Source organism: Streptomyces sp. NPDC058307 (assembly GCF_042880295.1).
Classification (GTDB): domain Bacteria; phylum Actinomycetota; class Actinomycetes; order Streptomycetales; family Streptomycetaceae; genus Streptomyces.
Genome location: NZ_JBHVYZ010000006.1, coordinates 130,558 through 186,065, shown reverse-complemented (window position 1 = coordinate 186,065; position 55,508 = coordinate 130,558). Strand labels below are relative to the sequence as shown.

The 55,508-nt window shown below is 70.6% G+C and carries 56 protein-coding genes (1 of these 56 running past the window's edge); 33 read left to right on the top strand and 23 right to left on the bottom strand.

Annotated elements, in window-relative coordinates; genetic code table 11:
• Positions 1-23: the final stretch of an ABC transporter ATP-binding protein gene (locus ACFVYN_RS07380; protein WP_389993809.1), read on the top strand. Its footprint begins 1,126 nt before the window's first position; 23 of the gene's 1,149 nt are visible here — the last part of the coding sequence; the start codon falls outside the window, past its left edge; its stop codon occupies positions 21-23.
• A gap of 193 nt (positions 24-216) precedes the next feature.
• Here the strand turns inward: ACFVYN_RS07380 and ACFVYN_RS07375 are convergent, their stop codons facing one another.
• The 6 genes from ACFVYN_RS07375 to ACFVYN_RS07350 all read right to left on the bottom strand — a co-directional run bounded on the left by ACFVYN_RS07375 (position 217) and on the right by ACFVYN_RS07350 (position 6,512).
• Positions 217-1,206 (bottom strand): ABC transporter ATP-binding protein, encoded by a 990-nt coding sequence (locus tag ACFVYN_RS07375; RefSeq protein ID WP_389993807.1) that lies wholly within the window; start codon positions 1,204-1,206, stop codon positions 217-219.
• On the bottom strand, positions 1,203-2,201 hold the full coding sequence (locus ACFVYN_RS07370) for an ABC transporter ATP-binding protein (protein WP_389993804.1): 999 nt from the start codon (positions 2,199-2,201) through the stop codon (positions 1,203-1,205). The genes ACFVYN_RS07375 and ACFVYN_RS07370 overlap by 4 nt, the downstream gene beginning before the upstream one ends.
• On the bottom strand, positions 2,198-3,109 hold the full coding sequence (locus ACFVYN_RS07365; protein ID WP_389993801.1) for an ABC transporter permease: 912 nt from the start codon (positions 3,107-3,109) through the stop codon (positions 2,198-2,200). Before ACFVYN_RS07365 ends, ACFVYN_RS07370 begins: the two co-directional genes overlap by 4 nt.
• Positions 3,106-4,137, bottom strand: coding sequence for an ABC transporter permease (locus ACFVYN_RS07360; RefSeq protein WP_389993799.1), 1,032 nt, complete (start codon positions 4,135-4,137; stop codon positions 3,106-3,108). Before ACFVYN_RS07360 ends, ACFVYN_RS07365 begins: the two co-directional genes overlap by 4 nt.
• A gap of 7 nt (positions 4,138-4,144) precedes the next feature.
• Positions 4,145-6,016: an ABC transporter substrate-binding protein gene (locus tag ACFVYN_RS07355; RefSeq protein ID WP_389993797.1), complete on the bottom strand. Its 1,872-nt coding sequence runs from the start codon at positions 6,014-6,016 to the stop codon at positions 4,145-4,147.
• Between the two features lie 292 nt (positions 6,017-6,308).
• Positions 6,309-6,512 (bottom strand): hypothetical protein, encoded by a 204-nt coding sequence (locus ACFVYN_RS07350; RefSeq protein ID WP_389993795.1) that lies wholly within the window; start codon positions 6,510-6,512, stop codon positions 6,309-6,311.
• Between the two features lie 190 nt (positions 6,513-6,702).
• Between ACFVYN_RS07350 and ACFVYN_RS07345 the strand changes: the two genes are divergently transcribed.
• From ACFVYN_RS07345 to ACFVYN_RS07325, 5 genes are all read left to right on the top strand, one after another.
• Complete coding sequence (locus ACFVYN_RS07345) at positions 6,703-8,346, top strand: ABC transporter substrate-binding protein (protein ID WP_389993793.1); 1,644 nt, start codon at positions 6,703-6,705, stop codon at positions 8,344-8,346.
• A 7-nt stretch (positions 8,347-8,353) separates the two neighbouring features.
• Entirely contained in the window at positions 8,354-9,277 is a 924-nt protein-coding gene (locus tag ACFVYN_RS07340) for an ABC transporter permease (RefSeq protein ID WP_389993791.1), read from the top strand.
• The gene (locus tag ACFVYN_RS07335; protein ID WP_389993789.1) at positions 9,270-10,238 is read left to right on the top strand and encodes an ABC transporter permease; all 969 of its coding nucleotides are present in this window, start codon (positions 9,270-9,272) and stop codon (positions 10,236-10,238) included. The genes ACFVYN_RS07340 and ACFVYN_RS07335 overlap by 8 nt, the downstream gene beginning before the upstream one ends.
• Before the next feature lie 334 nt (positions 10,239-10,572).
• On the top strand, positions 10,573-11,547 hold the full coding sequence (locus tag ACFVYN_RS07330; protein WP_389993786.1) for an ABC transporter ATP-binding protein: 975 nt from the start codon (positions 10,573-10,575) through the stop codon (positions 11,545-11,547).
• Entirely contained in the window at positions 11,540-12,577 is a 1,038-nt protein-coding gene (locus tag ACFVYN_RS07325; RefSeq protein WP_389993783.1) for an ABC transporter ATP-binding protein, read from the top strand. The genes ACFVYN_RS07330 and ACFVYN_RS07325 overlap by 8 nt, the downstream gene beginning before the upstream one ends.
• Before the next feature lie 135 nt (positions 12,578-12,712).
• On the opposite strand, the gene ACFVYN_RS07320 is transcribed toward ACFVYN_RS07325, so the two are convergent.
• Entirely contained in the window at positions 12,713-14,833 is a 2,121-nt protein-coding gene (locus tag ACFVYN_RS07320) for a prolyl oligopeptidase family serine peptidase (RefSeq protein WP_389993780.1), read from the bottom strand.
• 176 nt (positions 14,834-15,009) lie between these two features.
• Here ACFVYN_RS07320 and ACFVYN_RS07315 point away from each other — a divergent pair, with 176 nt between their 5' ends.
• The 8 genes from ACFVYN_RS07315 (at position 15,010) to ACFVYN_RS07280 (ending at position 22,718) form a co-directional block, all read left to right on the top strand.
• The gene (locus ACFVYN_RS07315) at positions 15,010-15,204 is read left to right on the top strand and encodes a hypothetical protein (RefSeq protein WP_389993777.1); all 195 of its coding nucleotides are present in this window, start codon (positions 15,010-15,012) and stop codon (positions 15,202-15,204) included.
• 86 nt (positions 15,205-15,290) lie between these two features.
• The gene (gene mshB / locus ACFVYN_RS07310) at positions 15,291-16,148 is read left to right on the top strand and encodes an N-acetyl-1-D-myo-inositol-2-amino-2-deoxy-alpha-D-glucopyranoside deacetylase (protein WP_389993774.1); all 858 of its coding nucleotides are present in this window, start codon (positions 15,291-15,293) and stop codon (positions 16,146-16,148) included.
• Positions 16,145-16,555: a DUF6113 family protein gene (locus tag ACFVYN_RS07305; RefSeq protein WP_389993771.1), complete on the top strand. Its 411-nt coding sequence runs from the start codon at positions 16,145-16,147 to the stop codon at positions 16,553-16,555. The genes mshB and ACFVYN_RS07305 overlap by 4 nt, the downstream gene beginning before the upstream one ends.
• 248 nt (positions 16,556-16,803) lie before the next feature.
• Positions 16,804-19,164 (top strand): hypothetical protein, encoded by a 2,361-nt coding sequence (locus tag ACFVYN_RS07300; protein WP_389993768.1) that lies wholly within the window; start codon positions 16,804-16,806, stop codon positions 19,162-19,164.
• Between the two features lie 89 nt (positions 19,165-19,253).
• Entirely contained in the window at positions 19,254-20,165 is a 912-nt protein-coding gene (locus ACFVYN_RS07295) for an ABC transporter ATP-binding protein (protein WP_389993765.1), read from the top strand.
• The gene (locus ACFVYN_RS07290) at positions 20,162-20,902 is read left to right on the top strand and encodes an ABC transporter permease (protein ID WP_389993762.1); all 741 of its coding nucleotides are present in this window, start codon (positions 20,162-20,164) and stop codon (positions 20,900-20,902) included. Before ACFVYN_RS07295 ends, ACFVYN_RS07290 begins: the two co-directional genes overlap by 4 nt.
• 5 nt (positions 20,903-20,907) lie before the next feature.
• Positions 20,908-22,104, top strand: coding sequence for a sensor histidine kinase (locus tag ACFVYN_RS07285; RefSeq protein ID WP_389993892.1), 1,197 nt, complete (start codon positions 20,908-20,910; stop codon positions 22,102-22,104).
• Positions 22,101-22,718 (top strand): response regulator, encoded by a 618-nt coding sequence (locus tag ACFVYN_RS07280; RefSeq protein ID WP_389993760.1) that lies wholly within the window; start codon positions 22,101-22,103, stop codon positions 22,716-22,718. Before ACFVYN_RS07285 ends, ACFVYN_RS07280 begins: the two co-directional genes overlap by 4 nt.
• 64 nt (positions 22,719-22,782) lie before the next feature.
• On the opposite strand, the gene ACFVYN_RS07275 is transcribed toward ACFVYN_RS07280, so the two are convergent.
• Together ACFVYN_RS07275 and ACFVYN_RS07270 are read right to left on the bottom strand one after the other, a co-directional pair.
• Entirely contained in the window at positions 22,783-23,634 is an 852-nt protein-coding gene (locus ACFVYN_RS07275) for a transglutaminase-like domain-containing protein (RefSeq protein ID WP_389993757.1), read from the bottom strand.
• Positions 23,635-23,663: 29 nt separating this feature from the next.
• Positions 23,664-24,671, bottom strand: coding sequence for a GNAT family N-acetyltransferase (locus ACFVYN_RS07270; protein ID WP_389993754.1), 1,008 nt, complete (start codon positions 24,669-24,671; stop codon positions 23,664-23,666).
• A gap of 140 nt (positions 24,672-24,811) precedes the next feature.
• Between ACFVYN_RS07270 and fdxA the strand changes: the two genes are divergently transcribed.
• Positions 24,812-25,129 carry a ferredoxin gene (fdxA, locus tag ACFVYN_RS07265; protein ID WP_007384503.1) on the top strand — a complete coding sequence of 106 codons (318 nt, stop codon included), beginning with the start codon at positions 24,812-24,814 and terminating at the stop codon, positions 25,127-25,129.
• Between the two features lie 121 nt (positions 25,130-25,250).
• Positions 25,251-26,345 (top strand): bifunctional succinyldiaminopimelate transaminase/glutamate-prephenate aminotransferase, encoded by a 1,095-nt coding sequence (locus ACFVYN_RS07260; RefSeq protein WP_389993751.1) that lies wholly within the window; start codon positions 25,251-25,253, stop codon positions 26,343-26,345.
• A gap of 99 nt (positions 26,346-26,444) precedes the next feature.
• Here the strand turns inward: ACFVYN_RS07260 and ACFVYN_RS07255 are convergent, their stop codons facing one another.
• On the bottom strand, positions 26,445-26,900 hold the full coding sequence (locus ACFVYN_RS07255) for an ATP-binding protein (RefSeq protein WP_389993748.1): 456 nt from the start codon (positions 26,898-26,900) through the stop codon (positions 26,445-26,447).
• A 274-nt stretch (positions 26,901-27,174) separates the two neighbouring features.
• Entirely contained in the window at positions 27,175-28,164 is a 990-nt protein-coding gene (locus tag ACFVYN_RS07250; RefSeq protein WP_389993745.1) for a heavy metal transporter, read from the bottom strand.
• 84 nt (positions 28,165-28,248) lie between these two features.
• On the opposite strand from ACFVYN_RS07250, the gene dapE reads away from it, so the two are divergent.
• Both dapE and ACFVYN_RS07240 read left to right on the top strand, forming a co-directional pair.
• The gene (gene dapE / locus ACFVYN_RS07245) at positions 28,249-29,328 is read left to right on the top strand and encodes a succinyl-diaminopimelate desuccinylase (protein WP_389993742.1); all 1,080 of its coding nucleotides are present in this window, start codon (positions 28,249-28,251) and stop codon (positions 29,326-29,328) included.
• Between the two features lie 109 nt (positions 29,329-29,437).
• A complete protein-coding gene (locus tag ACFVYN_RS07240; protein WP_389993739.1) occupies positions 29,438-30,196 on the top strand; it encodes a TIGR00730 family Rossman fold protein in 759 nt (252 codons plus the stop codon).
• 40 nt (positions 30,197-30,236) lie between these two features.
• Here the strand turns inward: ACFVYN_RS07240 and folP are convergent, their stop codons facing one another.
• On the bottom strand, positions 30,237-31,097 hold the full coding sequence (gene folP, locus ACFVYN_RS07235; protein WP_389993737.1) for a dihydropteroate synthase: 861 nt from the start codon (positions 31,095-31,097) through the stop codon (positions 30,237-30,239).
• Between the two features lie 143 nt (positions 31,098-31,240).
• On the opposite strand from folP, the gene ACFVYN_RS07230 reads away from it, so the two are divergent.
• Together ACFVYN_RS07230 and ACFVYN_RS07225 are read left to right on the top strand one after the other, a co-directional pair.
• The gene (locus ACFVYN_RS07230; protein WP_389993890.1) at positions 31,241-31,594 is read left to right on the top strand and encodes a DivIVA domain-containing protein; all 354 of its coding nucleotides are present in this window, start codon (positions 31,241-31,243) and stop codon (positions 31,592-31,594) included.
• The gene (locus ACFVYN_RS07225) at positions 31,591-32,169 is read left to right on the top strand and encodes a DNA-3-methyladenine glycosylase I (RefSeq protein WP_389993734.1); all 579 of its coding nucleotides are present in this window, start codon (positions 31,591-31,593) and stop codon (positions 32,167-32,169) included. The genes ACFVYN_RS07230 and ACFVYN_RS07225 overlap by 4 nt, the downstream gene beginning before the upstream one ends.
• A 24-nt stretch (positions 32,170-32,193) precedes the next feature.
• Here the strand turns inward: ACFVYN_RS07225 and ACFVYN_RS07220 are convergent, their stop codons facing one another.
• Positions 32,194-32,985 carry an enoyl-CoA hydratase/isomerase family protein gene (locus tag ACFVYN_RS07220; RefSeq protein ID WP_389993731.1) on the bottom strand — a complete coding sequence of 264 codons (792 nt, stop codon included), beginning with the start codon at positions 32,983-32,985 and terminating at the stop codon, positions 32,194-32,196.
• 358 nt (positions 32,986-33,343) lie between these two features.
• On the opposite strand from ACFVYN_RS07220, the gene ACFVYN_RS07215 reads away from it, so the two are divergent.
• On the top strand, positions 33,344-33,511 hold the full coding sequence (locus tag ACFVYN_RS07215) for a DUF3117 domain-containing protein (RefSeq protein ID WP_003966491.1): 168 nt from the start codon (positions 33,344-33,346) through the stop codon (positions 33,509-33,511).
• 133 nt (positions 33,512-33,644) lie between these two features.
• Here ACFVYN_RS07215 and ACFVYN_RS07210 read toward each other — a convergent pair whose 3' ends face one another.
• Positions 33,645-34,343 (bottom strand): O-methyltransferase, encoded by a 699-nt coding sequence (locus tag ACFVYN_RS07210; RefSeq protein ID WP_389993887.1) that lies wholly within the window; start codon positions 34,341-34,343, stop codon positions 33,645-33,647.
• 235 nt (positions 34,344-34,578) lie between these two features.
• Between ACFVYN_RS07210 and sigE the strand changes: the two genes are divergently transcribed.
• The 4 genes from sigE to ACFVYN_RS07190 all read left to right on the top strand — a co-directional run bounded on the left by sigE (position 34,579) and on the right by ACFVYN_RS07190 (position 37,938).
• On the top strand, positions 34,579-35,277 hold the full coding sequence (gene sigE, locus ACFVYN_RS07205; protein ID WP_389993728.1) for an RNA polymerase sigma factor SigE: 699 nt from the start codon (positions 34,579-34,581) through the stop codon (positions 35,275-35,277).
• Positions 35,274-36,254, top strand: a complete 981-nt coding sequence (locus tag ACFVYN_RS07200) for an anti-sigma factor family protein (RefSeq protein ID WP_389993725.1) — start codon at positions 35,274-35,276, stop codon at positions 36,252-36,254. The genes sigE and ACFVYN_RS07200 overlap by 4 nt, the downstream gene beginning before the upstream one ends.
• Before the next feature lie 287 nt (positions 36,255-36,541).
• A complete protein-coding gene (locus tag ACFVYN_RS07195; RefSeq protein ID WP_389993722.1) occupies positions 36,542-36,970 on the top strand; it encodes a sec-independent translocase in 429 nt (142 codons plus the stop codon).
• Between the two features lie 302 nt (positions 36,971-37,272).
• Positions 37,273-37,938 carry a hypothetical protein gene (locus ACFVYN_RS07190; RefSeq protein ID WP_389993719.1) on the top strand — a complete coding sequence of 222 codons (666 nt, stop codon included), beginning with the start codon at positions 37,273-37,275 and terminating at the stop codon, positions 37,936-37,938.
• Positions 37,939-38,016: 78 nt separating this feature from the next.
• On the opposite strand, the gene ACFVYN_RS07185 is transcribed toward ACFVYN_RS07190, so the two are convergent.
• Positions 38,017-39,948 (bottom strand): glycosyltransferase family 2 protein, encoded by a 1,932-nt coding sequence (locus tag ACFVYN_RS07185; RefSeq protein WP_389993716.1) that lies wholly within the window; start codon positions 39,946-39,948, stop codon positions 38,017-38,019.
• A gap of 86 nt (positions 39,949-40,034) precedes the next feature.
• On the opposite strand from ACFVYN_RS07185, the gene ACFVYN_RS07180 reads away from it, so the two are divergent.
• Positions 40,035-41,504 (top strand): RHS repeat-associated core domain-containing protein, encoded by a 1,470-nt coding sequence (locus ACFVYN_RS07180; RefSeq protein WP_389993713.1) that lies wholly within the window; start codon positions 40,035-40,037, stop codon positions 41,502-41,504.
• 81 nt (positions 41,505-41,585) lie between these two features.
• A complete protein-coding gene (locus ACFVYN_RS07175) occupies positions 41,586-42,152 on the top strand; it encodes a hypothetical protein (protein ID WP_389993710.1) in 567 nt (188 codons plus the stop codon).
• Between the two features lie 111 nt (positions 42,153-42,263).
• Here the strand turns inward: ACFVYN_RS07175 and ACFVYN_RS07170 are convergent, their stop codons facing one another.
• From ACFVYN_RS07170 to ACFVYN_RS07160, 3 genes are read right to left on the bottom strand one after another with little or no spacing between them, the layout of a single operon-like run.
• Positions 42,264-43,397: an Mrp/NBP35 family ATP-binding protein gene (locus ACFVYN_RS07170; RefSeq protein WP_389993707.1), complete on the bottom strand. Its 1,134-nt coding sequence runs from the start codon at positions 43,395-43,397 to the stop codon at positions 42,264-42,266.
• Positions 43,398-43,439: 42 nt separating this feature from the next.
• Complete coding sequence (locus ACFVYN_RS07165; protein ID WP_389993704.1) at positions 43,440-44,060, bottom strand: DUF1003 domain-containing protein; 621 nt, start codon at positions 44,058-44,060, stop codon at positions 43,440-43,442.
• Positions 44,050-45,327 (bottom strand): magnesium transporter MgtE N-terminal domain-containing protein, encoded by a 1,278-nt coding sequence (locus ACFVYN_RS07160; protein ID WP_389993702.1) that lies wholly within the window; start codon positions 45,325-45,327, stop codon positions 44,050-44,052. Before ACFVYN_RS07160 ends, ACFVYN_RS07165 begins: the two co-directional genes overlap by 11 nt.
• A gap of 262 nt (positions 45,328-45,589) precedes the next feature.
• On the opposite strand from ACFVYN_RS07160, the gene ACFVYN_RS07155 reads away from it, so the two are divergent.
• Positions 45,590-46,336 carry a hypothetical protein gene (locus tag ACFVYN_RS07155; protein WP_389993700.1) on the top strand — a complete coding sequence of 249 codons (747 nt, stop codon included), beginning with the start codon at positions 45,590-45,592 and terminating at the stop codon, positions 46,334-46,336.
• A gap of 74 nt (positions 46,337-46,410) precedes the next feature.
• Here ACFVYN_RS07155 and ACFVYN_RS07150 read toward each other — a convergent pair whose 3' ends face one another.
• Complete coding sequence (locus tag ACFVYN_RS07150; protein ID WP_389993698.1) at positions 46,411-46,920, bottom strand: hypothetical protein; 510 nt, start codon at positions 46,918-46,920, stop codon at positions 46,411-46,413.
• Between the two features lie 10 nt (positions 46,921-46,930).
• On the bottom strand, positions 46,931-48,049 hold the full coding sequence (locus ACFVYN_RS07145; protein ID WP_389993695.1) for a magnesium and cobalt transport protein CorA: 1,119 nt from the start codon (positions 48,047-48,049) through the stop codon (positions 46,931-46,933).
• Between the two features lie 515 nt (positions 48,050-48,564).
• Here ACFVYN_RS07145 and ACFVYN_RS07140 point away from each other — a divergent pair.
• A complete protein-coding gene (locus ACFVYN_RS07140) occupies positions 48,565-49,149 on the top strand; it encodes a suppressor of fused domain protein (RefSeq protein ID WP_389993692.1) in 585 nt (194 codons plus the stop codon).
• Between the two features lie 77 nt (positions 49,150-49,226).
• Here the strand turns inward: ACFVYN_RS07140 and ACFVYN_RS07135 are convergent, their stop codons facing one another.
• On the bottom strand, positions 49,227-50,450 hold the full coding sequence (locus tag ACFVYN_RS07135) for an MFS transporter (RefSeq protein ID WP_389993689.1): 1,224 nt from the start codon (positions 50,448-50,450) through the stop codon (positions 49,227-49,229).
• 171 nt (positions 50,451-50,621) lie between these two features.
• Between ACFVYN_RS07135 and ACFVYN_RS07130 the strand changes: the two genes are divergently transcribed.
• The 3 genes from ACFVYN_RS07130 (at position 50,622) to ACFVYN_RS07120 (ending at position 52,980) form a co-directional block, all read left to right on the top strand.
• Positions 50,622-51,263 carry a DUF6758 family protein gene (locus ACFVYN_RS07130; protein ID WP_389993686.1) on the top strand — a complete coding sequence of 214 codons (642 nt, stop codon included), beginning with the start codon at positions 50,622-50,624 and terminating at the stop codon, positions 51,261-51,263.
• 158 nt (positions 51,264-51,421) lie between these two features.
• Entirely contained in the window at positions 51,422-52,279 is an 858-nt protein-coding gene (locus tag ACFVYN_RS07125) for a PHP domain-containing protein (protein ID WP_389993684.1), read from the top strand.
• 95 nt (positions 52,280-52,374) lie between these two features.
• Positions 52,375-52,980 (top strand): MarC family protein, encoded by a 606-nt coding sequence (locus ACFVYN_RS07120; RefSeq protein ID WP_389993682.1) that lies wholly within the window; start codon positions 52,375-52,377, stop codon positions 52,978-52,980.
• Between the two features lie 125 nt (positions 52,981-53,105).
• Here the strand turns inward: ACFVYN_RS07120 and ACFVYN_RS07115 are convergent, their stop codons facing one another.
• Positions 53,106-53,258, bottom strand: coding sequence for a hypothetical protein (locus ACFVYN_RS07115; RefSeq protein ID WP_007384531.1), 153 nt, complete (start codon positions 53,256-53,258; stop codon positions 53,106-53,108).
• 195 nt (positions 53,259-53,453) lie between these two features.
• Here ACFVYN_RS07115 and ACFVYN_RS07110 point away from each other — a divergent pair, with 195 nt between their 5' ends.
• Positions 53,454-54,347: an NYN domain-containing protein gene (locus tag ACFVYN_RS07110; protein ID WP_389993679.1), complete on the top strand. Its 894-nt coding sequence runs from the start codon at positions 53,454-53,456 to the stop codon at positions 54,345-54,347.
• A gap of 4 nt (positions 54,348-54,351) precedes the next feature.
• On the opposite strand, the gene ACFVYN_RS07105 is transcribed toward ACFVYN_RS07110, so the two are convergent.
• Positions 54,352-55,221 (bottom strand): alpha/beta fold hydrolase, encoded by an 870-nt coding sequence (locus tag ACFVYN_RS07105; RefSeq protein ID WP_389993676.1) that lies wholly within the window; start codon positions 55,219-55,221, stop codon positions 54,352-54,354.
• Positions 55,222-55,508: the final 287 nt, after the last annotated feature.

Genomic DNA, 55,508 nt, shown 5'->3' with positions numbered 1-55,508 from the left:
AGGACGTCGTGCACGCGGCCTGACGCCACTCAGCACACCGTCACGGTTCCCGGCACCCTCGAGGGTGCCGGGAACCGGCATGTCCAGCGGTGAGCGGAGACCGGCTTCGCTGTCTGCAGCCGCGCGTTGTCGAGCGTTCACCGGCGATGAGGGCGGGCCGCCATGGCAGGCGGTGACCGGGGCCCCACCACCCCGCGGTCCATGCCGGGAACAGCGTCAGGAGGAGACCCGGGTCCGGGCCCAGTGGCAGGCCACCTGCGTCTCGTCCCCGCCCCGCAGCACCTCCAGGTCCTCCGTGCGGCACCTGTCCGCGACGCCCGCCCGCTCCGCCTCGCCCGAGGCCAGGACCTGGCAGCGGGCGTGGAAACGGCAACCGGAGGGAATCCTGGACGGATCCGGAGGCTCACCGCTCAGCACCACCGGCTCGCCCGGCGCCTCCGGGAGGACCGACAACAGCGCCTGGGTGTACGGATGCCGGGGAGCCGTCAGGACCTGCTCCACCGTGCCCGTCTCCACGATCCGGCCGAGGTACATCACCGCGACCCGGTCGGCGACGTTCCAGGCCAGACCCAGATCATGGGTCACCACCAGGGCGGACAGGCCCAGTTCGGTGCGCAGGCGCAGCAGCAGGGCGAGGATCTCGCCACGCACGGAGGCGTCCAGCGAGGCCACCGGCTCGTCGGCCACGATGAGTTCGGGCTCCAGGACCAACGCGCCGGCGATGACGACCCGTTGACGCTGGCCGCCGGACAGCTCGTACGGGTACCGCAGGAAGAAGCGCTCGGGCGGACGCAGGCCCGCCCGGGAGAGGGCCTCGGCGACCGCCGCCCGCTCGTCACCCCCGTGTCCGTGGATCCGCAGCCCCTCGGCGACCGCCTCGTACACCGTGTGCCGGGGGTTCAGCGATCCGCTGGGGTCCTGGAGCACCAGCTGGACGCGTTTGCGGTAGGCCTTCAATGCCCGGGAGGAGTACACCAGAGGCTTTCCGTCGAAGCGGACGCTCCCGGAGGTCGGCCGGACCAGGCCCAGCAGCGAGCGCGCCAGTGTCGTCTTGCCGCACCCCGACTCGCCGACGAGGGCCACGATCTCCCCGGCACCGATGTCGAGTTCGACGCCGTCGACGGCGCGGGCCGGCGCGGAGCCGTGGCGTCCGGGGAAGGTGACGTGCAGGCCCCGGGCGCTGAGGAGGGGAGGGGGAGTCGTCATGTGCTGCTCCTGACGTCCAGGGCCGGACCGGCCGGAGGCGGCACCGACGACCCCACGTGCACGCACGCCGCACGCCGCCCCTGGCCCGCCTCGCGCAGCGCCTGATCCTGTGTGGCACAGACGTCCAGCGCCACCGGGCAGCGCGGATGGAAGGTGCAGCCGGAGGGCAGCGCGGCCGGGTCGGGCGGGTCGCCGGCCAGGCCGTGCGGCGCGAACCGGGAGGCCGCGTCGCCGATGCGCGGGAACGCCGCCGACAGGGCCTTGCCGTACGGGTGCAGTGCGGCCTCGTAGACCGCTCGGGCGGGCCCCTCCTCGACCACCCGGCCCGCGTACATCACGGCCAGCCGGTCACAGGTGGAGGCGAGCACCGTCAGGTCGTGGCTGATCATGATCAGGCCCAACTCCTGCTCGGCGACCGACTGCTGGATGAGCCGGAGGATCTGCGCCTGGATCATCACGTCCAGGGCCGTCGTCGGTTCGTCGGCGATGACGAGCCGCGGGTCGCAGGCGAGCGCCATGGCGATCATGACGCGCTGGCGCTGGCCGCCGGAGAGCTCGTGCGGATACGCCCGCGCCCGCGCGGCCGGCAGCCCCACGTGCTCCAGCAGCTCGCCGGCCCGTTTCCTCGCCGCGCCCGGGGTCGCCCCGCCGTGCAGCAGGATCGGCTCGGCGATCTGGTCGCCGACCCGGTGCACGGGGTTGAGCGAGTGCATGGCGCCCTGGAAGACGATCGAAGCGCCCGCCCAGCGCACCGCGCGGACCCGCCCCCATCGCATGGTCAGGACGTCCTCCCCGTCGAGCAGGATCTGCCCGCCGACCTCCGTACCGGCCGGAAGCAGCCGCAGCAGGGCCAGCGCCAGCGTGGACTTGCCGCACCCCGACTCGCCGGCGATGCCCAGCTTGCGTCCGGCTTCCAGCGACAGGTCCACGCCGCGTACGGCTTCGGTTCCGCCCGGATACGTGACGGTCAGGTTCCGGACCTGGAGAAGGCTCAACGGGTCACCCCCAGCCTGGGATTGAGCACGGACTCCACCGCCCGCCCGCACAGGGTGAACGCCAGCGCGACCAAGGCGATCGCGATGCCGGGCGGCACCAGGTACCACCAGTCGCCGGCACTGACCGCGCCGGCCTCGCGCGCGTCCTGCAGCAGCCCGCCCCAGGAGATGACCGTCGGATCACCGAGGCCGAGGAAGGCGAGCGTCGCCTCGGCGAGCACCGAGGAGGAGATCATCAGCGTTGTCTGGGCGAGGACCAGCGGCATCACGTTGGGCAGGACATGCCGGGTCATGATGTGCCAGTGGCCGCCGCCGAGCGCCTTGGCCCGTTCGATGTACGGCCGTGACTCCACCGAGAGCGTCTGGGCACGCACCAGCCGGGCCGTCGTCGGCCACGAGGTGACGCCGATCGCGAGGATCACCGTGCCGAGGGAGCGGGACATCACGGTGGCCAGCGCGATGGCGAGCACCAGCGTCGGCATCACCAGGAACCAGTCCGTGATCCGCATCAGCACGGTCGCGTACATGCCCTTGAAGTGCCCGGTGGTGATGCCCACGACCGCACCGATCGCCACCGAGAGCACCGCCGCGAGCAGCCCTACGAGGAGCGAGACCCGTGCCCCCCAGATGACCAGTCCCAGCAGATCGCGCCCGAACCGGTCGGTGCCCAGCGGGAATTCACCGCTCGGCGCCTCCAGTGGAGCGCCCGGGGCATCCGTCACGCCGGCGACGTCGGAGCCGACCGTCAGCGGCGCGGTCAGCGCGGCGAGACCGAACAGGACGAGCGCGCCCAGGCCGAGCAACCCGGCTCCGTGCCTGCGGTAGCTCTTCCAGAACCGTGCGGCGGACCGACGGCGGCGCTGCCACGCGAGTCGACGGGGGGTGGCCTTGACCAGGTCGGTGGTCATCGGCCCACCCGCGGGTCGAGCAGTGGATAGATCAGGTCGGCCAGCGTGTTCATGACGATCACCGCCGAGGCGAAGAAGAGGAACAGCCCCTGGACCAGGGGCAGGTCGGGCACGCTCAGCGCCTGGTAGAACAATCCGCCCAGGCCCGGCCAGGAGAAGACGGTCTCGACCAGGATGACGCCCGCGACGGTCCGGCCGAGGTTGATGAAGACCAGGGTGACCGTGGGCAGCAGTGCGTTGGGCACGGCGTGCCGGCGTCGGACCAGGTCGTCCCGGAGCCCCTTCGCGCGGGCCGTCGTGAGGTAGTCGCTGCCCATCTCGTCGAGCAGCGCCGAGCGCGTCACCAGCAGCGTCTGGCCGTACTCGACGGCGACCAGGGTGAGTACCGGGAGTACGAGGTGGTGGGCGACGTCGACGACGTACGCGAGGCCCTCCTCGCCGCCCGACTCCATGCCGCCGGTCGGGAACAGCCCCGGGACCGGGCCGAGGCCCACGCCGAACACGATGATCAGCAGCAGGCCCAGCCAGAACGACGGGACGGAGTACAGCGTCAGCGCCAGGCCGGTGTTCAGCCGGTCGCCGAGCCCGCCGCTCCGCCAGGCGGTGCGGGTGCCGAGGAACATACCGAGCACCGTGTAGAGGACGAAGGCCGTGCCGGTCAGCAGCAGGGTGTTCGGCAACGCCTCGGTGATCTTGTCGATGACCGGGGCGCGGAACTGGTACGAGGTCCCCAGGTCACCGGTGAGTGCCTTGCCGCAGTAGTTCGTGAACTGCTCCCACAACGGCAGGTCGAGCCCGAACTCCTTGCGGTAGGCGGCGAGCTGGGCGGCCGAGACGGGACGGCCGCCCGTCATGGTCTTGACCGGGTCGCCGGGGATCAGACGGAACAGGAAGAACCCGGTGACGAGGACGGCCAGCAGCGAGACGGCGGCGCCGCCCACCTTGGCCGCCACGTACCTCGGATAGGCGGTGCCGGTGCCGGGCCGTCTCGCCCTGGCGACGGGCGCTGTTACCGCGTCGGAGACCATGGACCACCTATTCGCGGTCGTCGGCGGTGGTGCGGCGACGCCTCGCGAGGAAGAGCCCGGCGCCGGCGAGGACCACTACCCCCGCGACGACACCGACGACCACCCCGGTCGAGGAGCCCCCGGAGGAGGAGTCGGAGTCGGCCGGAACAGCCGACCACCAGCTCCAGTAACCGTCCTGGCCGTAGATGTTGCCCGCCGCCTCGGGCATCGTCTCGATCGACTTGATCTGGTCGGTGCGGTAGGCCTCGACGGCGTTCGGATAGGCCATGACGTTCATGTACCCCAGGTCGTACAGGCGTGACTCCATCTGCTTGACGAGAGTGGCCCGCTTTGCGGAGTCGTACTCCGCGAGCTGCTTGGCGTACAGCTCGTCGTAGGCCTTGTCACAGATGAAGTTGTCCGTCGCGCCGGTGTCCTTCGGGGTCGCGGGCAGGGCCGCACAGGTGTGGATCGACAGCACGAAGTCGGGGTCGGGGTTGACCGACCAGCCGTCGAAGGCCAGGTCGTACTTGCCGGCGAGCCAGGGGTCGGTGACGTTGTCCAGGCAGTCGAGCGTCATTCCGATGCCGAGCTTGCCCCACCACTCCTTGAGGTACTGGCCGACCGCCTTGTCGTTCGGGTCGGTGGCGTGGCACAGCACGCGGTAGTTCAGGGGCTTGCCGTCCTTGCCGACCCGCTTGCCGGCGGCGTTCTTCCGGTAGCCGGCCCGGTCGAGGAGCTGGGCGGCCTTCGCGGGGTCGTAGGAGAGCGTCCGGCTCGCCGAGGGCTTCCAGAAGTACGTCGAGAAGCGTGGCGGGATGTAGCCCTGCCCCTCGACCGCGTGCCCCTGGAAGACCTTGTCGATGATGGCCTTTCGGTCCACCGCCATGAACAGGGCGTTCCGTACGCGTTGGTCCAGCAGCGAGGGGTCGCCGTCACCGAACTTCTGGCCGTTCTTCGCCCGGGCGCCGGGGTTGGTGGCGAGGGCGTAGAAGCGGCGGCCGGGGGCGTCGTTGACCTTGATGTCCTTCTGGCCCTTGAGGGAGGCGGCCTGAGCCGGTGTCAGGGCGGGCTGGCCCGCGACGAACGAGACCTCGCCCTTGCGCAGGGCGGCGACGGCGGCGTCCTGGTCCTTGTAGTACTTGAAGACCAGCTCGTCGAACTTGGGCGCCCCGCGCCAGAAGCTCTTGTTGGCCTTGAGCCTGACGTAGCTGTCCGCCTTGTAGTCGGCGAGCACGAACGGTCCGTCGCCGACGACGGGGAAGGACTTGTCATTGTTGAACTTCGAGAAGTCCGAGACGTCCTTCCACACATGCTCGGGCACGATCGGCACGTCGAGCGCGGTCATGGTGGCCTGCGGCTTCTTCAGCTCGATGACCAGCTTGGTGGGACTCGGCGCCGTCACCTTGCTGAAGTTGCCGACGAAACTGCCGTTCGCGGTGGCGGCCGCCTCGTCGGTCATCATCTTGTTGAAGGTCCAGGCCGCGTCCTGGGCGGTCACCTTCTGCCCGTCCGACCACGTGGCGTCGGAGCGGATCGTGTACGTCCAGGTGAGTTTGTCCGCGGACGGCGCCCACTTGGTGGCCAGGCCCGGGACCGGATGGGCGTCCCCGGGGTCGTAGTCCGTGAGGTACTCGTAGGTCAGCCGCAGGATGCTCGTGCTGAGAAGGCGCACCGCCAGGAAGGGGCTCAGCGAGTCCACACTCTGCGCGACAGCCACGGTGAGGACCTTCTTGCCGTCGGCTGCCTCCGCCCGTTGGGGCGCCGGGTCGAGCGGAGTCACGAGGCCGGCCGAGAACGTCACAGCGAGGGCGACGGCGGTCACGACGAGCCGGAGTAAGCGGGGGCGGGTGCTTCTCGGGTGTGAACGCCTTGTGCCGTGCTGGTCTTGTGTGCTCATGAATCGTGACCTCGCGTCATCGTTCGCACAGGGACGGCTTGTTCGGACTTCGCGATCGGATTCTGCCTGGGGGCGCGGTGGGGTGATGAGTGTGTCTACCAGCGGCGGTCCGCGTGCGTCAACGGCGTGTGAAGCCACCGTGGCCTGCGGAAACGGTGAGTTGATGTCCGATGCCGCAGATATTGGTCCAGACAGGTGAAGGGGGCCTGGTGAAGAGCTGATGCCGCGACCCGGCAACGAACGCGCTCGTGCGGCGGGAGGCGGGACTGGGGGAATGGGAGGGTTCTGCGCGTCAACCGAGGTTGGGGCGGACCGTCGAGGCTTCGACCCGCCCGCCGACCGCGTGCATGGCGTCGAAGACGGCCCGCGGCAGGTTGTACGGCACCGCGTCGGCCTCGGAGTCCCAGCCGTCCATGAGTTGCCCCTTGCCCTCCCCGACCGCCCCGACGACGGCCGCCGCGACGAGGTCGTCGGTCGCGGTGGCGGCCTCACGCATCACAGGGGAGTGGTGACGGGCCTCACGGGTCGAGAGGACCCCGAAGGACCCCCATACGGGTGGGGCTGTCCTGCGTATGGGCCGCCCGGAATGCACGGTATGCGCGGTATGGCGATATTGACCGGTAACGGATCAGCGCTCCGGCGTCGGGGCCACGGCGCGTACCTGCGCATTCTCGAGGAGGCACTCCATGCGTGGAGCCACGCACGCCAGATGGGCCGCTTGCGCGGCCGCGGCAGCCCTCGCGGCGACGGCCTGCGGTGGTGGGGACAGCGGCGGCGACAGCGGTGGCAGCGGTGACGCCGGCGCCGTGCTGAGCTCCTCCTGGGGTGACCCGCAGAACCCGCTGGAGCCGGCCAACACCAACGAGGTGCAGGGCGGCAAGGTCCTCGACATGATCTTCCGCAACCTGAAGAAGTACAACCCGGAGACGGGCAAGGCCGAGGACATGCTCGCCGAGAAGATCGACACGAGCGACTCGCAGAACTTCACGATCACCGTCAAGGACGGCTGGACCTTCAGCAACGGCGAGAAGGTCACCGCCAAGTCCTTCGTGGACGCCTGGAACTACGGCGCCTCCCTCAAGAACAACCAGAAGAACGCCTACTTCTTCGGCTACATCGACGGCTACGACAAGACGCACCCCGACGACGGCGGCAAGCAGAGCGCCGACACCCTCTCCGGACTCAAGGTCACCGGCCCGAGGACCTTCACCGTCAAGCTCAACCAGAAGTTCTCGACCTTCCCCGACACCCTCGGCTACCCGGCCTACGCCCCGCTCCCGCAGGCCTTCTTCACCGACCACGCGGGCTGGCTGAAGAAGCCGGTCGGCAACGGGCCGTACACCATCGACTCGTACACCAAGGGCTCGCAGATGGCCCTGAAGAAGTGGGACGGCTACCCCGGCCCCGACAAGGCGCAGAACGGCGGGGTGACCCTCAAGGTCTACACCGACAACAACACCGCCTACACCGACCTCATGGCCGGCAACCTCGACCTGGTCGACGACGTCCCGGCCGCCCAACTCAAGAACGTCAAGAGCGACCTCGGCGGCCGCTACATCAACACCCCGGCCGGCATCATCCAGACCCTCGCCTTCCCGTACTACGACAAGAAGTGGAACAAGGCCGGCATGGAGAAGGTCCGCACCGGCCTGTCCCGGGCGATCGACCGTGCCCAGATCACCGAGACGATCTTCCAGAAGACCCGCACCCCCGCCACCGACTGGACCTCCCCGGTCCTCGGCAAGGAGGGCGGCTTCCAGGACGGACTGTGCGGGGACGCCTGCGACTACGACCCCGCCGCGGCCAAGAAGCTCGTCAAGGAGGGCGGCGGACTCCCCGGCGGCCAGATCAAGATCACATACAACGCGGACACCGGCTCCCACAAGCAGTGGGTCGACGCCGTCTGCAACTCCATCAACAACGCCCTCGGCAACGACAAGGCCTGCGTCGGCAACCCCGTCGGCACCTTCGCCGACTTCCGCAGCCAGATCACCGCGAAGAAGATGAGCGGCCCCTTCCGGGCGGGCTGGCAGATGGACTACCCACTCATCCAGAACTTCCTCCAGCCGCTCTACTACACCAACGCCTCCTCCAACGACGGCAAGTGGTCCAACAAGGACTTCGACAAGCTCGTGAACGAGGCCAACGCCGAGACCGACACCGGCAAGGCGGTCCAGAAGTTCCAGGAGGCCGAGAAGGTCGTACGGGACAACATGGCCGCCATCCCGCTCTGGTACCAGAACGGCAGCGCGGGCTACTCGGAGCGGCTCTCGAACGTGAAGCTCAACCCGTTCAGCGTCCCCGTCTACAACGAGATCAAGGCCGGCTGACCCCGCCATGGGACGGTACGTCCTCCGGCGGCTGCTCCAGATGATCCCGGTGTTCATCGGGTCGACCCTGCTGATCTTCCTCATGGTGAACGTGATGGGCGACCCCATCGCGGGCCTGTGCGGCGACAAGCAGTGCGACGCGGCGACGTCCGCCCAGCTCAAGAAGGAGTTCGGCCTCGACAAGCCGGTCTGGCAGCAATACCTCACCTACATGGGGAACGTCTTCACCGGCGACTTCGGCACCGCGTTCAACGGCCAGAAGGTCACCGAGCTGATGGCGACGGCGTTCCCCGTCACCATCCGGCTGACGATCGTCGCGATCCTCATCGAGATCGTCGTCGGCATCACGCTGGGCGTGATCACCGGACTCAAGCGCGGCCGGCCCGTCGACACCTCGGTCCTCCTGCTCAGCCTCGTCGTGATCTCCGTGCCCACCTTCGTCACCGGTCTGCTGCTCCAGCTGCTCCTCGGCGTGGAGTGGGGCTGGATCAAACCCTCGGTGTCCACCGACGCCACCTTCGGCGAACTGCTCGTGCCGGGTCTGGTCCTCGCGTCCGTGTCGCTGGCGTACGTGACCCGGCTGACCCGCACGTCCATCGCGGAGAACAGGCGGTCCGACTACGTCCGTACAGCGGTGGCCAAGGGCCTGCCGAGACGGCGGGTCATCGTGCGGCACCTTCTCCGCAACTCGCTCATCCCCGTCGTCACCTTCATCGGCACCGACATCGGCGCCCTGATGGGCGGTGCGATCGTCACCGAGCGCATCTTCAACATCCACGGCGTCGGCTACCAGCTCTACCAGGGCATCCTGCGCCAGAACACCCAGACCGTGGTCGGCTTCGTCACCGTCCTCGTCCTGGTGTTCCTGGCGGCCAACCTGATCGTCGACCTCCTGTACGCCGTCCTCGACCCCAGGATCCGCTATGCCTGAACCCCAGCAGCAAGAGGGCGCGATCGCCGGGACCGGAATGGGCGGCGCGATGGACCTCGCCGTGAGCGAGGCGACCACCCTGGAGAAGGGCCCCGACGGTACGGGCCCCCAGGACAGGCCCCGCTCGCTGTGGTCCGACGCCTGGCGCGACCTGCGCCGCAACCCGGTCTTCATCATCTCCGCGCTGGTGATCCTCTTCCTGGTCGTCATCTCCCTGTGGCCGTCGCTGATCGCCTCGGGCAATCCGCTCAAGTGCGACCTCTCCAAGGCCCAGGAGGGCTCCCAGCCGGGGCATCCCTTCGGCTACGACGGCCAGGGCTGCGACGTCTACACGCGCACGGTCTACGGCGCCCGTACGTCCGTGACGGTCGGCGTCTGCGCCACGCTGGGCGTCGCGATCCTCGGGTCGATCCTCGGCGGCCTCGCCGGGTTCTTCGGAGGCTTCTCGGACTCGATCCTGTCCCGCACCACCGACATCTTCTTCGCGATCCCCGTGATCCTCGGCGGCCTGGTGCTCCTCTCGGTCGTCACGAGCAGCACGGTGTGGCCGGTCATCGGGTTCATGGTGCTGCTGGGCTGGCCGCAGATCTCCCGCATCGCGCGCGGCTCGGTGATCACCGCCAAACAGAACGACTACGTGCAGGCGGCCAGGGCGCTGGGCGCCTCCAACTCCCGCCTGCTGCTGCGCCACATCACCCCGAACGCGGTCGCCCCGGTGATCGTGGTCGCGACCATCGCGCTCGGCACATACATCTCCCTTGAGGCGACCCTGTCGTACCTCGGCGTGGGCCTCAAGCCCCCCACCGTCAGCTGGGGCATCGACATCTCCGCGGCCTCCGCGTACATCCGCAACGCCCCCCACATGCTCCTCTGGCCCGCCGGAGCCCTCGCGATCACGGTCCTCGCCTTCATCATGCTCGGCGACGCGGTCCGCGACGCCCTCGACCCGAAGCTGAGGTGACGGGAGATGACGGCGACCGCGGGAGAGGGCCGGCCTTCGGGCGGTGTCGTCCGTGAGGCGAGCGGTTGTAGTGCTCCGGCGACGGAGCGCGGTATGAGGCCCGGGTCACTCCGGTGGTGCTGTGTCGGCGCGGGCGCTCCGTGCGGGCGAGCGAGCGGCCGGGCGTCTCGTGGTCGTCGCGCGGTGGGTCCGGGGCGGCCGTCGGAGGTCTCGTCACCTGCCTCGCCACGCCCCCGTTCCTGCTGCCCCGCCCCCACACCCCCTCCCCGTTCCCCGTTCCTCCCGCCCCCGGCGCTCCCCGCGACGCCCCGACCCGAAGCCGAGGTGAGTCGTCGTGTTGCTCGAAGTGCGTGATCTGCATGTGGAGTTCAGGACCAGGGACGGGGTGGCCAAAGCGGTCAACGGGGTCGACTACGGGGTGGACGCGGGGGAGACTCTCGCGGTGCTCGGGGAGTCCGGGTCGGGGAAGTCGGTGACCGCGCAGGCGATCATGGGGATCCTCGACATGCCTCCCGGGAGGATCACCGGGGGCGAGATCGTCTTCCGGGGCCAGGACCTGCTGAAGCTGAAGGAGGACGAGCGGCGCAAGGTCCGTGGCGCCGAGATGGCGATGATCTTCCAGGACGCGCTGTCCTCCCTCAACCCCGTGCTCTCCGTCGGCGACCAGCTCGGCGAGATGTTCGTCGTGCACCGGGGGATGTCGAAGAAGGACGCGCGGGCCAAGGCCGTCGAGCTGATGGACCGTGTGCGCATTCCGGCCGCCGGGCAACGTGTGAAGGACTACCCGCACCAGTTCTCCGGCGGCATGCGCCAACGCATCATGATCGCGATGGCCCTCGCCCTGGAACCCGCGCTGATCATCGCCGACGAACCGACCACCGCGCTCGACGTCACCGTCCAGGCCCAGGTGATGGACCTGCTCGCCGAGCTCCAGCGCGAGTACCACATGGGGCTCATCCTCATCACCCACGACCTCGGTGTCGTCGCGGACGTCGCCGACCGGATCGCCGTCATGTACGCCGGACGGATCGTCGAACAGGCCCCCGTCCACGACATCTACAAGGCGCCGGCCCACCCCTACACCCGCGGGCTCCTCGACTCCATCCCCCGTCTCGACCAGAAGGGGCAGGAGCTGTACGCGATCAAGGGGTTGCCGCCCAACCTGATGAACATCCCGCCGGGCTGCCCCTTCAACCCCCGCTGCCCGATGGCTCGGGACGTGTGCCGCACCGACGTGCCGCCTCTGTACGACGTTGACGACAGACGCACGAGTGCCTGTCACTTCTGGACGGAGTGCCTCAATGGTTGAGCCGATCCTGGAAGTGAGTGGACTGGTCAAGCACTACCCGTTGACCCAGGGCATTCTGTTCAAGAAACAGGTCGGTGCCGTCAAGGCCGTGGACGGCGTGGACTTCACGCTGCACAAGGGGGAGACCCTCGGCATCGTCGGGGAGTCCGGCTGCGGCAAGTCGACCGTCGCCAAGATGCTGGTCAATCTCGAGCGCCCGACGCAAGGGTTGATCAAGTACAAGGGCGAGGACATCACCAAGCTTTCCGGCAAGGCGCTCAAGTCGGTCCGCCGCAACATCCAGATGGTCTTCCAGGACCCGTACACCTCGCTCAACCCCCGTATGACGGTCGGCGACATCATCGGGGAGCCGTACGACATCCACCCCGAGGTGGCTCCCAAGGGCGACCGGCGCCGGAAGGTCCAGGACCTGCTGGACGTCGTCGGCCTCAACCCCGAGTACATCAACCGCTACCCGCACCAGTTCTCCGGCGGCCAGCGCCAGCGCATCGGCATCGCCAGGGGGCTGGCCCTGCGCCCGGAGGTCATCGTCGCCGACGAACCGGTCTCCGCCCTCGACGTCTCCGTCCAGGCCCAGGTGATCAACCTCCTGGACCGGCTCCAGAGCGAGTTCGAGCTGTCGTACCTCTTCATCGCGCACGACCTGTCGATCGTCCGGCACATCTCGGACCGGGTCGGGGTGATGTACCTCGGGCGGATCGTCGAGATCGGCCGGGACGAGGAGATCTACGACCACCCGACGCACCCCTACACCCAGGCGCTGCTGTCCGCCGTGCCGGTGCCCGACCCGGAGGCCCGCGAACACCGCGAGCGGATCATCCTCACCGGCGACGTCCCGTCCCCGACGAACATCCCGTCCGGGTGCCGCTTCCGCACCCGCTGCTGGAAGGCCCGGGAACGCTGTGCGCTGGAGGTCCCGCTGCTGGCGGTGCCCGCGGAGTTCCGGTTCGCGGGCGGACCCGCGGCACACGACTCGGCGTGCCACTTCGCGGAGGAGAAGCAGGTCGTACCGGCCGAGGAGCCGGAGTAACACGGAGGCAACTTGGCCGACCCGGTTCCGATATACGGACGCGTCAGGCTCTACGACGTACGGCCGTGCGGGTGCCGTAAGCGGGCCGGGACGCGCCATGTCGTCCCGGCCCGCTGCTGTTCCTGCGCCAACCGCCTACGCCATCCCCAAGGACCGCTTCAGGAAGTCCAGCTGAAGCCGCAGCAGGTTCTCCGCGACCGTCTCCTGCGGGGTCATGTGCGTCACGCCGGACAGCGGCAGCACCTCGTGCGGGCGACCGGCGGCCAGCAGGGCCGAGGACAGGCGCAGGGAGTGGGCGACCACCACGTTGTCGTCCGCGAGGCCGTGGATGATCATCATCGGGCGGTGCGGCTCGGCCGCGTCGACCAGACCCTCGTCGTCGACCAGCGAGTTGCGGCGGTAGACCTCCGGCTGCTCGTCCGGATGGCCGAGGTAGCGCTCCTGGTAGTGGGTGTCGTACAGGCGGAGGTCGGTGACCGGGGCGCCCACCACGGCCGCGTGGAAGACGTCCGGGCGGCGCAGGGCCGCGAGGGCCGCCAGATAGCCGCCGAAGGACCAGCCCCGGATCGCGACCCGGGAGAGGTCCAGGGGGAAGTCCCCGGCGAGTGCCTGGAGCGCGTCGACCTGGTCCTGGAGGACCACCTCCGCGAGGTCGTCCCGGACCGCCTTCTCCCAGCCCGGGGAGCGGCCCGGGGTGCCCCGGCCATCGGCCACGACCACCGCGAAGCCCTGGTCGGCGAACCACTGCGAGGTCAGATGCGGGTTGTGCGCGGCGACCACCCGCTGCCCGTGCGGGCCCCCGTACGGGTCCAGCAAAACCGGAAGGGGGCTGTCACCGGCGTAGTCCCGCGGCAAAAGCACGGCGCACGGAATCCGCCGTGCGCCCCCCTCGACCAGCGTCACGCGCGGGGTCAGACCGGGATCTTCCGCGTACGATGTGACCGTCGCCGTCTCCTTGCCGTCGCGCAGCACCCGCGCACGGGTGCCCGGCCGGTCGAGGGTCGCCGACACCAGCACGGTCACGCCCCCGGCGCGCACCGCCGAGTGCACGCCGGGTTCCTGTGAGACGCGCTCCATTCCGAGCTCGTTCACCCGGTAGACGTGTACCTGGCCGGTCTGAGGGGACTCGGCCTCCGCGCCGGCCGACGCCGAGACCAGCACGTCGTGCGCGGTGACGTCCAGTACCGCGCGGACGTGCAACTGCGGTCCGGTCAGCGGGCGTTCACCGACCGCGAGGACCCGCGCGCCGCCCTCGTCCGCGATCCGCACGAGCTGTCCCGAAGGGCTCCAGCAGGGCACCCCGGGGAAAAGATCCAGCCAAGTTGGATCTTCGTCCGCGTGCACCATCCGGGTCGCGCCGGACTCCGGGTCCACCGCCAGGTACAGCTGACTGCGCTGGTCGCGCGCCTGTACGAGCAGCAGTGGAGCACCCGCCGCTGACCAGTGCACATGGGCCAGATACGGATAGCGCTTCCGGTCCCAGGAGACCTCCGTGCGCGTCCCGTCCAGATCGATCACGAACAGCCGTACGTCCGCGTTGGCGGTGCCCGCGGCCGGGTACGGGACGTGTTGTGGATCACGCTCGGGGTGGGCCGGGTCGGAGATCCACCAGCGCCGCACCGGCGTGTCGTCCACGCGCGCGACCAGCAGCCGGTCCGACCGCGGCGACCACCAGAAGCCCCGCGTGCGGTGCATCTCCTCGGCCGCGATGAACTCCGCGAGGCCGTGGGTGACGTGCTCCGACTCCGGGACGGCGAGCGCCCGGTCGCCCTCGCCCTCGGCGCCCACGACCCGCAGGGAGCCCTGGGCGACATACGCGATGTGCCGTCCGTCAGGGGCCGGGCGGGGGTCGATCACCGGCCCGGGGACGGCCAGTTCACGCGCCGTGCCGGCCCGTAGCTCCGCCGTGAAAAGCCGCCCTGACAACGCGAAAGAGGCCAATTCGACGGCCGCGTCGGTGGCGTAGCCGACGACGCCGGCACCGCCCTCGCGGCTGCGTTCGCGGCGCGCCCGTTCCTCGGGCGAGAGGCGCTCCTCGGTGCCGCCCAAAAGGGCGCGCGGATCGGCCGCCACGCGCTCCCCGCCGTCCGCCACGTCGAGCACCCACAGCGAATTCGCCCGGTCCGTGCCGGAGTTCGAGCGCAGGAACACGACACGCGATCCGTCGGGCGACACGGTGAACGCGCGCGGCGCGCCGAGGGTGAAGCGCTGGGTGCGGGCGTGCCGTCGGGGAAAGAAGTCAGGCTCGGTCGTCATGCCCCGACCATATTGGCCATGCGCCCCCTTGTGCGGCCGTGCGCCGACGGATGCGCAGGCCCGGATAGTTATGATCACTACCGCATAGTGGGTATGAACCTGCTGGCTGACGTATGGATTTATCTGCTTCCCCGGTCCGACCCCCGCGCTCTTGGGATCTTTGGAGGTGAGCCGCCGTGGCACTCTCGATTTCGGCGGTGGTGCTGCTGGCGATCATCGTCTTCTTGTTGGTCAAGAAGTCGGGACTGAAGGGCGGGCACGCCGTGGTGTGCATCCTGCTCGGCTTCTATCTCGCCGCTTCTTCGATCGCACCGACGATCAGTGAGGTGACGACCAACATCGCGGGCATGATCGGCAGCATCAAGTTCTGACGCGACTGCGACGACTCGACTGCGACGACCCCGCCGCGACGACCCGGCCGCGCGGGACCGTCGGTGGCTCCTCGTAGGCTGGGGCCATGACGGAACAGCCCGCTCGGCGTCTGCTCCTGGTGCACGCGCACCCGGACGACGAGTCGATCAACAACGGCGCGACCATGGCCAGGTACGCGGCCGAGGGTGCCCGCGTGACCCTGGTCACCTGCACCCTCGGTGAGCTCGGCGAAGTCATCCCGCCCGGGCTGCGGCACCTGACCGGCGCCGCCCTGGCCGAGCACCGGCGGGGCGAGCTCACCTCGGCCCTTCGTGCACTCGGCGTCGAGGACTCCCGCCTGCTCGGCGGCGCCGGGCGCTACCGGGACTCCGGAATGACGGGCCTCCCGGACAACGACGACCCGGCCTGCTTCTGGCGGGCCGACGTCGACGAGGCGGCCCGTCATCTCGTCGAGGTGATCCTGGAGGTGCGCCCCCAGGTCCTCGTCACCTACGACGACCACGGCGGGTACGGCCACCCCGATCACATCCAGGCCCACCGTGTCGCCACGCGCGCCGTCGAACTCGCCGCCGACGCCGGGTGGCGGATCCCGAAGGTCTACTGGAACCGGGTACCCCGCACGGTCGGCGAGCAGGCCTTCGCGCAGCTCCACGCCGACCTGCCGGGCCTCCCCTTCGCCAAGGCCGCCGTCCTCGACGACGTACCGGGCGTGGTGGACGACGAACGGATCACCACGGAGATCGACGGCACGGCGTACGCCGCCGCCAAGAGCGCCGCGATGGCCGCGCACGCGACCCAGATCGACGTGTCCGGAGCGTACTTCGCGCTCTCCAACGAACTCGCGCAACCCCTCTTCACCACCGAGTACTACGAATTGGTGAGCGGGGAACCCGGGGACACCAGGGAGACCGATCTGTTCTCCGGGATCGAGGGCGCGTCATGAGCGACCGGACGCCGATGCTCGCCCAGCCCCTGCAGCGCCCCTCCGCCGGACGGGTCGCCGCCTACCTGGGCCTTTTCGTGCTCGGGGCGGTGGTGGGGCTCGCGGGAGCGCTGGTGCAGGGCGGCTGGTTCCCGGGCGGACTGCTGCTCGCACTGCTGGGCGAGGCCGGGCTGCTGCTCGGCGGGGCCCGCGCCACCGGCAGCCGCGCCGGAGCCGTCGCACCGGCCGGTGGCTGGATGCTCGCCGTCATCTTTCTCACCACCAGCCGACCGGAAGGCGACTTCGTCTTCGCGGCGGGAAGCGGCTCCTATCTCTTCCTGCTCGGCGGCATGGCTGTGGCTGTGATCTGCGCCACCCTTGGACAGGGGCGGCAACCGGGCGGCGACACCGTCCGACTTGGCAAGTGACGTACCACTTTTCCGCATCGCGCGCGTGCGAGTCCCGTGTGGGTTTCCCCAGCGGTCGTGGGATACAGGCCAGAAGTGGCCAGTATGGTGGTGCGCGCCGCCGGCGCCCGAAGCAGTGAGGTCGAAACGGGCGGCGGAGCCAACCGGGAGAACCTGCCTTGAGTCGTGAAACTGACAGTCCGTCCTCCGGGCCCAACGGGCGCGGCGGAGCCGCCTACCCCTCGGGCACGCCGCCGTACGGGACGCCCATGGCTTCCGACGGCGGTCCGGACGCGGGCCGTTCGGCCACGCAGCCGGAGGAACGCAAGACCGAGACCACGCTGACGACCCGGATCCGGATCAACATCCCCGGTTCGCGGCCGATTCCGCCGGTCGTGGTGCGCCAGCCCGTCGCGGACACGGAGAGTTCCGGCGACAGAGGTCCCGAGACCGAGGCGCCGACGCCGGGTCCCACGCCGTCCCCGGGCACCGTCGAGGTGCCCGGGGAAGCCGCCCCGTCCGCCGCCGACGAGAGGCCGAGCGACTGGTTCGCGCCCCGCAAGTCCGGCCCCGCCAAGGGGCCTCAGGGCGGCGGGGCCACCAACGGGGCCGGTCTGCCGGGCGGTTCGGCCGCGGGTGCGCCAGGCGGCACAGGTGCCGGTGCGTCCGCACCGCGTCACGGGAGCCGGCCCGGCGGTGTGGTCGGTTCCATGAGCGTGCCGGGCGGTTCCCGTTCCGGCGGTACGAACGGCGCGGGCCTCCCCGGAGGAGCCACCGGAGGTCCCGTGGCCCCCGGCCACGGTGGCGGCACGGGCTCGTTCGACGTCACCGAGGCGCTGAACGCCGGTCCGCGCGGCACGGAATCCCGCCGCGACGAGCTGCCGTACTTCGCTGAGAACGGGAACGGGAACGGGAACGGTCTCGGCGACGGCTCCGGCGGCCCGGGCGGGGAGCAGGGGCAGGGCGGCTTCGGGGCGCAGGGCGGCCCCGGTGGCCCCGGCCCCCAGAACGGTCAGATCGACTACGGCGGCGGCCAGGGCGGCCGGATCGACTACGGCGGCGGCTTCGGCGGACCGCAGGGTCCCGGCGGCCCGGGCGGCTCCCAGGGGCCCGCGGGCCCGACGGGCGGCCCGGTCACCGGCGACGGCCCGGTCGTGCCGCCCGCCGGACCGGACCCCTTCGCCGGGGCCGAGTCCTTCGGCGGCGAGTCCTTCAACGGTCCCGACGGCTTCGGCGGCCAGGGCGGCCACGGCGGCCCGGGCAGCGGCGCACGCGGCCCGGGCGGCCCGGGCGGCCCGGGCGGAACCCACGGTCACGGTGGAACCCGCGGCCAGGCCGGTCAGTCGGGTCAGTCCGGTCAGGGCGGCCCCGGCACCCTCGGCCGTCCGGGCGGCCCCGGCGCCCCCACCCCCGGCGGCGCTCCCGGTGCCGGTCTCGGACCCGGTGGCGGTCTGAGCGACGACACCGCGATCCTCACCCCGCAGAAGCCCGCCCCCCAACCGGGCGCTCCCGGCTACGGCGCCCCGGACAACGTCTCCGGGCACACCGTCACCAGCGGCATGCCGGTCGTACCGTCAGGCGCCCGGAACGCCCCCCGCGGGCCGGCCACCGACGGCCGTACGCCCCCGAAGCTGCCCGACACCGCGACGCAGGAGGCCCCGGCCGCCGCGTCGAAGAAGAAGAAAAAGAAGGGCCGCAGCAAGCTCGCGCTGCTCGGCGGCACCGTGGTCCTCCTCGGGGTCGGTGCCTACGGCGCCGGTCTCCTGATGAACCGGTCCGACGTGCCCAAGGGCACCACCGTGCTCGGCGTGGACATCGGCGGCGGCACCCGCGACGATGCCGTCAAGAAGCTCGACGACGCCCTCGGCGGCCGGGTGAACCAGGCCCTGAAGCTGTCGGTCGGCGGCGACACCGTCTCCCTCAAGCCGGACCAGGCGGGGCTCCAGCTCGACGACCAGGCCACGGTCGCCGCGGCCGCGAAGAGCGACTACAACCCGGTCTCCGTGATCGGCTCCCTCTTCGGCAACCACCGTGTCGTCGACCCGGTCATGCCGGTCGACGAGGAGAAGCTCCAGGCGGCCCTGGAGGACGCCTCGGGCGGCGCGGGCTCGGCCAAGGACGGCACGATCAAGTTCGTCAACGGCAAGGCCGTCGCCGTCTACGGCAAGGCCGGCAAGGGCATCGACGTCGCCAGGTCGACCACCGCGGTCGAGGACGCCTACCGCACCCAGGTGGAGACCGGCACCGCCGGCTCGGTCACGCTGCCGACGACCACGAAGCAGCCGACGATCTCGAACGCCGAGGTCGACCGGATGATGAAGGAGTTCGCCGAGCCCGCGATGTCCGAGGTCGTCATCATCCGGACCGACGCGGTGCACAGCATCAAGTTCGGCTCGCTGTCCCTGCCGAAGATCCTCGGCTTCAAGGCGGTCGGCGGCAAGCTCGTGGAGACGTACGACCTCGAAGCGCTCAAGGAGGCGTACGGCACGACCTTCGCCGGGGTGCAGATCAACGGCGCGAGCGGCAAGCGCGACGTCCTGCCGCAGGACGTGGCCTCCGCCCTGCGCAAGGCGCTGCGGGGCAAGACGACGGCCGAGCGCACTCAGGTCATCGACACCAACCCGAGCTGAGCGAAGGGAGTGCCGCATGACATCTGTCATGCGGCACTCCGGACGGCCGACACTGCCCGCCACCGCACCCGCGGAGCCACCATGGCCGTATGACAACGACAAGCCCGGTGGTCGAGTTCGACCAGGTGAGCAAGGCATACGGCGCGGTACGGGCCGTGGACGGACTGACCCTGACCCTGCGTCCGGGGGAGACCGTGGCGCTGCTCGGCCCCAACGGCGCCGGCAAGTCGACCACGCTCGATCTGCTGCTCGGCCTCAAGCAGCCCGACAGCGGCAGCGTCCGCCTCTTCGGCACCACTCCGCGTGAGGCGATCGTCGCCGGACGCGTGGGCGCGATGCTGCAGAGCGGCGGCCTGATGGACGAGGTGACGGTCGCCGAGCTGGTACGGCTCGCCTGCGCCCTGCACCCGAAGCCGTACCGGCCCTCCGAGGTGCTCTCCCGCGCGGGCGTCGCCCAGATCGCCGACCGCAAGGTCAACAAGCTCTCCGGCGGCCAGGCCCAGCGGGTCCGCTTCGCCCTCGCGACCGCCGGCGACAGCGACCTGATCGTCCTGGACGAGCCGACGACCGGCATGGACGTCACCACCCGCCAGGCCTTCTGGGCCACCATGCGCGAACAGGCCGACCAGGGCCGTACGGTCCTCTTCGCCACCCACTACCTCGAAGAGGCCGACGCCACCGCCGACCGGGTGCTCGTCCTGCACCGGGGCCGCCTCCTCGCCGACGGCACCGCCGCCGAGATCAAGGCCAAGGCGGGCGCCCGCAGGATCGCTTTCGACCTGGAGGGCACGATCGACGAGGGCACGCTGCGGAACCTGCCCTTCATCAGCACGGTCGCCGTCTCCGGCCAGACCGTCCGCATCCAGTCCACCGACGCCGACGCGACCGTCCACGCCCTCTACGGCCTCGGCGTCTACCCCCGCAACCTCGAAGTCGCCGGGCTCGGCCTGGAGCAGGCCTTCGTCGCCATCACCGAGGCCGAGGAGGCCAAGCAGTCATGAACAGCCTGATCAAGCTGGAACTCACCCGCGCCCTGCGCAACCGCAAGTTCCTGTTCTTCTCGGTGCTGTACCCGTCGCTGCTGTTCCTGATCATCGCGGGCAACGCCGACAGCACGTCGAAGGTCGACGGCACGGGCCTGACCCTGCCGACCTACATGATGGTCTCGATGGCCTCCTTCGGCGCCCTGACCGCCGTCCTGATGGGCAACAGCGAGCGCATCGCGAAGGAACGGGAGGGCGGCTGGGTACGGCAGTTGAGGCTGACGACCCTCCCGGGGCGCGGCTATGTCCTCGCCAAGACGGCGAGCGCGGCCGTGGTGAGCCTGCCCTCGATCGTGGTCGTGTTCGTCGTCGCCGCGGTCGTGAAGGACGTACGCCTGGACGCCTGGCAGTGGCTCGCGCTCACCGGCGCGATCTGGGCCGGAAGCCTCGTCTTCGCCGCGCTCGGCGTCGCCATCGGCTACCTCGCCACCGGTGACGCGGTCCGCCCGATCACGATGATCACCTACTTCGGGCTCTCGATGCTGGGCGGCCTGTGGATGCCCACGACGACCTTCCCGCAGTGGCTCCAGGACATCGCCGAGTGGCTGCCCACGCACGCGTACGCTGCCCTCGGGCAGGCCATCGAGCAGAGCCGCGCCCCGCACGCACAGGACATCGCCGTCCTGGCCGTCTCCTTCGTCCTGTTCGCGGGCGGCGCGGCCTGGCTGTACCGGAAGGACACGTTGAAGGCGTGAGCGCGATGACGGACGAGCTGGGCGGGGACGAGGAAGCGCGGGCGGAGCGGCTGGTGCGCATCGGCCAACCGCCCCGCAACCGGGCCGAGGTCATACGCAAGCTGGTGTGGATCGTGCCGTGGCTGGTCTTCCTCAGCTCACCGGTGCACGACCTGGCCTCCGGCCACCACACCGGTTCGGCCACCGCGGCGGGCTGGGCGGGCCTCACGGTCTTCACCGGCACCTATCTGGCGCTGGTCTTCCGGAACATGGGCCGGGCGTTCCCCGGCCGGACGGTCTGGGCCCTGGTCTGCGTGCTCTGGCTGCTGGCGATCGTCCTGACGCTGAGCCTCGGCGGCTCGTGGCTCGGACTGTTCGTGTACGTCTCCGTGGCCTGCGGGGTGACCTTCCCGCTCCGGGCCGCGTACTGGGCGATTCCGGTCACCACCCTCTCGCTGGTGCTGGTGGGTCTGCGCACCGACCCGGACTCGGCCTGGGGACTGTTCCTCGTCGTGCTGCTCGTCGGCTACTCCATGACCGGCGTCCGCCAACTCGTGCGCACGACCGTGGAGTTGCGCAAGGCCCGCGCGACCGTCGCCCAGCTGGCCGCGAACGAGGAGCGGCTGCGTCTCGCCCGTGACCTGCACGACCTCCTCGGCCACTCCCTGTCCCTGATCACGCTGAAGAGCGAGCTCGCGGGCCGGATGCTGCCCGACCATCCCGACAAGGCCGCCCAGCAGGTCGCCGACATCGAGCAGGTCAGCCGCCAGGCACTGGTGGACGTGCGCGAGGCCGTCACCGGTTACCGCCGCCCCCGCCTCGCCGGCGAACTGGCGGGCGCCCAGGTCGCCCTGACCGCGGCCGGGGTCACCGCCCAGCTCCCCGCCGAACCCGACCTCGACGGCGTCCCCGAGGAGAGCGAGGCGACCCTCGCGTGGGCGCTGCGCGAGGCCGTCACCAACGTCGTACGGCACAGCGGGGCCCGGCGCTGCACGGTGGAGCTGCTGCGCCGCCAGACCCTCGACGGGCCGATGCTCGAACTCTCCGTCGATGACGACGGCTCCGGCGGCTCCGGCGGCGGCCCCGGCAACGGTCTCACCGGCCTCACCGAGCGCCTGGAGAAGGCGGGCGGCACCCTGGAGGCCACCGGCACCCGGCACGGCTTCCGCCTGGTCGCCCGCGTGCCCGTCGGCCCCGCGGCCGACGTAGGATCCGCCTCATGACGAGCCGCACGATCAAGGTCCTGCTCGCCGAGGACCAGTCGATGGTCCGCGAGGCCCTGGCCGCCCTGCTCGGCCTGGAGGACGACATCGAGGTCGTCGCCCAAGTGGCCCGCGGCGACGAGGTATTGGCGGCGGCCCGCGCCCACGACATCGACGTGGCCCTCATGGACATCGAGATGCCGGGAGCGACGGGCATCGAGGCGGCGGCCCAGCTCCACCGGGAACTCCCGGCGGTCAAGCTGGTCATCCTCACGACCTTCGGCCGCCCCGGCTATCTGCGCAGCGCGATGGAGTCGGGCGCCGACGCCTTCCTGGTCAAGGACGCCCCGGCGGCCCAACTCGCCCAGGCGGTACGCAAGGTGCTGGCGGGGGAGCGGGTCATCGACCCCACGCTCGCGGCGGCGGCACTGGCGGACGGCGCGAACCCGCTGACGGACCGGGAGCGCGAGGTCCTGCGCGCGGCGGCCGACGGCTCCACGAACGCGGAGCTGGCGCGAGCCCTCCACCTGTCCCAGGGCACGGTCCGCAACTACCTCTCGACGGCGATACAGAAGCTGGCGGTACGGAACAGGGCGGAGGCGGTCCGGATCGCGAGGGAGAAGGGCTGGCTGTGACCCACTCAGGGGCGCGGGGAAGGGTGCGACCAGCCGCAACGGACCGGTAGGCGCCAGGACGGCCTCAGTTCAACATCGCTCGCGCGGCATGAGCCTGCTGTCGCACCTTGGCCGCCGCGGCCTCGTCCACCGCAGCCACCACCCCCGCATACGCCTCCAACTCCCAGGCCCCCTCGACGAAGTCACCCCGCTGCACGAGCAACTGCGCCCGCTCGTAACGCAGTCGTGCCGGATGCGAGGGCAGGAGCAAGGCCAGCTCCACGGCCCACAGGCCCACGTCCGAGCGCTCGGGCCGAGTCGCGGCCCACGCACGGACGTTGTTCAGAATCCGCTGCACGACCTCCAGCGGCTCGGCGGGACCCAGCATCGCGGGATCCAGCGAACCCCCCGTCGCCCCGGCGACCAGCACCTCCGCGTCACCCCCGCTCAACACCCGCCCCCCGTCGAAGGGATCAGCCAGGACCTGCTGCTCCGGCGGCCCGAACCCCACCACGAAATGCCCCGGCAGAGCCACTCCGTACACCGGCGCCCCCGCCCGCCGGGCCACCTCCATCCACACCACGGACAGCAGGATCGGCAGCCCCCTGCGCCGCCGCAGCACCTCGTGCAGCAACGAGGACTCCAGCCGCTGATAGTCCGCGGCGGAGCCGCGAAACCCGCACCGGTCGCCCAGCAGCTCCCGCAGCGACACCGCCCACGACCGCGGCCCGCCCGGCCGGAACGGCAACCGACCTGCCAGCGCGTCGAGTTCGATCTGGGCCGCGTCGATGCCGGCCTCGTCGAGCGCGCCGTCGGCCTGCGCCGAAACGAGCAGGCACAGCGCGGACAGATCGGGCCGTTCGGACCGCGCCTCTTCGGCGAACCGTCTCCGGAGCTCGGCGGAACGTTCGGGCGGTGGTGGAAACGGGGGACGCATAGCTGGCTCGTGCCCTTTCGCGGCGATCGCTACCGCGTCCCGCCGGAGACGTCCGGTTCGCGGTAGTGGTGGTAGGCGTGGTGCGGGGCGAACCCCAGCCGGTCGTACAGGGCCCGCGCACCGGCGTTGTCCGACTCGACCTGGAGCCAGGCGGCCGAGGCCCCCTCGTCGAGGGCGCGCTGTGCCAGCGCCGCCATCACGGTCGAGGCCAGCCCCCGTCGCCGTAGCGCGGGATCCACCTCGACCGCCGCGAACCCGGCCCACCGGCCGTCCACGACACACCGCCCGATCGCGGCCGGCGCTTCCTCGCCGGGGACGGTGGCGAACCACACCGACGGCCCGCTCCCGAGCACCCGCAGGGCCACCTCGCCGACCCCCTTGCGCTGATAGCGCGCCAGCCAGTCGGCGTCGGCCTCCCGGGACAGCACGACACCCTCGGCCCCCGAACGGTCCGCGACCGGCGCCAGCGCCCCGGTCCACAGCTCCGCCGTCACCTCCCGCGTCCACCCGCGCGCCTCCAGCTGCGCGCACAGCACCTCCTGGGTGCCCGCGGCGCCGGTCGCGGTCTGGACGTACGCCGGCAGACCGCGGTCGCCGTACCACCGGCGTACGGCGGCCAGGGCCTCGTCGAGCGGCAGGCCGGGGTCGCCGAGCGGGAGGACGGAGTTGGCGCGGCGGGTGAATCCGGAGGCGGCGCGCAGCTCCCACTCGCCGAGCCACTCGCTCTCCACGGGCCGCCAGCCGCGCGCGGCGATCCGGGCCAGCTCCTCGTAGGAGGCGGCCGGGCCCCTGCGGCGGGCCGGCTCGGCGGGCACGACCTTGCCCGCGACCAGCGCGGATTCCGCGATGCGGACGCTCTGGCCGTCCCGGCGCGTGATCAGCAGCACACCGTCGTCCCATGATGTGAGAACACCCACCGTGTCGGTGAACTTCTCCCCGGTGACGGCGGCTTCGTCCAGGCACCGTACAGATACCCGTTTGCCCACGTCAGCTGCGGAGATGCGGACGACGAGACGTCCCGCGGCAGAGATTTCCACAGGTCAGTTCACCCCTCCTGTTCGGATCATGCCCAAGAACGGAGATACTAGGGGCGGGCATCGACGACGCCGCGCTCCCGCGCGCCAGGCGGCGGAGCCTGAGGAGGCCCGCCAGCGCCCAATGGAGGAGGAACGACAGCGTGACCTACGTCATCGCGCAGCCTTGTGTCGACGTGAAGGACAAGGCCTGCATCGAGGAGTGCCCGGTCGACTGCATCTACGAGGGCTCCCGGTCCTTGTACATCCACCCGGACGAATGCGTCGACTGTGGTGCCTGTGAGCCGGTCTGCCCGGTCGAGGCGATCTTCTACGAGGACGACACTCCGGACGAGTGGAAGGACTACTACAAGGCGAACGTCGAGTTCTTCGACGAGCTCGGCTCGCCCGGCGGCGCCAGCAAGCTGGGTCTGATCGAGCGGGACCACCCGTTCATCGCCGCGCTGCCGCCGCAGGCCTAGTCATCCGCTTCAGCGGCCCGCACCTCGTGCCGCCTCGGTCCCGTACGGCCTGATCGCCTCCGATCGTGGCCGTGCGGGGCCGAGGCGTTTGCCGTACGACCCGAAAGTGAGCCCGAAAGCCGTGTCCGCAGTCTCCGACCGCCTTCCCACCTTCCCCTGGGACAAGCTGGAGCCGTACAAGAAGACGGCCGCCGCGCACCCCGGAGGCATCGTCGACCTGTCGGTCGGCACCCCGGTCGACCCGGTCCCCGATCTCGTCCAGAAGGCCCTGATCGACGCGGCGGACTCCCCGGGCTACCCGACGGTCTGGGGCACCGTGGCCCTGCGCGACGCGATCACCGGCTGGGCCGAGCGCCGCCTGGGCGCCCGCGAGGTCACCCACCGCCACGTCCTGCCGGTCGTCGGCTCCAAGGAACTCGTCGCGTGGCTCCCCACCCAGCTGGGCCTCGGTCCCGGCGACCGGGTCGCCTACCCGCGCCTGGCCTACCCGACGTACGAGGTGGGCGCCCGCCTGGCCCGCGCCGAGTACGAGGTCTACGACGACCCCATCGAGCTGGACCCGGCGGGCCTGAAGCTCCTGTGGCTCAACTCCCCGTCCAACCCGACCGGCCAGGTGCTGTCCAAGGACGAGCTGACGAGGATCGTCGCCTGGGCGCGGTCCCACGGCATCCTGGTCTTCTCCGACGAGTGCTACCTGGAGCTGGGCTGGGAGGCCGACCCGGTCTCCGTCCTGCACCCGGACGTCAACGGCGGCTCCTACGACGGCATCGTGGCCGTCCACTCGCTCTCGAAGCGGTCCAACCTCGCGGGCTACCGTGCGGCCTTCCTCGCGGGCGACCCGGCCGTCCTGGCGCCCCTCCTGGAGATCCGCAAGCACGGCGGCATGATGACCCCGGCGCCCACCCAGGCCGCGGTGGTGGCGGCCCTGGGCGACGACACCCACGTCCGCGAACAGCGCGAGCGCTACCGGGCTCGCCGGGCGCTGCTCCGCGAGGCCCTCGTGAACCACGGCTTCCGCATCGAGCACAGCGAGGCCAGCCTCTACCTGTGGGCGACCCGGGACGAGTCCTGCTGGTCCACGGTGGCCCACCTGGCCGACCTGGGCATCCTGGTGGCCCCGGGAGACTTCTACGGCACGGCGGGCGAGACGTTCGTACGGGTCGCGCTGACGGCGACGGACGAGCGGGTGCGGGCGGCGGTCGAGCGACTGGCGTGACCCGCTCCGGACCATGACGAGCTCCGGGCCGTGACCCGCTCCGGACATGGCGAAGGGGCCCGGGGGAATTCCCCGGGCCCCATCGCCAAGCGCTGGGTACTATCCGAGCGGGAGGCTCTTGTCCGGCAGGGTGTCCGCCGACGGCAGGCCGCCGCCCTTTCCGAGGGAGTCGGTCGGCAGGCCGCCCTTCGTCGCCGTGGACGCGGTGTCGCCGAGGACGCCACCGGCGGAGCCCGCGGCCTCGCCCGCCGTCTTCTGCGCGACCGGCGTCGCCTTCTTCACGGCCTTGCCGCCGGCCTTGCCCGCGGACGGCACCGCCTTCTCGACGGCCTTGCCACCGGTCTTGCCCGCGGTCCCGGTCAGGTTCTGCGCCGTGCCGTCCACCGTGTTGCCGACGTGCGCCCCGTCCAGAGCGGTCAGCCCGCCGAGGTTCGGAGTGGCGGGCAGCGCGGCGGGGGCCGCGCTGGCGGAGCCGGCCGCACCGACCCCGGCGGCCGCTCCGGCAGCGACGAGCAGCGCGGCACGGGCGATCCTGCGGGTCAGGGGGAGGGACATGTTGCTCCTTCGACGGAGGAAACGTTGCTAGGACGCCGTGACTACCGCTCGAAGCCGTCGAAGGTTGCGGACGCGCAACGTAAAGAGTTGGCAATGCGTCGCATTATCGCCTACGGATAAAAACGGGCAAAAGGCTTCCGGTCTGAAAGTCCGCCGAATGCTTGCAGCCCTTTGATCACAAGGGTTTTCACGGATACGGGGGTGAGATGACGAAAACCTGCGCACACCCGCTCCGTCGGCGGCCGGACGTGACCCTTCCGGGCGATCTTCCGAACTACCGTGCCGTCACTATCCGCACCGAGCCGGTGCCGCCTTCGCCGCCCGCCGTACGCCACTGGCTCTCGGTGCTCCCGGCCGTCCACTGCCGTCCGGCGTACGAGACCCGCTCGATGCGCAGCGCCGAGGAGTTGGCGACCGCCCAGTGGGCGAGCTGCCAGCCGCGCTCCTTCAGGGTGCGGTCGGAACCCGGGCCGGTGTCCTTGCGCACGGGAAGGGTCACGGTGCGCTCGTCACCCGTGGTGGGCGTCGGGCTCGGCGACGCCTTGCCGCCCACCTCCGCGGCGGTCGTCTCCAGCGCGTCGCGCCCGAAGTCCCGTACGAGGGCGGAGCGCACCGCGTCGGGGCCCGTGGCGGGGGCCTGGGTGCCCGTGGCGGCGGCCTGGGCGTCCTGGGTGGTGTCCTGGCGGCCGTCACAGGTGAGGGTGGCCGCCGCGGTGCCGGTGAGGGCGGCGGCCAGCAGCTCGGCGTCCGGCTCGTGCTTGGCGTACGCCTCCGGATAACCGCTGCGCTGCACGCGCTGGGCGGCGACGGTCAGCGGAAGGTCCTGGTAGCGGTCCACCTTGACCAGGTGCTTGTAGAACTCGCCCGCCGCGTGCGTCGGGTCCAGGATCTCCTTCGGAGTGCCCCAGCCCATCGAGGGCCGCTGCTGGAACAGCCCCAGGGAGTCCCGGTCGCCGTGCGTGATGTTGCGCAGCCCCGACTCCTGGATCGCGGTGGCGAGCGCGATGGCCACGGCCCGCTCCGGCAGTCCGCGCCCGGTGCCGACGGCGGTGATCGTCGCCGCGTTCACCGCCTGCTCGGGCGTGAACTCGTACGACGGTCCGCCCGCACTGCCCGAGACGACTTGGCAGCGCGGCCCGCCGGTGCCTCCGGTGACGTACTGCACCACGAGGTAGCCGGCGACCGCGCACAGGACCACGAGGGCCGCCCCGAAGCGGAGGAGACGGCCACGGCGTTTGCGAGTAGGGGGCAACGGCTCTGGCATCCGGACAAGATACTGGAGAGTACTGAGACCTCTGCGCCGGATGTGGACAGAGGGCACGGACAGCGGGGCGCTAGGGTCGGGAGCATGGCCGACACCCCCCTTGACCTTTCGCTGGACGCAGCCCAGCTCACCGCGCAGCTCGTCGACTTCCCCTCCGAGAGCGGCACCGAGAAGCCCCTCGCGGACGCGATCGAGAGCGCCCTGCGCGCCCTGCCGCACCTGAGCGTCGACCGCCACGGCAACAACGTCGTCGCGCGCACGAACCTCGGCCGTCCGGAACGCGTCATCCTCGCCGGCCACATCGACACGGTCCCCATCGCGGGCAATGTCCCCTCCCGCCTCGACGACGAGGGCTACCTGTGGGGCTGCGGCACCTGCGACATGAAGTCCGGGGTCGCGGTACAGCTGCGGATCGCGGCGACGGTCCCGGAGCCCAACCGCGACCTCACCTTCATCTTCTACGACAACGAAGAGGTCGCGGCCCACCTCAACGGCCTGGGACATGTGGCCGAGGCCCACCCCGAGTGGCTGGAGGGGGACTTCGCGGTCCTGCTGGAGCCCACGGACAACCAGGTCGAGGGCGGCTGCCAGGGAACGCTGCGGGTGCTGCTGACGTTCAAGGGGGAGCGGGCGCACTCCGCGCGCGCGTGGATGGGGTCCAACGCGATCCACAAGGCCGCTCCCGCCCTCGCGAAGCTGGCCGCCTACGAGCCGCGCAAGCCGGTGGTGGACGGCCTCGAGTTCCACGAGGGGCTCAACGCCGTGCGGGTCGAGGGCGGCGTGGCCACGAACGTCATCCCCGACTCCTGCACGCTGACGGTCAACTTCCGTTACGCCCCGGACCGCACCGAGGCCGAGGCGGAGGCCTTCGTGCGGGACTTCTTCGCGGACTGCGGAGTCGACGAGTTCACCGTCGACGACCACACCGGAGGCGCCCGCCCCGGCCTCACCCACCCCGTCGCCCAGGCCTTCATGGCCGCGGTCGGCGGCGTCGCCCGCCCCAAGTTCGGCTGGACGGACGTGTCCCGCTTCAGCGCGCTGGGCGTGCCCGCGGTCAACTACAGCCCCGGTCAGCCGCTGCTCGCGCACAAGGTGGACGAGCGGGTGAAGGCGTCGCTGATCCCGCAGGCGGAGGAGAAGCTGCGGGCGTGGCTGACGTCGTGACGCCGGTCTGCGCCGTTGCGCTTCATGGCGGACACGCGGACGTCCCCCCTCCGTAACCCGCGTAGACCTACGCTGAGACGGAGAGACAAGGCAAGCGGAGGGAGCGCACATGGCTACCGGGAACCCCGAGGGCAAGAAGCAGCCGCCGGAGGAGCAGCGCCTGGGACCTGTCCTCCGCAGGCGGGGACAGGTCACGGCGAGCACCACCGACCAGCGCCTGCTGGACGCCGGCGGCCCCTCGGACTGGGTCCACACCGACCCCTGGCGCGTCCTGCGCATCCAGTCGGAGTTCATCGAGGGCTTCGGCACGCTCGCCGAACTCCCGCCCGCGATCAGTGTGTTCGGCTCCGCGCGGACACCTGCGGACTCTCCGGAGTACGAGGCGGGCGTGCGGCTCGGCCGGGGCCTGGTGGAGGCCGGCTTCGCCGTGATCACCGGCGGCGGCCCCGGCGCCATGGAGGCGGCCAACAAGGGCGCCTGCGAGGCCAACGGCACCTCCGTCGGCCTCGGCATCGAGCTCCCCTTCGAGCAGGGGCTCAACCCCTACGTCGACATCGGTCTCAACTTCCGCTACTTCTTCGTCCGCAAGATGATGTTCGTGAAGTACGCGCAGGGATTCGTGGTCCTGCCAGGCGGTCTCGGCACCCTCGACGAACTCTTCGAGGCCCTGACCCTGGTCCAGACCCAGAAGGTCACCCGCTTCCCGATCGTCCTGTTCGGCAGCACGTACTGGGGCGGCCTCGTCGACTGGCTCAAGAACACCCTGATCGCCCAGGGCAAGGCGTCGGAGAAGGACCTGCTGCTGTTCCACGTGACGGACGACGTGGACGAGGCGGTGGCGCTGGTGTCCAAGGAGGCGGGGCGGTAGTCGTTCGCACCGGCCGGGACCGGGGGTTTCGCCCCCGGTCCTAGGCCAGCCCCCTGCGTGCCACCGCCGGAGGCCGGTGTCCTGCGATCGACGCCACCATGTCCAGCACCTGCCGGGTCTCCGCGACCTCGTGCACCCGGTACACCTGGGCCCCGAGCCACGCCGACACGGCCGTCGTCGCCAGGGTGCCCACCAGGCGCTCCTTCACGGGCCGGTCCAGCGTCTCCCCGACGAAGTCCTTGTTGGAGAGGGACACGAGCACCGGCCAGCCGGTCTGCGTCATCTCCCCGAGCCGTCGCGTCGCCTCCAGGCTGTGGCGGGTGTTCTTGCCGAAGTCGTGCCCGGGATCGATCATGATCGACTCCCTCGGCACGCCCAGTCCCGCCGCACGCTCGGCCAGTCCCACGGTCACCCGCAGAATGTCGGCCATCACGTCGTCGTACGCCACCCGATGCGGCCGGGTACGAGGCTCGGCGCCCCCGGCGTGCGTGCACACGAGCCCCACCCCGTACCGCGCGGCGACCTCGGCCAGCCCCGGATCGACCCCGCCCCACGCGTCGTTCAGCAGGTCCGCCCCCGCCTCGCACACCGCCTCGCCGACCGAGGCCCGCCAGGTGTCGACGCTGATGATCACGTCGGGGAACCGTCGCCGCACCTCCGCCACGAACCCGACGGTCCGCCTGGCCTCCTCCGCCGCGGACACCTCTTCACCCGGCCCGGCCTTGACCCCGCCGATGTCGACGATGGCGGCCCCTTCGGCCACCGCCTGCTCCACGCGCGCGAGGGCGGGCTCGTCGAGGAACGTGGCGCCCTGGTCGTAGAAGGAGTCGGGGGTCCGGTTCACGATCGCCATGATCACCGGCTCGTGCGCGTGGAATTCACGCCTGCCCAGCCTGAGCATCGCCTGTGACCTCTCCTAGTACGTCCTGCACATCCGCCGCCTGCGACCCTAACTGTCCGACCCGCATGGCACGATCGGACCCTGACACATTCGACGCCGGTGGCCGGCCGCCGGCAGGGACCCTGGGGACCTCAGCGATGGTTATGTTCTTGTTCCTGGTCATCGCGCTCGCGGTCGTGGTCGCCGCGGTGACGCTCGCCGTGGTGGGCGGCGGCGACAGCGACGGCCCGCTGCCGGACGTCGCCCCGGAGCGGCTCCAGGACCCGCTGCCGCCGGACCGGCCGGTGAACCGCGAGGACATCGACGGCCTGCGCTTCCCGCTGACGGCCCGCGGCTACCGCATGGCGGACGTCGACGACGCGCTCAGCCGCCTCGGCGCCGAGCTCGCCGAGCGGGACGCCCGGATCGCCGACCTGGAGTCCGCGCTGGCCGGCGCCCGGGCCGCGGCCCACGTCGCCCTGCACAAGCCGGAGCACGGCCAGGCGGAGCAGCAGTGAGCGACGGCACCGCCCTGACCGGCCCGGACGGCGCGTCGCGCTGCCCCTGGGCGCTGTCCACGCCGGACTACGTGACGTACCACGACGAGGAGTGGGGCCGCCCGGTCCACGGCGACGACGCCCTCTACGAACGCCTCAGTCTGGAGGCCTTCCAGTCCGGACTGTCCTGGATCACCATCCTGCGCCGCCGCGAGGGCTTCCGCGCCGCCTTCGCGGGCTTCGAGATCGCCAAGGTGGCGACCTTCGGCGAGGCCGACCGCGACCGCCTGCTCCTGGACCCGGGCATCATCCGCAACCGCGCCAAGATCGACGCGACGATGGCCAACGCGCGCGTCCTGGCCGAATGGGCCCCCGGCGAGCTGGACGAGCTGATCTGGTCCCACGCGCCCGCCGCGCACGCGGTCCCCAGGACCCTGGCGGACGTCCCCGCGGTCACCCCGGAGTCGACGGCCCTGTCCAAGGCCCTGAAGAAGCGCGGCCTGCGCTTCGTGGGTCCGACGACGGCGTACGCGCTGATGCAGGCGTGCGGACTGGTGGACGACCACCTGGAGACGTGCGTCGCGAGAACCCGCTGAGTGCAGTGCTGAGGAGTCTGAGCCCTACCGGCCCAGGTACTTGGGCGTCTCCTTGTTCACGAAGGCCCGCACGGCGATCGCGTGGTCCTCGGAGGCCCCCGCCCGCGTCTGCAGCTCGTCCTCCTTCTCCAGCGTCTGGGCCAGGGAGTGCGACAGCGCGTACGCGAGGGACTCCTTGATCGCGCCGTACGCCACCGTCGGCCCCTCGGCCAGGGCCCGCGCCACCTTCTCGGCCTCCGCGGGCAGCTCGGTGGACGGCACGAGACGGTTCACGATCCCCAGGTCATGCGCGTCCCGGGCCGACATGGTCCGCGGGAAGAGAAGCAGGTCGGCGGCGCGCCCCGGCCCCACCACGCGCGGCAGCGTCCACGAGATCCCGGAGTCCGCGGTCAGTGCCACCCCCGCGAACGAGGTGTTGAACGCGGCCGTGTCCGCGGCCACCCGGTAGTCCGCCGCGAGCGCGAGCCCGAAACCGGCGCCCGCCGCGACCCCGTTCACCCCGGCCACCACCGGTTTCGGCATCTCCGTCAAGGCCCGCACGACCGGGTTGTAGTGCTCCCTGACCGTGCTCATGACCTTCGCCGAGCTCTCGGCGAGCAGCCCGATGTGCTCCTTGAGGTCCTGCCCCACGCAGAACGCCCGCTCCCCGGCGGCGGTGAGCAGCACGGCCCGTACGGAGTCGTCCGAGGCCGCCGACTCCACGGCCTCCCGCAGCGCGACCTTGGTGGCGATGTTCAGCGCGTTCATCGCCTCCGGCCGGTTCAGCGTGATCGTCGCGAGCCCGTCGTGCACCTCGTAGAGCACGGTGTCGGCCATGGCGTATCCCCTCCGGTGTGTCCACTGCGTCGATGTCCGAAGGACAGCATGGCGGAGATCGTCGTCCGAGGACCGGACCGGACGTGTGACCTGCGTCAAAGAATTCAGGAGCGCTCATGGCCGACCGGGATCCGCGCGGCGGCGGAGTATCGCAGTCACTTCGCCGAATTGAGTGGTTTTGCTCGCGCGCGTTGCCCAAGCGATGCCGACTGATGTTGGTCATCGGGTCCTGAGATGCGGGATAATGGCTGGGAAGCAATGTGTTCGATGCCGGTGGCGCGTGTCCCATCTTGGACCCGCGTGCCCTCCCAGGGCTGTCGGCTTTGACGATGAGCTGGTTTCAGGAAGGGGAACGAGCATGGCGGCCATGAAGCCGCGGACGGGCGATGGCCCGCTCGAGGTGACCAAGGAGGGGCGGGGCATCGTCATGCGCGTTCCGCTCGAAGGCGGCGGTCGGCTCGTCGTCGAGCTGACCCCTGACGAGGCCGACGCCCTGGGCGACGCCCTCAAGAAGGTCGTCGGCTGAGCGGAAGCGACCATACCCTTTCGGCTGCCCCGGCATCTCCTGAGGTGCCGGGGCAGAGCTCTGCCCGGGCGATGCCACGAATGGCGGTACGGCACTCACTCGCTCAAAGTTCTACCGCCTGACCGCCAACGTTCTACCGCTTGACCGCGCAGAGCAGTCCGTCACCCACCGGCAGCAGCGACGGCAGCAGTTCCTGGCTCTCGCGTACGGCCCGCAGCAGCTCCCTCAGGCGCAGCACCTCCGTCGGCTGCGGTCCCGAGTCCACCGTGCGGCCGTTGGCGAAGACGCCCTCGAAGACCACCAGGCCACCCGCACGCAGCAGGCGCAACGATTCAGCGAGATAGTCCATGACCTCCTGCCGGTCACCGTCACAGAAGACGAGGTCGTAGCCGGCGTCGGCGAGACGGGGCAGGACGTCCAGGGCACGGCCCGGGATGAACCGGGCCCGGTTGCTGGCGAAGCCACAGGCGCGGAACGCCTGGCGGGCGAACTGCTGGTGCTCCGGCTCCGGGTCGACGGTGGTCAGCACCCCGTCCGGGCGCATCCCGTGCAGCAGATGAATGCCCGACACGCCGGTCCCGGTGCCGATCTCGGCGACGGCCTTGGCGTCCACGGAGGCGGCCAGCAACCGCAACGCCGCGCCCGTGCCGGGCGACACCGAGCGCAGCCCCGCCTCACGGGCCCGGTCGCGGGCCCAGCGCAGCGCTTCGTCCTCGGCGACATAGGCGTCGGCGAACGCCCAGCTCGTCTGCCGGTTGCCGGTAATGACCCTCTCCTTGCCCCGTGGTTGCCTGGGCGTGACTGTATCCGTTGGCGTCGGGAACCCGCAGATGGGACCGGGCGTTTAGAGGGGTGGAGACGCACCCGGGGGGACACAGTTGGATCACGAAGCCGAGCAGGCCCTCGAGCAACTGCTGACGCAGGGGACCGAGTGGTATCAGCCCAGATCAAATTCTCGTAAAACCGCTTATCCGGAGCTAACGGGCGAGGTGGCTATGGTAGGGGCTCCACTGGAGACAACCAGAGCCGACAGGGGAGGTGCGGCCGCGCCTGAGGATCGTGGGGGGGTGCTGCGGCGCTTCCTCGGATCGGCGGGCAGGCCGAGATCCGTGAACGACACCGCTGACCACAGCCACGCCGGCGACTACGCCCAGACCGCGACCTTCACCAGCGACGCGGACGGGCAGGCGTGGACTCCGCCCACCTGGGAGGAGATCGTCAGCACGCACAGCGGCCGCGTCTACCGCCTCGCGTACCGCCTCACCGGTAACCAGCACGACGCCGAGGACCTCACGCAGGAGGTCTTCGTCCGCGTCTTCCGCTCGCTGTCCACGTACACACCGGGGACCTTCGAGGGCTGGCTGCACCGCATCACCACCAACCTCTTCCTGGACATGGTCCGCCGCAAGCAGCGCATCCGCTTCGACGCCCTCGGCGAGGACGCGGCGGAGAGACTGCCCAGCCGCGAGCCCTCGCCCCAGCAGGTCTTCAACGACGCCCACTTCGACGCGGACGTCCAGCAGGCCCTCGACACCCTCGCCCCGGAGTTCCGCGCCGCGGTCGTCCTGTGCGACATCGAAGGGCTGTCGTACGAGGAGATCGCCGCGACCCTGGGCGTCAAGCTCGGCACCGTCCGCTCGCGGATCCACCGCGGCCGTTCCCAGCTGCGCAAGGCCCTCGCGCACCGCTCGCCCGAGGCCCGCGCCGAGCGCCGCTCCTTCATGGCCCGGGTCCCCGCGCTGGGGGGAGGGGGTGCATCCGCGTGAGTGGATCACTGCCCAAACCCGGCGAGGGAAGCCTCGCGGAACAGCACCTGGGAGACCGACTCGCCGCCCTGGTGGACGGCGAGCTCGGTCATGCCACGCGCGAGCGTGTCCTCGCGCATCTCGCCACCTGTCCGAAGTGCAAGGCGGAGGCGGACGCCCAGCGCCGCCTGAAGAACGTCTTCGCGGAGGCCGCCCCGCCCCCGCCCTCCGAGAGCTTCCTGGCCCGCCTCCAGGGTCTGCCGGGAGGCGACCCGGAGGACGGCGACAGCTCGCCGTTCGGCGGGGGAGGATTCGCAGGACTGTCAAAACGACCCGGCACGACCGGGGCCTTCGGCGTGAGACGTGACGAGCGCTTCGCGTTCGACTACGTCCCCGCCCGCCCGCACGCCGCGATGCTCCCGCCCTCCACCGGCCGGGGCTTCCGCATCCATGACGTCAGCCGTCACGAGGCCGACCGCTCGGCCTCGCGCGGCATGCGGTTCGCGGTCGTCGCCGCCGGTGCGGTCTCGCTGGCCGCGATCGCGCTGGGCGGCGTCACCACGGGCGTGCCGGGCGACACCGACGCCCGCGGGGCCGGCAGCAATGTGACCCCGGCGCGCGCACCGGGCACGGGAGCCGCGGTACCGGAGAACCAGCGCCGCCGCGGCGGGGGTTCCCTGCTCGCGCAGGGACAGGAGCAGGGACAGGGACAGCAACAGCGGATGCCGGGTGACTCCCCCGTCGTCCCGACCACGGCGTCCGCACCGCTGCTGCCGGGTATCCCCGCCCAGGTGCGGGAGGCGGCGCTGCACACCCTCACGGCACCCGTGGTCGCCGGTGCCGCCGCGATGTCCCCTCTCATACGCCCGCTCAGCGCCACCCCGCCGCTCACCCTGACGTCCTTGTCCGCGACCCCGGACCTCACCGCCACCGGCCTCCTCGCCGCACCCGTCCTCCCCACCACGTCAGCGCCCACGCCCCCCGGCGCCACCCGCTGACCGGCGCCTGAACCCGGACTGCCCCGGCAGGGGCCGACTGCGCCTTCGTGCTCGGAGGACGGGGGCGAAGGACCGGGCTCCGGGTTGACGGAAACCTCACAGAGATGCTCCCGGGCCCGGTTCCACAAGGCAAACAACCCGGAAAACCGCGCCCCGGCCCGCATTCGGAGCGCCCGGGACAGTACCGGTCCTACGCGATCCCCAGGTACCGTGGACCCGGCCCGGACCACGGAAGACCGCACAGACCACCGAGGGCCGAGGACCGAGGACATCGCAAGGAGCTTCAGGTGTTCAATGACATAGGACCGCTCGAGCTGATCACGCTCGTTGTCCTCGCCGTGCTCGTCTTCGGTCCGGAAAAGCTTCCGAAGGTCATCCAGGACGTCATGCGGACCGTGCGCAAGATCCGTGAGTTCTCGGAGAGCGCCAAGCAGGACATCCGCTCGGAGCTGGGCCCCGAGTTCAAGGACTTCGAGTTCGAGGACCTCAACCCCAAGACGTTCATCCGCAAGCAGCTGGACAACGACGAGCTGGGCCTCAAGGAGATCCGCAACGGCTTCGACCTGAAGAAGGAGATGGCCGAGGTCACCGACGCCGTGCACAGCACGGACACCTCGCCGTCCCCGTCCTCCTCGGGTGGCCGGATCGACATGACCAAGAAGCCCGACGAGCCCGGCAAGGACGACCGCCCGCCCTTCGACGCGGACGCCACCTGAGCCGTACGCCCCACCGGAAGGCGCCTGCCGAGCAGTTCAGCTCGCGGGCGCCTTTCCTCGTCGTACGTGACGTGTTTCATACCCCGCTCTCACCTCGAACGGTCTTCGTACGGCTCCGTACGGCCTCCGTACGGCCTGAAGCCTCCCCCCATGCGCCCCGCGCGCCGGGCGGTTTCCCCGCAGCTCGGAGCGGTGTGGCTATGCTGCCGAGTTGTTGTGCGGGCCGACGCGAACCAGCGACGCCGCCCGAAGGGGGGCGGGCCGGTCCGGTCCGACGAGAGCTAGTAGGAGGCGTCCGGCACATGGAGACGACGAGTGGGGCAGTCGCGCAGGCGCCGGCCGCGGAGGGTGGCCAGCAGGTTCCCTCCGCCCGGCGCACGGTCGACGGCTACCTTCAGGCGCCCTTCCCGTGGTACGGCCTCGACGAGGCGTTCACGGGACCGCGCTGGCTGATGCAGGTGGGCACGTCGGCCGACGGGGCCGTCGAGCACGGGTCGATCGGGCACGGTGACGAGCCGTCCGTGAAGAACGAGGCGGGCTCCACGGGGGAGTCGAAGGAGAAGTTCGCGGTCGTGGTGACCGTCGCCGCGAACCCGTCCCGCAGGAGCGCGGACGGCACGGGTCTGCTGGAGGCCACGTCGGTCTCCTCCGCCGCCTGGCTGGCCGGGGTGGGGCTGCTGTCGTTCACCTGGCCCGGGCAGATGGACCACTCCCTGCGCGACGACTGGCTGGACCAGCAGACCGAGACGGCCTGGGTCCTGGCGGACGACCTCGACGGATCCGACTGGTCCACCCTGTCCCTCCCGGTGGACGGCGTGCCCACGCCGTTCCACTACCGGGAGTCGGAGTTCGGCTGGGTGCTCGCGGGCTCCACGCAGGAGGGGGTGCACGTGGGGGCGTACGGGAGAGGCATGAGCGCGTACGGGCTCGGGTTCGCGATGATCAAGGACATCTCGGCGTACGCCTAGCGCACGGTGGGGCACCGGGACCGTGCGGTGCCCCATCGCACGGGGGCACCGAGGTGCCCGCGGTGCCCCAGGACCGTCCTATCGGCCGAGCCGGCGCCGTACCCGCCGGATCTGCCGGTTGTCGGCGACCGCGTCGAGGAGCCGGCGTCCGGTGCCGGTCTCGTGGGCCGGGCCCTCGAGACGCAGCAGGGCGCCGTCGCGGACGACGGCGTACGCGAGGGGGGCGTCGGTCTTCGGCAGGCTGACCGGGTGGCGTCCGGCCGGGAGCCTGAGACGGGCGGGTAGCCGCAGCACGGCCGTCGTCCCGTCGTCACCGGGGACCAGCTCGGCGTCCACCGTCAGGGCGGACACGGTGACCTTGAGGCGAGCGGGACCGCTGGAGGCCGCGGACGCCACGTACGGCAGCGGGAGCGACCGCTCGCCGCGCCCGGAGTTCGCCGCGGCGGCGCCGGCCGTGTCGGCACCGAGTCTGCGCTGGCGCTGGTCCACGTCGAGGGCGAGCTGTCCGCTGCCCGTCCAGTACGGCAGCGAGAGCCGGCCGCCGGTCAGCGCCGGGCCCGCGGCCGGGGCCCCCGGGGTGCCGTCGCCGGTCAGGCGGACCATCCGGTCGACGCCCAGCAGCTGGACGTAGGCCCACACGTCGTGCACTCCGCGCTCCAACGGCCGCCCGCCCGCGAGCCGTTCCGGGTCGAGGAGCAGCCGCCCGGCCGCGACGAGCCGCGAGCGCCCCTCGCCGCAGGGCTCGAGCCGCACCTCCAGATCGCCCTCCGGGTACCACCAGTCCTCGCGGTCACGGTCCTTGACGACCAGTTCGGCGTACGCCAGCCGGAACGGATCGCGGACCTCCCAGCCGTCCTCGGTCCCCGGCACCCCGGCCAGCAGCTCCGGGTCCAGCCACCGCTTCCCGTCCCGCTCGACGAGCGCCAGCGGCTCGCCGTCCCCGCGCAACAGGTCCAGCGTGACGTCGGCGACCAGCCGGCCGTCCTCCCACCGCAGTCCGGCGACGGCGCTGCGGGCCTTGACCTGACGGATGCGCTCGGCGAGGGCCACGGCTCCGTCGAAGTCACCGCGCTCGAGGAGTTCGGCGCGGAGGCGGGAGACGGTGGGCAGCCCTTCGCGCACGGCGGCGGGAAACTCCGTCAGCGCCAGTTCGCGGGCCGCGTCGAAGCGGGGGCGCTGGTCGGCCGGGTCCTCGCGGAGGATCTCGGGCTCGCGGGTGCGGGAGAGGATCTCGACGTGGTAGAGGCGGTGCAGGAGGCGGTTCTGCAGCGCGTCGATGTCGTCGGACGGGGGTGTGCCGTCCTTGATCTGGCGCACGATGGTGCGGCAGTTGGACCAGAAGCCATGGCGCGGGTTGAAGCGGTGCTGGGTGTTGTTGCCGCCGTCGTCCCGCTTCATCCAGTAGTAGCAGGGGTAGTCGGCGAGGACCGAGATGCGCTCGGCCTTCAGGTAGGCGGCGCTGACGAAGGCCAGGTCCTCCAGGATCCAGGGACCCTCGGGGAACCGGAGACCCTGCTCCTCGACGAAGGCGCGCCGGAACATCTTGTGCGGCGACATGCTCTGCATGAGCTCGTCGTTCTCGATCGTGCAGGCGTCCACCGTGTGCCGGAACAACCGCCGGGGCCGCACCATCGTGCTGGACATCTTGCCGAGCACCACGTCGGCGTCATTGCGCCTGGCGTGCTCGTACAGCCGCTCCAGGGCCTCGGCCCCGAGCATGTCGTCATGGTCGACGAACTGGATGTACTCGCCCTTGGCGTGCCGCATGCCGAGATTGCGCGGTGCGCCCGGCCAGCCGGAGTTCGGCCGGGTGTGCACCTGGACGTTCGGATGCGCGGCGGCGATCTTCTCCAGCCGGGTCAGTGTGTCGTCCGTCGAGCCGTCGTCGACGTAGATGACCTCGTACTCGTCGGCGGGCAGACTCTGCCCGAGCAGCGACGGCGCGCACTCGTCGACGTACTTGCCGGTGTTGTAGACGGGGACGACGACGCTGACTTTGACTCTCGGCATTCCACGGACCCTACCTGGCTGACCGGGCGCCGCGGGATCGCGTGGTGCACGGGGGAGTCGGTGCAGGCGCGCGCGGGACCGCCGAAATGGGCGCGTCGGCCGTCGCCTACTACACCTACGACGCCACCGGCGACATCCTCTCGATCGCGGACACGCCGTCGGGTGGCACGAGTGATGTGCAGTGCTTCGCGTACGACGGCCTCGGCCGGGTCTCTTCGGCCTGGACGTCGTCGGTGGCGTCGAACGACGCGAAGGGCACGGGCGGTACGGACGCGGCCTGCTCCTCGGGAGCGTCCTCGTCGACGGTCGGGGGCGTGTCGGCGTACTGGACGGACTACGGCTACGACACACTCGGCAACCGCACGAGCGAGGTCCGGCACGGCCTGAACGGCACAGCCACCTCCAGCCGCACCTACAAGTACGACGCACAGGGCTCCCGGCTCCTCCGGTACACCCCGACCGAGAAGACGTTCTACCTCCCCGGTACGGAACTCCACTACGACAAGTCCACCGCCAAGGTCACGGCGACCCGCTACTACAGCTTCGCCGGCACGACGGTCGCGATGCGGGAGGCGGACGGCGTCCACTTCCTCGCCTCCGACCACCAGGGCATTGCGGAGCCGGCGGTCGACGCGAAGACGGGCGCCACGACCCGCCGCCGCATGGACGCCTTCGGCAACGCGCGGGACGCGTCGACGTCATCCGCTTCGGGCTGGCTGAACGACAAGGGCTTCGTCGGCGGCACGGTCCGGAAATCCACGGGCCTGACAACGCTCGGCGCCCGCGAGTACGACTCGGACACCGGGCGCTTCATCTCGGCCGACCCGATCATCGACTACACCGACCCCCAGCAGATCAACGGCTACGCCTACGCCAACAACAGCCCGGTCTCGATGAGCGACCCCACAGGCCTGGAGAGCTGCTACCCGAACTACAGCTGCACCAGGGACACCATCAAGACAATCAACGAGAGCGGCACGAGCAAGGACACCAAGGCCGGCTCCGGCGACGGGGGCGGGGACTCCGGCGGCAGCAACACGTACTCGCCGGCCAAGGCCAAGGCGGACCGAGCCCGCGCCGCGGAGGACTCCGCCAAGCAGAAGGCGATCGCGATCGCCAAGGAACTCGGCAAGATCATTGCCGACGAACTGGGTATTACCGACGCGCTGGACTGCTTCACGACGGGCAACTTGGGGGCTTGCGGAAACACGGCACTCAACGTGGTGTCGTCCCTCCTGAGCGGCGGCGGGCCGAGCCTCTTCCAGGACTGGCGCAAGAACTCCAAGATGGCCTTGTCCTATGAGGAGGCGTCCGCAAAAGCCAACAAGGCGCTCAATGCAAAATTGGATCACATGCATGCGACGTTGAGCCGTTCGAAATTCCGGCAGTACGCGATGGGATCGGCGGCGGTGGACAGACGCACAGGCAATGTGGTGGTCAGCCTCAAGAAAACCGGTGCGGGAGACTTCTGCGCGGAGGACATGTGCAGGGCCGCACTGGTGAATCAGGGGCGAACCCGGAAGATATCGTCTACAGCGTTCCCCAGCGGCCGCTGAAGCGTGAACCTGCACCGGTGTGCCCTCGATGCGAGGGCCGCACGACGCGCGGCCAGTTCGCCCCGGTCGCAACGTGGGAGAGTGATCTCAGTGATGGAAAGCGACCGGTGGGACTGGTCGACGCTTACATGCCAGAGTCTTCCAGGTGAGCGGATCCCCGGGTATCTGGAACGGTTGCTGGACAGGGACGAGGGCGAGAGGAAGCGCGCCTACGGAGTCCTGCACTGCGAAGTCGCGAATCAGGGGCAGTTGTACTCCGCGGCCGCGGCCTGCGTTGACGTGCTGGTCGCGTGGCTGGAGGGACGAGGGCGTCTCCCCGCTGAGGCGGTGAGTCTTATGGAAGCGATTCTGAATGCTCGCTCCCCGGGACATTCGGTGATGGTGGGGGAGGCGGCGACCGATGTCGCCCAGTACGTTCGTCAACGAGTCCTGGACGGGGTGCCGTTGCTCGTTTCTTGTGCAGAAAACGAAGATCTCGACTGGTTCAGGGAATTCTGCTTTCTCGTGCCACAGCTGGCCGACTCGTCACAGGAGGTGATCGACTATCTGAGGCGTTCGGCTCCCCTTCTCCAGGGGGAAAAGCGAGCTCTGTGTTACGAGGCGCTCGAAGAAGCCGAGGAGGTCCTCCGGGACGGTCACATGCCGTAGTTTCCGGATGCGCCCAGGAACAGTCAGGAGACAACTCTCGGGAGAAAATGGCGGCTCCACCGGATTTGGTTCCGGTGGAGCCGCTGCGGCGATTCTCTCGTAACGTACGTCTCAGAACTTGTTCCTCGGCGTGATCCCCAACGACAACCCCGAAAGCCCCCGCTGCCGTCCCCCCAGCTTCCCCGCGATCGCCCGCAGCGCAGCCCCCGCCGGAGAGTCCGGGTCGGTCAGGACGACCGGCTTGCCCTCGTCGCCGCCCTCGCGGAGGCGGACGTCGATGGGGATGGAGCCGAGGACCGGGACCGTCGCTCCCGTCGTGCGGGTGAGGCCGTCCGCGACCGTCTGGCCGCCGCCGGTGCCGAAGACGTCCACCATCTCGCCGCAGTGCGGGCACGGCAGGCCGGACATGTTCTCGACCACGCCGACGATCTTCTGGTGGGTCTGCACGGCGATGGAGCCCGCGCGCTCGGCGACCTCCGCGGCGGCCTGCTGGGGGGTCGTCACCACCAGGATCTCCGCGTTCGGGACGAGCTGGGCCACCGAGATGGCGATGTCGCCGGTGCCGGGCGGCAGGTCCAGGAGCAGTACGTCCAGGTCGCCCCAGTACACGTCCGCCAGGAACTGCTGGAGGGCACGGTGGAGCATCGGGCCACGCCAGACCACCGGCGCGTTGCCGGGGGTGAACATGCCGATCGAGATGACCTTCACACCGTGCGCGGACGGCGGCATGATCATGTTCTCGACCTGGGTCGGACGGCCGTCGGCGCCCAGCATGCGCGGCACCGAGTGGCCGTAGATGTCGGCATCCACGACACCGACCTTCAAGCCGTCCGCCGCCATCGCCGCCGCCAGGTTCACTGTCACCGAGGACTTGCCGACGCCGCCCTTGCCGGAGGCGACCGCGTACACACGCGTCAGGGACCCCGGCTTGGCGAAGGGGACCTCGCGCTCGGTCTGGCCGCCGCGCAGCGCGGTCGCCAGCTCCTTGCGCTGCTCGTCGCTCATCACGTCCAGCGTGACGTCGACGCGCGTGACGCCCTCGACCGCCGCGACCGCGTCGGTGACGCGCTGCGTGATCGTCTCGCGCATCGGACAGCCGGAGACCGTCAGGTACACGGTGACCGCGACCGCCCCGTCCGCGCCGATCTCGACCGACTTCACCATCCCGAGTTCGGTGATGGGGCGGTTGATCTCGGGGTCGTTCACCGTCGCCAGTGCCTCGCGCACCGCGTCTTCGCTAGCCATACGACGATGGTACGGCCCCGGACAGCCCCCTCAGTAAGGCCCTCAGCGGTCTTCTGCGTCACGTACCGACGGCCGTTCCGACCGTTCTGCCGGGAATGTGCCGTGACCGTCCTGCCTGGCCTCCAGCTCCTTCATCAGGTCCTGGAGCTCGGAGCGGATCCAGTCTCGGGTCGCCACCTCCCCGAGGCCGATCCTGAGCGAGGCGATCTCGCGGGTCAGATACTCGGTGTCCGCGATCGACCGCTCGTTCTGCTTGCGGTCCTGTTCGAGGTTGACCCGGTCACGGTCGTCCTGCCGGTTCTGCGCGAGCAGGATCAGCGGGGCGGCGTAGGAGGCCTGGAGGGACAGCATCAGGGTGAGGAAGATGAACGGGTAGTTGTCGAAGCGCATATCGCCGGGCGCGAAGATGTTCCACAGCACCCACGCGATGATGACGACCGTCATCCAGACGATGAACCGCCCGGTGCCCAGGAACCGGGCGATCCGCTCCGACAGCCGTCCGAACGCCTCCGGGTCCCACTCGGGCAGCAGCCTGCGCCGCGGCGGGCGGGGCTGGTCGAGGCGGGCGCGGGTGCGGCCGGTCGCCGTGGCCCCGGCGGGGGTGCGCTCCCGGACACCGGAAGCGGCGCGCTCGCGGTTCGGGGTCTCGCGCTCAGGCGTCATCGCGGGCCACCCCCTCCGCGTCGAACTCCGTCTCCCGCCAGTCCTCCGGCAGCATGTGGTCCAGTACGTCGTCCACCGTCACCGCGCCGAGCAGCGACCCCGCCTCGTCGACCACGGGCGCCGCGACCATGTCGTACGTCGCGAAGAACCCGGCGATGACCGGCAGCGTTGCGTCCGGGTCGAGGGCCTGCAGGTCGTCGTCGACCATGGAGCTGACGAGGGTGTACGGCGGATCGCGCAGCAGCCGCTGGAAGTGGACGGTGCCGAGGTACTTGCCGGTCGGCGTCTCGTCGGGCGCGCGGCACACGTAGACCTGGGCGGCGAGGGCGGGGGACAGGTCGCGGTTGCGGACGCGGGCGAGCGCGTCGGCGACGGTCGCGTCCGGCCGTAGCACGATCGGTTCCGTGGTCATCAGACCGCCGGCGGTGTGCTCCTCGTACGCCATCAGGCGCCGCATGTCGGCCGCGTCGCCGGGCTGCATCAGGCTCAGCAGCCGCTCCTGCTCCTCCGTGGGGAGCTCGGAGAGCAGGTCGGCCGCGTCGTCGGGGTCCATGGCCTCCAGGACGTCGGCGGCCCGCTCCTCCTTCAGCTTGCCGAGAATCTCGATCTGGTCGTCCTCGGGCAGCTCTTCCAGTACGTCGGCCAGGCGGTCGTCGTCGAGGGCGGCGGCCACCTCGGCACGCCGCTTGGCGGAGAGGTGGTGCAGGACGTTGGCGAGGTCGGCCGCGCGCAGCTGCTCGAAGGTGGCCAGGAGGCTCTCGGCGCCCTGTCCGTGCTCCTCCAGCGTGAAGCCGGTGACGGCGGACCACTCGACGGTCACCGCCTCGCCCTTGCGCCGGAACGCCCCGCCCTTGCCGCCCTTGCGGACGAAGACACGGTCGATCTCCCAGTCCCGGCGGGCGGGCAGCTGCTGCACCGACACGTCGAGGACGGTGGCCTGTTCGCCGGACTCCACGAGCGTGACGCGCCGGTCGAGCAGCTCGCCGAAGACCAGGCGCTCGGTGGGCCGTTGCTCGAAGCGGCGGACGTTGAGCACGCCGGTGGTGATGACCTGACCGGACTCGATGCTCGTCACCCGGGTCATGGCCAGGAAGATGCGGCGCCGCGTGGACAGTTCGACGACGAGCCCGAGCACCCGGGGCGGCCTGCGCCCCACGCGCAGCACGACGACCAGATCGCGCACGCGGCCCACCTGGTCGCCGTTGGGATCGAAGACGGCTACGCCGGCGAGGTGCGAGACGAAGATCCGGGGGGCTCCCGCTGCCATGGCTGTGCTTCCTTTGCATACGAGGCTGCCTACGGGGCTGCTTACGAGGCTGCGTACGGGGCGGTGTACGGGGCTGCGTACGGGGGGTTGCGTTCGGCGTTCGTTGTCCGGATTGCCCGCTCGGGAGGGCTTAAGGCTAGCCCGTACCCATCGGATCCGCCCTGGTGAGCGCTCCGGGCGGTCTGGCTCCGCCCGGGGGCCCCGGCCCCGGTACGCTGCCGTACGCCGCTGAAGGACCCTCGTCGGAAAGGCAGCCCCACCTGTGACCGCGATTCCCCAGGGCCGTGCCCGCAGGACCGTTGTGGTGGGCGCGATGTGCGCCCTGGTCGTCACGGGAACAGGCCTGACGGGCTGCAGTGAGGACCCCGACGCGGGCACCAACGGGGTCGGCAAACTGCCCGCCGAGCAGATCCAGTCGAAGACGCGGGCGGCCGCCGAGTCCGCCGACGCGCTGCGCCTGTCGGGGAACGTGGTCACCAGCGGACGTACATACCGGCTCGACATGCGCCTGAACTCCGCCGGCGGTTCCGGATCGGTCACCGCGGAGGGGTCCACCTTCCAGCTGCTGCGGATCGGCGAGGAGCTGTACCTCAAGGCCGACGCGGGCTTCTGGACCCAGGCCGACGACAAGGGCGAGGACCCGGACGCGGCCGCCGGCAAGCTCGACGGCAAGTACGTGAAGGTGCCGTCGGGCGACCCGGCGTACAAGAAGTTCAGCGGTTTCACGGACAAGGACGTTCTCCTCGACGGGCTTCTGACACTGCACGGCAGCCTGGATACCGACGGCCACCATGAGCAGGCGGGTACCCGCACGATCCGCATCACGGGTGACAAGGGCGACGGCGGCACGCTGGACGTCTCCCTGGAGGGGCAGCCGTACCCCCTGCGCCTGGCCCGGGCGGGCGGCGCGGGCACCCTGACCTTCTCGGCCTGGGGCAAGAACTTCCCCCTGGCCGAGCCGGAGAAGGACGAGACGGTGGACTACGGCAAGCAACTGCCGACGTCCTGACGCGACCGCCGGCATCCTGACGCGACTGCCCACGTCCTGACGCGACTGCCGATGTCCTGTAGGGCCGCCGCGTCCTAGCGTTTGCGCCGTTTCAGCAGCAGCCGCGGAAGGCCCGCGGGGATCGGCTCACGCGTGGTCGCCGTGGTCGGCAGCGGCGGTTCGGCCAGGTCGCCGTCGGGCAGCGCCGCCGTGACCCCGGTCGGTTCGAGCCGCAGCACCCGGCACTCGCGGGACCAACGGTCCGTCATCGCCTCACCGTCGGGGGCGTTCAGCCGCTTCCCCTTGAGCTCGGCGACCGCCGCCTCCCACGCCTCGGACCCAGGTGGGAGTTCCACGACCGTCGCCGCCCAGGAGACCAGCCGGCCCCCCTTGTCATTGCTGCGGACGGTCACCTCGGCGGTGCCCTGGTCGGTCAGTCCGGGCAGTGGCTGCTCCCCGGGCCCGTCGCCGACCAGGCACGCGGCACCTTCGTGCCACACGTGCCACAGGGCGCGGGCCGGGCCGCCGGGCCCCTCGACCCAGATGAGGCCGGACTTCTTCGTGGCCTCCTCGACGAGGGCCCGGTCGAGCAGCTCACGTGTCATGGGGCCCACCCTAGAGCCAGCCGTTGCGCTTGAGGGTGCGGTGGATGCCCAGGCAGATGACTCCGGTGATCGCCATGATCACCGGATAGCCGAGCTTCCAGTGGGTCTCCGGCATGTAGTCGAAGTTCATGCCGTAGACCCCGCACACCATCGTCGGTACGGCGATGATCGCGGCCCAGGACGTGATCTTGCGCATGTCCTCGTTCTGGGCGACGGACGCCTGCGCGAGGTTGGCCTGGAGGATGGAGTTGAGGAGCTCGTCGAAGCCGAGGACCTGCTCCTGGACCCGGGCGAGGTGGTCGGCGACGTCCCGGAAGTACTTCTGGATGTCGGGGTCGACGAGCCGCATCGGCCGCTCGCTGAGCAGCTGCATGGGCCGCAGCAGCGGGGCGACGGCCCGCTTGAACTCCAGTACCTCGCGCTTGAGCTGGTAGATCCGGGCCGAGTCGACACCGCGGGAGACCTTGCCGCCGCGTCCCGGGGTGAACACCTCGGTCTCGACCTCGTCGATGTCGTCCTGCACGGCGTCGGCGACCGCGACATAGCCGTCGACGACGTGGTCGGCGATCGAGTGCAGCACCGCGGAGGGGCCCTTGGCGAGCAGTTCGGGGTCGTCCTGGAGGCGGTGGCGCAGCGCCCTGAGCGAGCCCTGGCCGCCGTGCCGGACGGTGATGAAGAAGTCCCGGCCGGTGAAGCACATGACCTCGCCGGTCTCGACGATCTCGCTGTTGGCGGTGAGTTCGTCGTGCTCGACGTAGTGGATGGTCTTGAAGACGGTGAACAGGGAGTCGTCGTAGCGCTCCAGCTTGGGGCGCTGGTGGGCCTGGACGGCGTCCTCGACGGCGAGCGGGTGGAGCCCGAACTCCCCGGCGATACCGGAGAATTCGGCCTCGCTCGGCTCGTGCAGGCCGATCCAGACGAACCCGCCGTCGCGGCGCACCTGGCGCATCGCCTCGTGCGGGCTCAGCTGCTGGCCGGTCTGCACACGCCGGCCGTCGCGGTAGACGGCGCAGTCGACGACGGCGGAGGGCGTCGAGGGGTCGCGCGTCGCGTCGTACGCGCCGGTGTCCTTGCGCAGCGAGGGACGCGACGGGCGTACTGCGGCACGCAGGTCACGGATCATCGACATGGCAGGCTCCTTCGTGACGGGCAACAAAGGGCCCCGGCGACGGGTGGAACTACCCGGAATGAGGACGTCCTGCTGTGGGTGTTTGGCACGTCCACAAAGCGGGGAGCACCGCACCATCGCGGTGGCGGACTTCGTTACTGATTCAGCTACTGCTGGCGATCAGAAAGATCAGGCGAAACGAACGAAGTGCTCTTCCGCACGAAGACGCGAACGTGAGAGGCGGCGGTTGCCGAAAGTCACAGAGCTGCATCAGCGGCCGGAAGAACGAGTGGTACTACCAGGTCGACTTCGATCCATGACAGCCCCACCTCCTCCGGCCGGTCCCTCGTAAGGGACGATCCATTCCCGTAAGGGAGTCTCACAGGCGTCGAGGACTCGATACGCGACTCCCCCAGTGCCCAAAGCCTGGGAGGTACCCCATCAGCGTGCTGCCCCGACGACCGGGCCAGACTACCAGCAGGCCGAACTGTCAAGGCGCTGCTTTGCCCGGTACTGACGAGTTCTATGCTCGCCGCATGGCAGATGTTCTTCCTCTGGTCGAGGCCCGGTTGCGCAGCGCGCTGGGCGAGCCGGACGCGCGCGCGGCGGTCACTTTCCTGGGCACGGACCGCATCGAGGTGCTCCGCTTCACCGACGGGGACATCGTCCGCTACGCCACCCTCGGCATGTCCGCCCAGCCGATGGCCGACCCCACCGCGGTGCTCGCCGACCCGGTCAGGGGCCCGCGCGCCGAGCTCGTCCTCTCCGTACGGTCAGGGCTGGCCGACACCGACAAGGTGCTCCGCCCGCTCGCCGTGCTCGCCGCGTCCCCGCAGGTCGAGGGCGTGGTCGTGGCTCCGGGTGCCTCGCTCGACGTGGGTGAACCCCTATGGCCCGGCGCCCCGTTCACCTCGGTCCTGGTCGCCGAGCCGGGCGGACTGGTCGAGGACCTGGAGCTCGACGAGCCTCTCGACCCGGTCCACTTCCTGCCGTTGCTCCCCATGACGCCGAACGAGGCCGCCTGGAAGCGGGTGCATGGCGCCCAGGCCCTTCACGAGCGCTGGCTGACGAACGGGACGGACCTTCGGGATCCCTCCCGGAAGTCCGTCCCGCTGGAGTGAGCCTCGCGTGAGCAAGGTCACCACGTGATGGCAGGTCACCAGGTGATGGCAGGTCACCAAGTGGTGGCCGCAAGGCGTCAGTTGGCGAAGACGGCCACACTGTCCTCGGTCGCGTGCCTCGGCTCCAGCTCCTCCGCCTCGTGCGTGAGCGCCTTGCGCCGTACGACGACCACGAGCGCGCCCAGCGCCGCGGTCACCGCCGCCACCACGAACGGGATGTGGATGTCGGTCCACTCCTCGATCTTCGGCGCGAAGTAGGGCGCCGCGGCCGCCGCGAACCAGCGTACGAAGTTGTAGCCCGCGCTCGCCACGGGCCGCGGGGCGTCCGACACGCCGAGCGCCAGCTCCGTGTAGACCGTGTTGTTCACGCCGATGAAGGCGCCGGACAGGATCGTGCAGACGATGGCCGTGGTGTGGTTGCCGTAGCCGAGGACGAGCACGTCCAGCGCGAGCAGCACGAGCGAACCGCCGAGCACCTTCAGGGAGCCGAACCGCTCCTGGAGGCGCGGCGCGGCGAACACCGAGAAGACGGCGAGCAGCACACCCCAGGCGAAGAACACGGCACCCGACTTGTAGGGGGTCATGTCCAGCACGAACGGGGTGAAGGCCAGCACGGTGAAGAACGTGTAGTTGTAGAAAAAGGACGACGCCGCGGCCGAGGCGAGCCCGCCGTGGCCGAGCGCCTTGATCGGGTCGAGCAGGGACGTCTTGCGGGCCGGCTTCGGCTGCTCCTTCAGGAACACCGTGACGCACAGGAAGCCGATCGCCATCAGGAAGGCCGTGCCGAAGAACGGGTAGCGCCAGCTGGCGTCGCCGAGCAAGGCGCCGAGCAGCGGGCCGCACGCCATGCCGAGGCCGAGGGCGGACTCGTACAGCAGGATCGCCGCCGCGCTGCCGCCGGCCGCCGCGCCGACGATGACGGCGAGGGCCGTGGAGACGAACAGGGCGTTGCCCAGACCCCAGCCGGCCCGGAAGCCGACCAGTTCCCCGACCGAGCCCGAGGTGCCCGCGAGCCCCGCGAAGACCACGACGAGGGCGAGGCCGAGCAGCAGGGTCTTCTTGCCGCCGATGCGGCTGGAGACGAAGCCGGTGACCAGCATCGCGATCGCGGTGATCAGGAAGTACGAGGTGAACAGGAGGGAGACCTGACTAGCCGTGGCGTCCAGGCCCTGGGCGATCGACGGCAGGATCGGGTCCACGAGTCCGATGCCCATGAAGGCGACGACGGAGGCGCCCGCCGTCGCCCATACGGCCTTCGGCTGGCGCAGGATGCCGCCGGCTCCCGCATCGAAGGGGTCCATGGTCGTTCCTCCACTCCGTTGAGATAGTTGGTATATGCACATACTAAGTTAGGTCGGCTAAATAATGCAAGCTGCATCTAGTTCTGCCCGGTAGTGCCCGCGTGAACCGGTTCCCTCCGGACGGGTGATCGTCCTTGACGTGGCGGAGCGAGGGTAGGACCGTGGGGCCCTATGAGGGGCGAACCCAGTTGCCCGAAGTGTGGTGGCCGGGTCAGGGCTCCCGGACTCTTCGCCGATTCCTGGCAGTGCGATGTGCACGGGACGGTGCATCCGCTGCAGCCCGTGATCCCGCCCAGTGTCGAGGCCCTCGAAGTCGTGGTGCATCGCACGCAGGTACCGGTGTGGATGCCGTGGCCGCTGCCGGTCGGCTGGCTGTTCACGGGTGTGGCCTGCGCGGGCGACGACCGCAGCGGCGGCCGCGCCACGGCGGTGGCGTGCACGGGACCCGGACCGCTCGGCGGTGTCGGCGAGCTGATCCTGGTGGCCGAGGAACTCGGCGTCGGGCTCGGGGCGCGCTACGCGGGCATCGACGGTCCGGATCCGGGGCCGTACATGAGCGTGGAGAAACCGCCGCAGGCCAAGGTGCTCGCCGCCGGCCGGCCGACTCCGCTGTGGCATGTCTCCGGGGCGCCGGAGGACCGGGCGGTGTTCGCGGGCGAGGCGCTGGGGCTGTGGTTGTGGGCCGTGGTCTGGCCCGAGCAGTCCGGGCTGCTGATGTACGACGAGCTGGTGCTGACGGATCTGCGGGACGCCGGGGCGGAAGTGGAACTGGTGCCCTGCGGAGCGCTGTCACCCCGGCTGCTGAAGCCCTGACTGTGGGGACCGTGGTGCAGGGACCATGCTGCAGGAGGCACGCTGCAGGTGGGCGCCTGTAGGGGGTGCACCCCGTCTGCGGGTGTGACGGAGGAGTCGGAAAGTCCGGTTATCCTTGAGCGTCCTCCTCTCTTCCGTCAGCGTCTGGAGCCCGTGTCGTGCGTATCGACCTGCACTGCCACTCCACGGCGTCCGACGGGACCGACACGCCCGCCGAGCTGGTACGCAACGCCGCCGCTGCCGGGCTGGACGTCGTCGCCCTCACCGATCACGACACGACCCGTGGGTACGGCGAGGCCATCGCCGCACTGCCCGCGGGGCTGACCCTCGTCACCGGGGCCGAGCTGTCCTGCCGGATCGACGGGGTGTCCATGCACATGCTGGCCTACCTGTTCGACCCCGAGGAGCCGGAGCTGCTCGCCGAGCGGGAGCTGGTGCGGGACGACCGGGTGCCCCGGGCGCGCGCCATGGTGGCCAGGCTTCAGGAGCTGGGTGTGCCGGTCACCTGGGAGCAGGTGGCGCGGATCGCCGGGGACGGCTCCGTCGGACGGCCGCATGTGGCCACCGCTCTCGTCGAGCTCGGGGTCGTACCGAGTGTGAACGACGCCTTCACGACCGACTGGCTGGCCGACGGCGGGCGGGCCCACGTGGCCAAGCACGAGACCGACCCCTTCGAGGCGATCCGGCTGGTCAAGGGCGCCGGCGGCGTCACCGTGTTCGCCCACCCCGGCGCCGACAAGCGCGGTCGCACCGTCCCGGAGTCCGCGATCGCCGAGATGGCCGCCGCCGGCCTCGACGGCATCGAGGTCGACCACATGGACCACGACGAGGACACGCGCGTACGGCTGCGCGGGCTCGCCGCCGACCTGGGGCTGCTCGTCACCGGGTCCAGCGACTACCACGGCAGCCGCAAGACGGTCGCCCTCGGGGAGTACACGACGGACCCCGAGGTGTACGGGGAGATCACGCGACGGGCGACGGGGGCGTTTCCCGTCCCGGGCACCGGCGGAATCTGAGGCCCGGCCCAGTTCTCCACCACTCGGCGCCGCAGGCCTTTGCGTGCCTGTGTCCGGCCCCGTGTTCCACCCCTTTCTGTAAGGCCAGTTCCGTCATGTTCGACGTCGCCGTCTTCGGCTCGCTCTTCCTCACCCTGTTCGTCATCATGGATCCCCCCGGGATCACCCCGATCTTCCTCGCGCTGACCGCCGGCCGGCCCGGCAAAGTGCAGAAGCGGATGGCCTTCCAGGCCGTCTGTGTCGCGGGCGGTGTCATCGCCGTCTTCGGGCTCCTGGGCCACCAGATCCTGAACTACCTGCACGTCTCCGTGCCCGCGCTGATGATCGCCGGCGGGCTGCTGCTCCTGCTGATCGCGCTCGACCTGCTCACCGGCAAGACCGACGAGCCGAAGCAGACCAAGGACGTCAACGTGGCGCTCGTCCCCCTGGGCATGCCGCTGCTCGCGGGTCCCGGAGCGATCGTCTCGGTCATCCTCGCCGTGCAGAAGGCCCACAGCGTCGCCACCCAGCTCTCGGTGTGGACGGCCATCCTCGCCATCCACGTCGTGCTCTGGCTGGTGATGCGGTACTCCCTGCTGATCATCCGGGTCATCAAGGACGGCGGCGTCGTGCTGGTGACCCGGCTCGCGGGCATGATGCTCTCCGCGATCGCCGTGCAGCAGATCATCAACGGGATCACCCAGGTGATCCGGGCGAGCTGAGCGGCCATGGACATGCGCAGAGCCCCCGCCCGGCGTCGATGCCGGGCGGGGGCTCTGAAGCTTCAGCGGTGATCCGCGTCTGTACCGTTCCGCGTCTGTACTGTTCCGCGTCTGTACTGTTCCGGTTATGAGGCCGAGGTGTCGGCCGGACGGATCCAGAGTCGCTGTCCTATGGCGGCGGCCTGCTGAACGATCCGGTTGACGGAGGCGGCGTCCACGACAGTGCTGTCCACGGGCGTGCCGTCGACGTCGTCGAGTCGCATGATTTCGAAGCGCATGGGCTTCTCCCTTCGTCTGGTCATCCTCCTGCGGAGAATTACTGCGTACGTAGGGAGTCAACGGGGTGTGTGTTACAAACATTCCCTACGCTAAAGAAATTTTTCGAACAGCTAACTACTGACCGGTAAGTGAGTCTCCGGAGACTCCTTGGGACCGGTTGTGTTCGCAGCGTGACCGCCGGGACAATGGTGGCGATGAACGACGACCTGGCGCCGCTGAGCGCCCGCATCGACCGCACCAACGAGCTGCTCACGCGCGTGCTCGCCGAGGTGGCGAAGACGCCCTCGACGCATGCGATCTTCGTCGACGCGGGATATCTCTACGCGGCCGCGGGACGACTCGTCACCGGCACCGAGGACCGTCGCGCCTTCGACCTCGACACCGAGGGCCTGATCGAGGCCCTCATCGACCGGGCCCGGACCATCTTCGCGGACAGCAGACTGCTGAGGGTCTACTGGTACGACGGCGCGAGACGCCGCATCCACACGGCGGAGCAGCAGTCCATCGCCGAACTCCCGGACGTGAAGGTCCGGTTGGGCAATCTCAACGCCAACAACCAGCAGAAGGGCGTCGACTCGCTGATCCGCTCCGACCTGGAGTCCCTGGCCCGCCACCGCGCGATCAGCGACGCCGCGCTCCTGGGCGGCGACGAGGACCTGGTCTCGGCGGTCGAGGCGGCCCAGGGCTACGGCGCCCGGGTCCACCTGTGGGGCATCGAGGCGCCGGAGGGCCGCAACCAGGCGGAACCGCTCCTGTGGGAGGTCGACAGCCAGCGCACCCTCGACCTCGACTTCTTCAAGCCGTACGTCTCCCGGCGGGCCGCCGGCCCCTACGAGGCGACGGCCACCCGTCCCACCCGTGACGCCGTCCGTTTCGTGGGCGCGCAGATCGCCGCGAAGTGGCTCGCGGAGCGGGGGCGGGCGGCACTGCAGGATCTCCTGCCCGGGCACCCCTACCTGCCCGGCTCGGTGGACCAGGATCTGTTGGTGGAGGCGGAGGTGCTTCTCCAGTACTCCCTGCGGGGGCAGGCCGATCTCCGGCGGTCGCTGCGGGACGGGTTCTGGGAGCACGTGCAGGGGCAGTACTGACCGCTCAGTGGCCGAGGCTGTCCCAGAAGTCGGCCAGGGCGCGGGCCGTGGGCAGGGGCTGGTCGGCGTTGGGGGAGTGGTCGGCTCCCGGGATCACCGTGCGGCGGGCGCGCAGTCGTACGGCCATGTCGTCGAGGAGATGAACCGGCCAGGCGTCGTCCTGTGAGCCGGACAGGACGTGGAACGGCAGCGGGACGGTGGCGAGCTCGTCGACCAGATCCGGTTCCGTGCACAACTGACGCCCTGTGGCGAGGAGTTGGGCGGGCTTGGTGCCGAGCCAGCGGCGGCGGAGCTGTGCGATGTCCCCGACGCCCTCGGCGGGGCCGCCGACCTCCTCCGGCGGGCCCATGGCCAGAAGCGTGTCCCACGCCTCGGCCATCGTCATCACACCGAGCGTGTCCCGCAGCAGCTTCACCCGCTGCTGCTGGGAGTCGGAGATCTGCGCGGGGCCCGAGGAGACGATGGTGAAGGAGAGGAAGGGGGAGTGGTCGAGCAGCACGGCGGCGCGCGCGATCTGACCGCCGAGGGAGTGCCCGACCAGGTGCACGGGGGTGTTGAGGGCTGCGGCCTGGGCGAGCACGTCACGCGCCAACTCGCCTCGCGCGTAGGCCGATTCGTCTTCCTCCGGCCCGTCAGACTCGAACTGCCCCCGCCCGTCCACGGCCACGACCCGGTACCCGCGCGCGGTGAGCGGTTCGTGGAGCAGCGTGAAGTCCTCCTTGCTCCCCGTGAAGCCGGGCAGCAGCAGCGCGGTGCCCTTGGGGGCGACACCGGGGGCCACGGCCGAATCCACGGCCGCGAACTCACCGCGAGCGGTGCGCAGGGGATGGACGCGGGCGCCGGGCGGCGGGGTGAAGACGGCTCGGGTGCTCACGGGGTGAGGGTATCCCGGGCGGGGGTGGCGGGCCGGCGCCGTAGGGGGCCGAGGGGTGCCGCAGGGGGTGCCACGGGATGTCGTTCGGACGGTTGTGGGTTCGGCGCGGGCGGTCACGGCCGGGGCCGGGAACGCCGACGGCCCGGCCCCTGGTGAAGGGACCGGGCCGTCGGGCGTCGGATCAGCTGTCCGCGGGCTCCGCGGCGGCCGTCTTGCGGGTCCGTCGGCGCGGTGCGGCAGCCTTCGGCTCCTGGTCCGTCTGGGCCGGGATCTCGGCGGTCACGGCC

Coding starts and splice junctions, on each gene's coding strand:
- ACFVYN_RS07185 (WP_389993716.1), bottom strand. CDS start 39,948: ATGCCGAGAGTCAAAGTCAGCGTCGTCGTCCCCGTCTACAACACCGGC.
- ACFVYN_RS07165 (WP_389993704.1), bottom strand. CDS start 44,060: ATGACGCCTGAGCGCGAGACCCCGAACCGCGAGCGCGCCGCTTCCGGT.
- ACFVYN_RS07145 (WP_389993695.1), bottom strand. CDS start 48,049: ATGTCGATGATCCGTGACCTGCGTGCCGCAGTACGCCCGTCGCGTCCC.
- ACFVYN_RS07335 (WP_389993789.1), top strand. CDS start 9,270: ATGCCTGAACCCCAGCAGCAAGAGGGCGCGATCGCCGGGACCGGAATG.
- ACFVYN_RS07355 (WP_389993797.1), bottom strand. CDS start 6,016: ATGAGCACACAAGACCAGCACGGCACAAGGCGTTCACACCCGAGAAGC.
- ACFVYN_RS07325 (WP_389993783.1), top strand. CDS start 11,540: ATGGTTGAGCCGATCCTGGAAGTGAGTGGACTGGTCAAGCACTACCCG.
- ACFVYN_RS07275 (WP_389993757.1), bottom strand. CDS start 23,634: ATGCGTCCCCCGTTTCCACCACCGCCCGAACGTTCCGCCGAGCTCCGG.
- ACFVYN_RS07130 (WP_389993686.1), top strand. CDS start 50,622: ATGAGGGGCGAACCCAGTTGCCCGAAGTGTGGTGGCCGGGTCAGGGCT.
- ACFVYN_RS07365 (WP_389993801.1), bottom strand. CDS start 3,109: ATGACCACCGACCTGGTCAAGGCCACCCCCCGTCGACTCGCGTGGCAG.
- mshB (WP_389993774.1), top strand. CDS start 15,291: ATGACGGAACAGCCCGCTCGGCGTCTGCTCCTGGTGCACGCGCACCCG.
- ACFVYN_RS07180 (WP_389993713.1), top strand. CDS start 40,035: ATGGGCGCGTCGGCCGTCGCCTACTACACCTACGACGCCACCGGCGAC.
- ACFVYN_RS07115 (WP_007384531.1), bottom strand. CDS start 53,258: ATGCGCTTCGAAATCATGCGACTCGACGACGTCGACGGCACGCCCGTG.
- ACFVYN_RS07150 (WP_389993698.1), bottom strand. CDS start 46,920: ATGACACGTGAGCTGCTCGACCGGGCCCTCGTCGAGGAGGCCACGAAG.
- ACFVYN_RS07320 (WP_389993780.1), bottom strand. CDS start 14,833: ATGACGACCGAGCCTGACTTCTTTCCCCGACGGCACGCCCGCACCCAG.
- ACFVYN_RS07305 (WP_389993771.1), top strand. CDS start 16,145: ATGAGCGACCGGACGCCGATGCTCGCCCAGCCCCTGCAGCGCCCCTCC.
- ACFVYN_RS07295 (WP_389993765.1), top strand. CDS start 19,254: ATGACAACGACAAGCCCGGTGGTCGAGTTCGACCAGGTGAGCAAGGCA.
- ACFVYN_RS07290 (WP_389993762.1), top strand. CDS start 20,162: ATGAACAGCCTGATCAAGCTGGAACTCACCCGCGCCCTGCGCAACCGC.
- ACFVYN_RS07300 (WP_389993768.1), top strand. CDS start 16,804: ATGGCTTCCGACGGCGGTCCGGACGCGGGCCGTTCGGCCACGCAGCCG.
- ACFVYN_RS07375 (WP_389993807.1), bottom strand. CDS start 1,206: ATGACGACTCCCCCTCCCCTCCTCAGCGCCCGGGGCCTGCACGTCACC.
- ACFVYN_RS07250 (WP_389993745.1), bottom strand. CDS start 28,164: ATGCCAGAGCCGTTGCCCCCTACTCGCAAACGCCGTGGCCGTCTCCTC.
- ACFVYN_RS07190 (WP_389993719.1), top strand. CDS start 37,273: ATGGAGACGACGAGTGGGGCAGTCGCGCAGGCGCCGGCCGCGGAGGGT.
- ACFVYN_RS07340 (WP_389993791.1), top strand. CDS start 8,354: ATGGGACGGTACGTCCTCCGGCGGCTGCTCCAGATGATCCCGGTGTTC.
- ACFVYN_RS07120 (WP_389993682.1), top strand. CDS start 52,375: ATGTTCGACGTCGCCGTCTTCGGCTCGCTCTTCCTCACCCTGTTCGTC.
- folP (WP_389993737.1), bottom strand. CDS start 31,097: ATGCTCAGGCTGGGCAGGCGTGAATTCCACGCGCACGAGCCGGTGATC.
- ACFVYN_RS07345 (WP_389993793.1), top strand. CDS start 6,703: ATGCGTGGAGCCACGCACGCCAGATGGGCCGCTTGCGCGGCCGCGGCA.
- ACFVYN_RS07140 (WP_389993692.1), top strand. CDS start 48,565: ATGGCAGATGTTCTTCCTCTGGTCGAGGCCCGGTTGCGCAGCGCGCTG.
- ACFVYN_RS07170 (WP_389993707.1), bottom strand. CDS start 43,397: ATGGCTAGCGAAGACGCGGTGCGCGAGGCACTGGCGACGGTGAACGAC.
- ACFVYN_RS07360 (WP_389993799.1), bottom strand. CDS start 4,137: ATGGTCTCCGACGCGGTAACAGCGCCCGTCGCCAGGGCGAGACGGCCC.
- ACFVYN_RS07230 (WP_389993890.1), top strand. CDS start 31,241: ATGTTCTTGTTCCTGGTCATCGCGCTCGCGGTCGTGGTCGCCGCGGTG.
- ACFVYN_RS07350 (WP_389993795.1), bottom strand. CDS start 6,512: ATGCGTGAGGCCGCCACCGCGACCGACGACCTCGTCGCGGCGGCCGTC.
- ACFVYN_RS07285 (WP_389993892.1), top strand. CDS start 20,908: ATGACGGACGAGCTGGGCGGGGACGAGGAAGCGCGGGCGGAGCGGCTG.
- dapE (WP_389993742.1), top strand. CDS start 28,249: ATGGCCGACACCCCCCTTGACCTTTCGCTGGACGCAGCCCAGCTCACC.
- ACFVYN_RS07110 (WP_389993679.1), top strand. CDS start 53,454: ATGAACGACGACCTGGCGCCGCTGAGCGCCCGCATCGACCGCACCAAC.
- ACFVYN_RS07215 (WP_003966491.1), top strand. CDS start 33,344: ATGGCGGCCATGAAGCCGCGGACGGGCGATGGCCCGCTCGAGGTGACC.
- ACFVYN_RS07135 (WP_389993689.1), bottom strand. CDS start 50,450: ATGGACCCCTTCGATGCGGGAGCCGGCGGCATCCTGCGCCAGCCGAAG.
- ACFVYN_RS07255 (WP_389993748.1), bottom strand. CDS start 26,900: ATGTCCCTCCCCCTGACCCGCAGGATCGCCCGTGCCGCGCTGCTCGTC.
- ACFVYN_RS07220 (WP_389993731.1), bottom strand. CDS start 32,985: ATGGCCGACACCGTGCTCTACGAGGTGCACGACGGGCTCGCGACGATC.
- ACFVYN_RS07160 (WP_389993702.1), bottom strand. CDS start 45,327: ATGGCAGCGGGAGCCCCCCGGATCTTCGTCTCGCACCTCGCCGGCGTA.
- ACFVYN_RS07240 (WP_389993739.1), top strand. CDS start 29,438: ATGGCTACCGGGAACCCCGAGGGCAAGAAGCAGCCGCCGGAGGAGCAG.
- ACFVYN_RS07280 (WP_389993760.1), top strand. CDS start 22,101: ATGACGAGCCGCACGATCAAGGTCCTGCTCGCCGAGGACCAGTCGATG.